Below are 47,163 nucleotides of genomic sequence, written 5' to 3'. Positions count from 1 at the left end.
CGGCTCCATGGGCTACTCGATCCCCTCCGCCGTCGCCGCCTCGCTGGCCCATCCCGGCCGCCGCGTCGTGACCATCGCCGGTGACGGCGAGTTCCTCATGAACGGCCAGGAGCTGGCCACCGCCGCCCAGTACGGCGCCACCCCGCTGGTCATCGTGATGGACAACCAGGAATACGGCACGATCCGCACGCACCAGGAGCGCCACTACCCCGAGCGGATCTCCGGCACCCAGCTGAAGAACCCGGACTTCGCCCTGATGGCGCAGGCCTTCGGCGGCTTCGGCGTCCGCGTCGAGCAGGATGCCGACGTCCCCGCCGCCGTCCAGGCCGCGCTGAAGGCCATCGACGAGGACAAGACCTTCGCCCTGATCCACCTGATCGTGGACCAGCGCGTCAAGGCGTACTAGTAGATAACTCCGGCTGCCACCGGCGACGGCGGCGCCTCCCCTGCCCGGGGAGGCACCGCCGTCGCCGTTTCCGCCGTCCTGTCAGCGGGCGTGGTGCGATTCCTGCAGTTCGTAGACCGGTGTCGGCAGGCCTTCCATCCGCGCCTTGAGCTGGAGCGCCAGGTAGTTGGAGTAGTGCCGGCTCTGGTGCAGGTTGCCGCCGTGGATCCAGAGGTTCTCCACGTTGGTGGGCTTCCACATGTTGCGCAGTTCCCCTTCCCACGGCCCCGGGTCCTTGGGGGTGTCCGAACCGTAGCCCCAGCACTTGCCGACACGGTCCGCCACCTCGGGCGAGACCAGGTCGGCCAGCCAGCCGTTCATCGAACCGTACCCGGTGGCGTAGACGATCAGGTCGGCCTCGAGCTCGGTGCCGTCCTGGAGCACCACGGCATTGCCGGTGATCTTGTCGACCTGCCCGGCGGCCAGCTTGACCCGGCCGTCGATGACCAGCTGCGAGGCGCCTACGTCGATGTAGTAGCCGGAGCCCCGCCTCAGGTACTTCAGGAACAGCCCGGAGCCGTCCACGCCGAAGTCCAGTTGGAAGCCGGCGTCTGCCAGCTGCGCGTAGAACTCGGCGTCTCGCTCCGCCATCTGCCGGTACACGGGAATCTGTGCCTCCGGCAGGATCCGGTACGGCAGCGAGGCGAAGAGCATGTCTGCCTTCTCGGTGGTGATGCCGTTGGCCAGCGCCCGCTCCGAGTACAGGTCTCCGAGCGCGAGGTCCATGAGCGACTCGCTTCGCGAGATGTGGGTCGAGGAACGCTGGACCATCGTCACGTCCGCACCGTGCTCCCACAGATCGGCGCAGATGTCGTGGGCCGAATTATTGGACCCGATGACCACGGCCTTCTTGCCCGTCCAGTCACCGCCGCCGGGGTGCTGCGACGAGTGGTGCTGCTGGCCAAGGAACGAGTCGGCGCCGTCGAACGCCGGGACGCTGGGGTAGCCGGAGACGCCGAGGGCGAAGACGAGCTGCTTGGGGCGCAGGGTGACGGGCTCGCCCTCGCGGACCACGTCCACCACCCATTCGCCGGCCGCCTCGTCGAACCGGGCCTTGGTGCACTCGGTACCGGACCAGTAGTTGAGCTCCATGATCCGGGTGTAGTACTCGAGCCAGTCGCCGATCTTGTCCTTGGCGGCGAAGACCGGCCAGTCGTCCGGGAATTTCAGGTACGGCAGGTGGTCGTACCAGACCGGGTCGTGCAGGTGCAGGGACTTGTACCGGTTGCGCCACGAGTCCCCCGCGCGCTGGTTCTTTTCCACCACGATGGTCGGCACGCCCAGCCGCCGCAGGCGGGCAGCCAAGCCGATGCCGCCCTGTCCCCCGCCGATGATGACGCAATAGGGCTGCTCCTCGTAACCCAGCCGGGCCTCCTGCTCCTCCTTGAGCTCCAGCCATGACTTGCGGCCCTTGGTGATCCGATGGGCCACGCCCTGTTCGCGGTTCGGCCCCTTCTTCTCTTCGAAGCCCTTGAGCTCCTGCATCGTGGTCAGGAGCGTCCAGCACTTGCCGTTTCGCAGCCGCAGGTGGGCCCACCCCCGGGCGGCGTCCGTCTCGAAATGGACCCACGCTTCGGTGGCCGCTTCGTCCCCGCTGGCATCTTCGGCCAGCTTCCAGCCGGAAGGACGCACGTCCGCCAGCCGTGACTCGAGCATCCGCCTGATGTCGTCCTTGCCTTCGAGGGTCTTCAGGTTCCAGGTGAAGGCGACGAAGTCCCGCCAGTAGCACTCCTCGTCGAAGAGTTCGAGTGCGCCATCGATGTTGCCCGCCTGCAGGGCCGCGTCGAGGTCGCTCAGCCATGCCTGGGCGACGGCGTTCGGTGATTCCGCCATATCCACTCCTTGTCATTAGATCGGGCCGGTCGGGCTCGCAGCGGCAGTGCCAGTGCACGTATGCTGTTGCGGGACGTGATCGACGTCACCATTCAAGGCCAGCGGGGGTTGCAGCGGCGTTGCATGCGCGCCGCTTGGCAGCGGGTACGGGGAAAGGAGCGCCAGTGCCTGGCATTCGGCACGGGAACGGCGGATCCACCGCAACGGGGCCGGCGGCGCCGGAATCCGGGCTGCGGTTCACCTCGCCGTCGGAATACGACCGGCTGCTGCGCACCGCCCACGAACAGGTCATCAGCGGTTCGTTCCGGCCCGAAATCCCGTCCGGTCTCGTGGCATCGTGGCGCCGTTCCATGGCGATGGGCATCAGCCCGGACCAGCACAGCCCCAGGCATTTGCACGAGCCGACGGCCGTGGCGGAATTGCGGCGCACGCACCCGCTGCAGGCCGCCGTCCCGGCACTGGCCGACCTGCTTGCGGACGAGGGGCCGGAGGGGCGCCACCTGCTGATCATTACGGACGCCCAGGGCGAGGTCCTGTGGAGGATCGGCGGGCGAAGCGTGCTCCGCAAGGCAGATTCGCTGGAGTTCGTCGAAGGGGCCGACTGGTCCGAAGCCGGCATCGGCACCAACGCCATCAGCGAGGCGCTCACTACGGGTAACCCCGTTCAGCTCTTCTCAGCCGAGCACCTGGTCCGCACCCATCACGATTGGGCCTGCACGGCCGCGCCCATCAGGGATCCGCGGACCGGCAGGCTGCTGGGGGTGCTGGACGTTTCCGGGCCGCTGGAAACCCTGACCACCGACAGCCTGCGGATGGTGCGCTGCGGCGTCCGTGTCGCCGAGGAACTGCTCGCCAGGGAGGCCCTCAAAATACCTGCCAATGACGACGGCGCCGTCCGGGCTTCCGTTCCCGCCGCGCCTTCCGGTCGGGCTGCGGGGCCCGCCGGAGTCGGTTCGCTGGAGCTGCTGGGCGACCACCCGGCGGCCGTCTTCGTGGATGGCCGGCGCGTGCCGCTGACCCTGCGCCGGGCGGAAATCCTCGCGCTGCTGGAATCGCGGCGCCAAGGCTGGAGCGCGGACGAGCTGGCCTTCGCGCTCTACGGTGACTCCGGGACTGCAGCGACCATCAGGATCGAGATGCACCGCATCCGTGCCGCACTCGGCCCGGTCATCGATTCGAACCCCTACCGCCTGGCGCCCGGCCTGGCGGGAGCCTCCGACGCCTGCCGCGTCCGGCACCTGCTGGCCAGCGGCGAGGTCGGCCTTGCCGTCGAAAGCTACCGGGCTCCCTTGGTGAGCCGCTCCGCCGCGCTGGCGGTCGAGGAGCTGCGCCACGAACTCGATGTGGCGGTGGCGGACTCCGTCCGGGCGAGCGGCTCCGTGGAGGCCATCACCGCCTGGCTTTCCTCGGACATGGGCTCGGGGGATGTGGAAGCCCTGGCCGGGCTGCGGCGGCTCATCGGCCCGGAGGACCCGCGCTATCTGGCCTTCCGCGCGCGCAGCGGCCGGCTTCAGCGGGCCTTGCTCTAAGGGCCTCGCCGACCCGGCCTCACCAGCAGGCCTTCACCACGCCGGGCCGGGCTTCACGCCACAGCGGGGAGCCGCCGGCGGCGGCTCCCCGCTGTGGGCGCTTACGGCCTAGGCGAAGTCCGCCGTGGCCGGGTCCGCGCCGATGCGCCCCGCCGAACCCTTGTCGAGCGCGTCGATGGCGGCGATGTCCTCGTCCTCCAGCACCACGTCGAGTGCGCCAAAGTTCTCGGCGATCCTGGCCGCCGTGACGGTCTTCGGGATCACGACGTTTCCCAGCGCCAGGTGCCAGGCGATGACGACCTGTGCCACGCTCGCGCCGCGCCGCTCCGCGATGTCGCGCAGCGTGGCGTCTTCCAGCAGGCCCTGCCCCTGGCCAAGCGGTGACCAGGCCTGGTGCAGGATGCCCTTCTCCGCCTCGAAGGCGCGCAGTTCCGCCTGGTTGAAGTAGGGATGCGTCTCGACCTGGTTGATGACCGGAACGACGCCGGTCTCCGCAATGATTTCCCGAAGGGCGTCCGTCGTGAAGTTGGAGACGCCGATGCTCTTCACCCGGCCCCGCCGCTGAAGCTCGATGAGCGCCTTCCAGGTGTCCACGTACTTGCCCTGCTTCGGCTGCAGCCAGTGGATCAGGTAGAGGTCGAGGGTTTCCAGGCCCAGCCGCTCCATGGATTCATCGAAGGCCCGCAGCGTGCTCTCGTAGCCTTGGTCCGCGTTCCAGAGCTTCGTCGTGATGAACAGCTCGCTGCGGTCCAAGCCGGACGACGCGATGGCCCGTCCCACGCCCTCTTCGTTGCCGTAGATGCGTGCAGTGTCAATGTGGCGGTAGCCGGCGCGGAAGGCCTCGCCGACGACTTTCTCTGCCACGTCGTCCTCGACCTGCCAGACACCGTAGCCAAGCTGCGGGATGGTGCGGCCGTCATGGAAGGTCAGGAGGGGAGACTCGGTCATGGTTCTCTGCGATGTAGTCACGGGGGCGACAACCGAAGTAGCTTGGAGAATATTTCATCGGCACGTCAGGAGCGTCCATTGACTACCCACGGAGAGCACTTCGCCGTCTTCCAGAAACAGCTGCCCGGAGCCATTGCACCGCCCCTGCGCATCTACCGCGGCCAGCCGGGCCTCCTCGCCGAGCAGTTGGCCGAAGCGCTGGATAACCCGGAACTGCTCGCCGGCAACTGGGAACTGGTGCACACGTTCGCGCGGCCGGCAGCCAGCGCGGACGACGCCGCCAGCCAGCTGCGCGGCGACGCCGCCCTGCGCTGCGAGCCGGGGAACGAGATCGACGCCGGCGCCTGGCAGATCCTTCCCTTGCCGGGCTTCCGGTTTGCCTAGCCGGCCCTCGGCCTGAGGTTCACGTTTCGGCGGTCCGGCCCTAGGCTTTCGACATGGCCAGATACTTCGACGTACACCCGCAGGACCCCCAGCCCCGCACGATCGGGCAGGTTGTCGAGCTGCTGCGCTCCGGCGGGCTGATCGCCTACCCGACGGACTCCTGCTACGCGCTGGGGGCGCTGCTGGGCAACCGCGAGGCGCTGGACCGGATCCGCCTGGTCCGGCAGCTCGACAGCAAGCACCACTTCACGCTCGTCTGCAAGGACTTCGCCCAGCTGGGCCAGTTCGTGAACATCGACAACAACGTGTTCCGCAGCATCAAGGCCGCCACCCCGGGTCCCTACACCTTCATCCTGTCGGCGACCAAGGAGGTGCCGCGCCGGATGCTGCATCCGAAAAAGAAGACGGTCGGCGTACGCATCCCCGACCACAGGGTGGTCCATGCCCTGCTGGATGAGCTCGGGGAGCCGCTGCTGTCGAGCACGCTGCTGCTGCCGGACCAGGAGGAGCCGCTCACCCAGGGCTGGGAAATCAAGGAGCGGCTCGAACGCCAGGTGGATGGCGTCGTGGACTCGGGCGACTGCGGGCCCGAGCCGACCACGGTCGTGGACTTCTCGAACGGCTACGCGGACATCGTCCGGCGCGGCATGGGAGACCCTTCCCCCTTCGAGTAACGGGCCGCGAAAAAATAATCACGGAACCGTAACCTTGCACCTCTCCGCCTCGATTAGTCGGGTGTACGGGCACGCCGCGGGCACTAGCCGCGGCGCCGCCGTCGCCAATAATTGAGGAGATCCATGACCAACCGTTTCCGTACCCTGAGCCTGCCCGCCAAGGGCGCCGCACTGGCCGCCATCATCGCCGTCGGCGGAGCAGGCGCAGCGGTGGCCGCACCGGCCCTGACCAGCGCTCCGGAGAACGTAAGCGCCGTGACTCCGGCCGTCCCCGCCACCCCGGCCGTCTCCGCCGAAGACGCGGAGCAGGCAGTTCCGGCCGTTCCGGCGACCCCCGCCGGGACCGATGCGAAGGCCAAGGCCAAGACCGACGCGGCCGCAGAAGTCGAGGCCGGCGAAGAAGGCGTCGAGGTCGAAGCCAACGCAGGGACCGAGGCTGCCGCCGAAGAAACTGCTGGCGAAGAGGCCGCTGGCGAAGAGGCCGCGGCCAAGGTCGCCGCGGGCGCGGACGTGAGCCCGGCCGTTCCTGCGGTCCCGGCCGTTCCGGGCACCGACGGCGAGCCGGCCGTCCCCGCGACCCCGGCCATCCCGGCCGCTCCGGAGCTGCCCGAGTCCGCCAATGCCGGCGCCCAGGCGAAGATCGATGCCCGCACCGACGCCGCCGAGCTGCGCGCCGAGACCGGCGTGCCCGTTTCCGGCAGCACCAACGCCGGAAAGTAACTCGCGTCCGGGCCGGCGCGGGCGGCTACACTTGATGCCGCCCGCGCCCGCCCGAACAGATGTAAGGACCCTGTCTTGAGCTCAGCGCTTCCCGATGACGTGGTGACGGCCGCGCAGTCCGGGGACGCTGCTGCCTTCAGCCGGATCTACGCCGCGCTGGCACCCGGGGTCAACGGCTACCTCAAGGTACGGGGGCTCGAGGACCATGAAGGCGCCGCCCAGGAAGTCTTCCTCACGGTGTTCTCGCGGATCGGCTCGGTGCACGGCGGCTTCCAGGGCCTGCGAACGTTTACCTTTTCCGTGGCACACGCCCGCTACGTCGACGACGTCCGCAGGCGCGCCCGCCACCCGCACGTTTCCGGCTACGACCCTGGCACGGACGTCCGCGCGGTGGACTCGGCGGAGACCGCCGCGCTGGAATCGCTCGACGCGAGCGGCATCGGCCAGCAGCTCAAGCAGCTGAAACCGGAGCAGCAGGAAGTGCTGCTGCTGCGGGTAGTGGCCGACCTGTCGCTGGAGCAGGTCGCCGAAATCATGGGCCGCTCCACCGGCTCCATCAAGCAACTGCAGCGCCGCGCGCTGCTCAAACTCAAATCGATTGTTGAACGGGAGGAGGCCCTGGTATGAATCGTGCAGTGAGCCATAACGACGACGACGTCCGCCAACTGCTGGAGGAAGCCGGCCTGGAGCAGACGTCTGTCCTCGAGTCCTCCCTGATGGCGCTCCGGGCAGCGGGCCACGAACCCATGCAGGCCGCGCCCTCCCCCGAGCTGCTCGCCTTCATGGGCCCTGCGGCCGACCCATCGTCCGAGCCGTCGCTGGTGGCAGAGGTCATTCCGTTCCGCCGCCGCCGGACGGTGCGCGGGGTGGCGCTGGGCCTGGCCGTCGTCGCCGCCACGGGGCTGGGCGTCTCCGGCGTTGCCGCCGCGAGCCCCGGATTCCGTGCCGCAGCCGGAACCGCGGTGGAGCAGGTGGTTGGCTTCTTCGACCCGTCGGAGGCAGGCCGGCAGGCAGTGCCCTCGACCGATGGGAAGCCCGGGGATCCGGATGGGCCGCAGCAGCCCGCCGGCGGAACCAGCGGAAACCGCTCCGATTCCGGCCCGGCGGACCGTGGAACCGCAGGTTCCGGCGCTGGGGCGGGGGAACCTGCCGGCGGCAGCCGTTCCGCCGATGAAACCGGCCTGGACGCCTCGGACTCCGGTGCCGGCCGCTCCGGCAATCAGCCAGCCCCTACCCCGCTTCCGGAGCAGGCCGGCAACGGCGCCCTTACGGATCCCGGCAGCATTCCGGCCGAGGCCGGCGACACCGCGAAGAAGCTGCTGGAAGGTGCCCGCGGAACGCAACCCTCCGACGTCGTACCCTCCATCCCGGCAGACGACGCCCTGCCCGCACCCGCCAGGCCCGACGGCGGTGTGAAGGACCTGCCGGCGCTCCCCAAGGACGCCCCGGCATCGAATCAGTAGCATTTTCCGCTTCCCGCGCTGGTTGAACTGCCTGCCCAGCGGGTACAAATGATGCATGGGGAAAGCCCCGCTGGTCCTCGGACCGATGATGAGGCATGTCGATGCGACCTCGGCGAGCATCTGGGTGGAAACGAGCGAGGCCGCCCGGGTGGTGGTCCGCGCCGGGAACCGGAGCTGGCAGGCCGGCACCTTCACCGTGAGGGGCCACCACTACGCCCTGGTGGAAGCCGACGGGCTCGAACCCGGCTCGTCGACCCCGTATAGCCTGGAGGTCAACGGGGCCCAGGCCTGGCCGGAACCAGGCTCTTCCTTCCCGCCGCCGGTCATCCCCACCCTGGCCGAGGGCAGGCCGCTGCGCCTGGCCTTCGGTTCCTGCCGCACCAGCACGGACCACGGAAAATCCGGCAACCGCACCCACGGCGTGGATTCGCTGCGGGCCTTCGCGCTCCGGCTGGCCCGCGAGCCCGAACACCGGCGGCCGGACCTGCTGCTGTTCCTCGGCGACCAGGTCTACGCGGACTCGACCACCAAGGAGATGCAGAAGTTCATCCGGTCCCGCCGCGACATCAAGGAGCCTCCGGGGAAGGAACTGAAGGACTACGAGGAGTACGCGGAGCTGTACCGGCTGGCCTACTCGGACGAGGCCAACCGCTGGCTGCTCTCCACGGTGCCCAGCGCCATGATCTTCGACGACCATGACGTGCGCGACGACTGGAACGCCTCGCTGAGCTGGAAGCGGAAGATGGAGGCGACGTCCTGGTGGCAGGGGCGGATCGTCGCCGGCCTGGCGTCCTACTGGGTCTATCAGCACCTCGGCAACCTCTCCCCCGCGGAGCGTGCGCAGGACCCGCTCTGGCGGCGGATCGCCGCACACCGGGCAGGAAGCGGCGACGGCGGGGACCGCGAGCTGGACCTCAACGAGGACCTCGAAGCATTCGCCGACAGGGCCGACAAGGAGCCGCGCAGCTACCGCTGGAGCTACTGCCGGGACTTCGGTTCCACCCGGCTGATCGTCGTGGACTCGCGCGCGGCCCGCCAGCTGGCCCCGGATCGCCGGGCGCTGATCGACGAGGACGAGCTGGCCTGGCTCGATGAACGGCTGCAGGGCGGGTTCCGCCACCTGCTGATCGGCACGTCGCTGCCCTTCCTGCTCCCGCCCGGCCTGCACCATGTCGAGTCCTGGAACGAGGCGATGAGCGAAGGGGCCTGGGGCCCCCGGGCAGCCTGGATCGGCGAACGGCTGCGGCAGGCCATCGACCTGGAACACTGGGCGGCCTTCCAGAACAGCTTCCGCGAAGTCGCCGGACTGGTGCAGGAGGTGGCGGACGGCCGGCGCGGCGCCGCTCCCGGGATCATCGCGTTCCTCTCCGGGGACGTGCACTACTCCTACGCCTCCGAGGTCCAGCGCTCCGCCGGCAGCCGGATCGTCCAGGCGGTCTGCTCGCCCATCCGCAATCCGCTGCCCCGGCTGATGCGCTCTTTCACCGCGGTCATGTCCTACGGCGTGGCCACTCCCGTCGGGGCGCTGGTGGCCCGCTCCATCAAGGTGCCCCGGCCTCCGTTCACCTGGCGGGGCCTGAGGGGCCCCTGGTTCGACAACAACCTGGCCACCCTCGAGGACACCGGGAACGGCCTGGCCATCCGGTGGGAGAAGGGCGAGGCGGACCGTAGGGACTATGAGCATCCGCGGGTGCGCGAGGTGGCCAGCGTGCTGCTGGAGCCGCGCCGGGCGGCCGGGCCGCAATCGGCGCAGCCGCCAGCACAACCCCCAGCACAACCGTCGGCACAGCCGTCCGGACGGCCGGCGCACCGGTCCGGGCCGCTGCAGAACTGAGGGGCCGGCGATGGACAGGATCACAATGTCCCTGGGCGATGTCGGCGCGGACATGCTGGCCGAGGCCGGCGGCAAGGCGGTCAACCTCGGCGTCATGCTCGCCGCGGGGCTCCCGGTTCCGGACGGTTTCTGCTTAACGACGGCGGCCTACCGCCAGGTGGCGACGGCTGCGGGGCTCGAGTGGCTGCTCGCCGCGATGGAATCCGCCACCAAGGAGACAGTGCGGCCACCCGGGGAACAGGGCAGGGCGCGCGGGGACGCGGCCACCGCCGCCAGCCTGCAGCATCTGGCCCGGCAGGCGCGCGACCGGCTGTCCGCCGCGCCGCTGCCGGAACGGATCGAACGGGAACTGCGCCGCGCCTACGCCCTGCTCGGCGAGGACGTGCCGGTGGCCGTGCGTTCCTCGGCCACCGCCGAGGACCTGCCCGAGGCGAGCTTCGCGGGCCAGCAGGACACTTTCCTCAACGTCGTCGGAGCGGACGCCCTGCTCGAGGCCGTGCGCGGCTGCTGGGTGTCGCTCTGGACCGAGCGGGCCACCGCCTACCGCGAGGCGAACGGGATCGGCCAGCGGAAGGTGCACCTCGCCGTCGTTGTCCAGCGCATGGTGGACGCCGCCGTTTCCGGAGTCATGTTCACCGCGAACCCGCTCACCGGTGCCAGGGGGCAAACCGTGGTGGATGCGAGCCCCGGGCTGGGCGAGGCTGTGGTCTCCGGCGCCGTCAACCCGGACCAGTTCGTCGTGGACACGGCAACCGGCCGGATCCTGGAGCGCACGGTAGGCGACAAGCGGGTGCAGGTCCGGCCGCTGCCCGGCGGCGGCACGGAACAGCTGCCCCTGGCCGGCGGGAGCGACCCGAGCCTCACGGACGAGCAGGTGCGCGAGCTCGCGGAGCTCGGCCGCGCCGCCCAGGAGCTCTTCGGGGCGCCCCAGGACCTGGAGTGGACGCTCTCCCCCGCGGGCCGCATCGCGCTGGTGCAGACCCGGCCGATCACCACCTTGTACCCGCTGCCCGAGGCGGACGAGAGCACCCGAGCCTACCTCTGCGCCAGCCTGCTGCAGGGCCTGACGCGGCCGCTGACGCCGATGGGGCTGTGCGCGTTCGAGACCCTCGCCGCGGCCTGGAAGCCGGCCGGCGGCGGGTCCGGACCGCCGCCCGCATTCCGCTACCTCAGCGTCGGCCTGCGGCTCTTCGTGGACATCACCCCGGTGCTGCGCAGCCCCGGGGGACGGCGGCTGATCCCGCGGATGATGAAGGGCGCGGATGCCCGGTCCGTCGGCGTGCTCGAGCACCTCATGAAGGACCCGCGTTTCGCCGTGGCCCGGCGCCGGGTGCCGCGCTCCCCCGCCGGGCTGTTCAGGTCCGTCCCCCAGCTGGCGCTGGTGCCATCCGTGCTGCATGCCCTGTTCCGGCCGGCTGCCGCGCTGCGGCGTTCCCGGGCGGCGGAGCGGGAGTTCGACGCCCGGCTCCGGCTGCCCGAGCCGGCCACTGCCGCGCAGCGGCTGGACTTCGTGGAACGGATGTTCAGCCGGGAGGTCACCGAGAGCCTGCTCCGGCTGCTGCCCCCGCCAGCCGCCGGCTACCTCTGGCTGGGTGCGGCCCGCTGGCTGCTGGGCACTCTCGTCGAACGCGGCGAGGTGCAGGAGGTGCTGCGCGGGCTGCCGCACAACGTCACGACCGAGATGGACCTCAAGCTCTGGGACGCCGCGACCGCCATCGGCCGGGACCCCGCCTCCGCCGCCGCCATCCGGTCCGCGGACCCGGAGGAGCTGGCCCGCGCCTACCTCGAGGGCACCCTTCCGGCGGAGGCACAGCGCCGGCTCGCGGCCTTCCTGGCCGTGTACGGGCACCGCGCGGTCGCCGAGATCGACATCGGGGTGCCGCGCTGGGCGGAGGACCCGTCGCACATCATCAACGTCATCGCGAACTACCTGCGGCTGGACGATTCCGGGCAGGCGCCGGACCGCCAGTTCGCGCGTGCCGCAGCGCAGGCGGACGCCAAGGTCGCCGATCTGGTCCTGCGCGCCGAGGCTTTGGGTCCGGTGCGCAGCCGGCTGGTCGCCTACGGCCTGCGCCGGGCGCGCGCCAGCGCCGGAATGCGCGAGTACCCAAAGTTCCGGCTCGTCACCGCACTCGCTGCCCTGCGCGCGCAGCTGCGGAAGGTCGGGGAAGAGCTCGCCGCCGCCGGGGCGGTTGCCGATGCGGCAGACGTCTTCTTCCTCGACCTCGCCGAGGCCCGGGTGGGCCTTCGCGGGGCGGACCTGCACGGCATCGTGGCCGGACGCCGCCGCACCTACGCCCGCGAAATGCGCCGCCGGCACATCCCGCGGCTGATCCTCTCCGACGGCACGGACGTGGAGGCCGCCCTCGCCGCCGCGGCCGCAACGACGACGGCGGGGGGCCGGGTTCCGCCGGGAACCCTCGTGGGGGCGCCGGCCTCCGCTGGCACGGTGACCGGGACCGCCCGCGTCATCCTGGATCCGGCCGGGGCGAGGCTGGAGCCGGGCGAAATCCTGGTCGCTCCGTCCACCGACCCGGGCTGGACCCCGCTCTTCCTGACCGCCGGGGCCCTGGTGATGGAGATGGGCGGACCCGTGTCGCACGGGGCGGTGGTGGCGCGCGAGTACGGGATCCCCGCCGTCGTCGGTGTTCCCGATGCGACCCTCCGCATCGCCACCGGGGACACGATTACCGTGGACGGCGCCGCCGGGACCATCGTTCACAGCGCGCGCACAGCTTCTTCCTAACGGGGGCTTATGCGGGCCCCCAAGGCTGGGGGCATGTCACTCAGCGCACCCCTGCCCTCCGCCGTGTCCGCCAAGCCCCGGCTTGCCGGCGTCGATGCCGCCCGCGGCGTGGCGCTCGCCGGAATGATCGCCGTCCACGTCTTCAGCTTCTACCTGCAGGAAACCGACTCCGTCTCCTGGCTGGTCCCGGTCTTCTCCGGGCGCGCCGCCGCCCTGTTCGCCGTGATGGCCGGCGTCGGCCTGGCCCTGGCCAGCGGCGGGAGGCACCGCCGTTCGGGGGAACAGGCCGCAGCCGACCGGCGCAGTATCGCGGTCCGGGCGGGCGTAATCGCCGCCATTGGCCTCACGCTCGGCCTGGTCGAAGTGGACATCGCCATCATCCTGGTCTTCTATGCGCTGCTGTTCCTCCTGGCCCTGCCGCTGATCCGCGTGGAGGCCTGGAAGCTGGCAGTCCTCACGGCCGCTTGGATAATCCTTGCCCCGCTGGTCGCCTACCTGGCCCGCCAGGCGCTCTACGCCGCGCCGTTCCTGGCCGTGCTGCCGGGCGACCCGAGCTGGGCCAGCCTGCAGGACCCGGTGGCGCTGCTGTCCACCCTGTTCTTCACCGGCACCTACCCCGCTTTCCAGTGGCTCGGTTACCTGCTCCTCGGGATGTTGCTGGGCCGCCTGGACCTGGGCTCCCTGCGGCTCCAGCGTTGGCTGGCCCTCGCCGGCGCGGCCGCCGTGGCGGTGGCGCAGCTGGCGAGCGCCTTCCTGCTGCAAGTGCTGGGCGGTGCCGAGGCCCTGCTCGCCACCGGAGAGATCGACCCGTGGTATTTCCAGGCCTGGGACCACCGGCTGCTGATCGACCTTTCCGAGGTCGACGAAGGCACCTCCGGCTGGTGGCTGGCCCTGGACACGCCGCACTCCGGCACCAGCCTGGACCTGCTCAACACGATGGGCAGCGCCGCCATGGTGCTGGGCGTGTGCCTGCTGCTGGCGCGGACCGCGGAGCGTCTACGCGGTGCCGGGGCCGGGAGCCGGCTGCTGCTGGTGCTCGCCGGCCCGGGGTCGATGACGCTGTCCCTCTACACGGCCCACATCCTCGTCATGGGTGCCGTCTACGCGAGCGGGGCGGAGCTCGGCGAGGCGCCCCTGTTCTGGAGCCAGATGGTGGTCTTTACCGGCGCGGGCATCGCCTTCAAACTGGCCGGCCGGCGCGGCCCGCTGGAGCAGCTGACGGCCGGCGCGGCCCGGACCGCCCGGCACGTCCGGGAGCCTAAACCTGCCTCGTAAGGGTCCCGCGGTTCCACAGCAGCTTCACAGTTTCGCCACAGTGGCAGCTTATGCCCGGGCAGCACCGTGGAAGCATGACAAACCACATTGAAAAGGCACCCGGCACATTCCTCTTCGGCACAACCGGGCACAGCAATTCGGATCCCGCACCGCATGACGACGAACCGTACCGTCCTCTGTTTCGGCGGCCCCGGTTCATCGTTACGCTGCTGCTGCTCGTGGTCCTGTTCCTCGTAGCGTTCGTCTACGTGTTCTTCACATGGGGGCTGCCCATCCTGATGAACATCATCGACAACCTGCAGGCGTCCGGGTTCCGGCTTATCTGACCGGCCCGGCCGGCGACCAGAGGAGGGTCCCATGTCGAGCACGACCGTCCCGGAGATCCGCGACAGCCTGCTAAACGACCGCTACCAAGTAGGTCCGATGATCGGCCGGGGCGGCATGGGAACCGTCTACCGGGCCGTGGACCACGTGCTTCGGCGGGAAGTCGCCGTCAAGGTCTTCCACCCGGATCTCCACCAGGCCGGCCCGCTGGACCCGCAGCGGCTGGAGACCGAAACCATGGCGCGGCTGAACCATCCCGGCCTCGTCGCCCTCTACGACGCGGGCACCGCCAGCCATGACGGCCACCAGCTGTCCTTCATAGTCATGGAGCTCGTCGCGGGAGTGGACCTGCGGCTCCAGCTGGCAGCTGCCCCGCTAGGGCTGGAGACGACGGCGCGGCTCGGAGCCCGGCTGGCCGCCACCCTCCATTACATCCACGATCGGGCGATTATCCACCGCGACATCAAGCCCAGCAATATCCTGCTGGCCAGGTATTCCGACGACGATGACCTGCAGCCCAAGCTCGCCGACTTCGGTATCGCCGCGCTCATCGGGCGGCCGCGGGCCGTACCGGAGCAGACCGTCGGCACGGCCGCCTACCTCAGTCCCGAGCAGGTCCGCGGACTGGAGGCCGGCCCTCCCTCGGATATCTACTCACTGGGGCTGGTGCTGCTGCAGTGCCTCACCGGCGAAACCGAGTACCAGGGACCGCCCATCGACGCGGCGCTGGCCCGGCTGACCCGTCCGCCGCGGATCCCCTCGGACCTTCCGGGGGGCGTGACGGAACTTCTCGAAGCCATGACCGCCTCGGACGAGGGCCAGCGCCCCACCGCTGCCGAAGCCGCTTTCTCGCTCAGGTCGGCAGGCAGCTACCCGGACAGCGCCCGGCCGCCCCGGGAACCTGTGCAACACCTGGCGCCGGGCGCCCCGCTGCCCGATCGAGCTTCGCTGATCCCCGCCCTGCGGCCGGCCGAACTGACCAACGCCACCAGGGCCTTCCTGCCCATGATCGCGGCGCCGGCACCGCCGACAGCCAGCCTGGGCCAGCTGCTCGTCCCGCACACCGCACCGCCGGCGGCCCGCCGGCGCTCCTTCCCGCGAAGGCGCACCGCCATCCTCGCCTCGGCCGCCGCCGCGGCACTCGCCGCCGTCGCGGTCCTGCCCGCATTGCTTCCCGCCGTCCTGCCCTCCGGCACGGCGGGGTCCGCCCCCGATTCGGCCATCCTCCAGCGGCTAGACGACAACCTGACCCTGCTCGAAGAAAGCCTGGCCCCATGAACATTGCTGCGACCTTCGCCAAGCCCCTCATCGGCGGCACGGTTGCCGCCCTGCTGCTGGCCGGCTGCTCAGCCCAACAGGCTAACGTCCCGCCGGCCGCTCCCGGCTCGCTGCAGGAACGCGCCCAGTCCGTCATGCAGTTGGCCAAGGACAAGGACTATGCCGGCGCGCTCGCAGAGATCGATTCCCTGACCGATGACGTCCGGGACGCGGGTGCCAGCGGAGAGCTGCCCCGGCAGCAGTGGCTCCAAGCCGAGGCTGCGCTGGCCCAGCTGCGGACCGACCTCGGGACCCTTACGGGAGGCGTCTCGCCTGCCTCGGCGGACAACACGTCGTCCGCGCCCGTTCCTTCCGCCACGCCATCGCCCTCCTCTGCGCCCGAGGACGAATGCGACGGCGACCCGGACCAGGACCATGGCAGCGGGACGGATAACCCCGCCGGGACCGCTGACGACGACGAAGACCTGCAGGAGTGGCAGGAGGAACACGACGATTGGAACGACCGGACCTCGGCCGACGCCGGCAACAGCTCGGACAGCGACGACGACGAATGGCTCGCGGAGGAAGAGTGGCGCGACGACTAGGCGGCGGCCGGCTTGAGGACGTAGCCGGCGCCGCGGAGGGTGTGGATCATCGGCGGCCGTCCGGCGTCGATCTTCTTGCGCAGATACGAAATGTAAAGCTCGACGATGTTGTTGTGGCCGCCGAAATCGTAGTTCCAGACCTGGTCCAGGATCTGGCCCTTGCTCAGGACGGTCCGCGGATTGTCCATCAGGTAGTGCAGCAGGTCGAACTCCGTGGTGGTCAGCTGGACCTCCACGCCGCCGCGCGTGACTTCCCGGGTGTCCAGGTTCATCACCAGGTCCCCGACCACCAGCTCGGCCGTCCGTGCCGCGGCCGCACCGGAACGCTGCACCAGCCGGCAGAGCCGCAGCAGCAGCTCCTCCATGCTGAACGGCTTGGTCACGTAGTCGTCGCCGCCGGCGGCCAGGCCGCTGATCCGGTCGGACACCGCGTCCTTGGCGGTCAGGAACAGGGCCGGCACCTCCGGCGCGAAGGTCCGGATCCGGTTCAGGGCGTCCAGCCCGTCGAATCCCGGAATCATCACGTCCAGGACCAGCACGTCCGGCCGTGTCTCCCGGGCCAGCCGCACGGCCGAGGGCCCGTCGTCGGCCACCGCGACTTCCCAGCCGGCCAGCTGCAGGCCCATGCGGACCAGGTCGGACAGCTGTGGTTCATCGTCCACCACCAGGGCGCGGATCCGGCTGCCGTCCGGGCGGCTCAGCCGGGGCAGGCTGGCCACGAAGTCGAGGGAATCCTGCACGGCCATACAAGCGCTCCTGAAGATCACGTCAACGGGCAGATGCTGAATCAACAATAACCATTACAGTTACCTACATCACCTTGGGAAGGAATTGGGAGCTCCGCTCGCGAAAGACAAATCCGGAAGACGAACATGGACAATCGGGGGAAGCCGGACACGGTTCAGGGGGGCACTGACGAGGCCGTGCCCCGGAAGCAGGACGGGCGGGGCCGCCGCCTGTTCCGGCCGTGGCAGCTGCGGACCAAGCTGGTGATCATCGTCCTGGCCCTGCTGGCCGGGATCTGCGCCGCGGTCGGCCTCTCGGCCCACGCCGCGATGGAATCCTTCCTCAGCGGCCAGCTGAACGAGCAGCTCGAACAGGCCTCCACCCGAGCCCTGCGGTCGCAGGAGGACTTCCACCCCGATGACGAGGACGAGCACAACGGGGACGGCCGCGACAGCGAGTCTGACCAGAGCGGATCCTCAGAGGCACCGGAACCGGCGGATCCCCTGACCACGCCGGGCCAGGTCGTCGGCGTGCTGAATGCGCGCATCAGCGAGCACGGCGTCCGCAATGCGGGTGTCTTCATGCCCGACGGCGAACGACAGGACCTCACCGCGGCGGACACGCGGGTCATCACCAGCCTGGAGCTCAACGCCGGCCCCGTAGAGCGCCGGCTCTCTGTCGGCGAGTACCGGCTGGTCGCCCGCTGGAGTGAACGCCGCGAGGCCACGATCGTCACCGGCCTGCCGCTGCTGGCGAAAGAGCAGACCCTGGATTCGCTGACGCGGACCATGACCGGCGTCTCCGTGGCGGGGCTGTTGGCGGCCGCGCTCGTCGGAACGCTGATCATCCGCCGGACCCTGCGGCCGCTGGGCCAGCTCTCCGGCGTCGCTACCTCGGTCTCCCGGCTGCCGCTCGGGCGGGGGCACGTCGCCATCGGCGAGCGCGTCCCGGCGAAGATCGCGGTACCCGCCACGGAAGTCGGCCGGGTCGGCCATGCCTTCAACCTGATGCTGGACAACGTCGCGGGTGCCTTCGATGCCCGGCACCGAAGCGAGACCAAGCTGCGCCAGTTCGTCGCGGACGCCAGCCACGAACTCCGGACTCCCCTGACCGCCATCCGCGGCTACTCCGAAATGATCCGGCTGACCGAGCAGCTCAGCCCTGGAGGCCGGTCCTCGATCGGGAAGGTGGAATCCGAGGCCAAGCGGATGACCGCCCTGGTCGAGGACCTGCTCCTGCTCGCGCGGATGGATGAAGGCCAGCGCGCCGAGCAGAGCGAGGTCGACCTGACCGCGCTGGCCGCCGAGTCCGTCAATGACGTCCGCGCGATCGCGCCGAGCCACCGTTGGGTCCTCGACGTCCCCGATGATCCGGTCACCCTCCGCGCCAATCCGGGGCAGCTGCGCCAGGTCCTGGTCAACCTGCTGACCAACGCGCACCGGCACACCGGCCAGGGGACCACGGTCGTCACCTCGCTGGCCGAGGACGACGGCTACGTGCGGGTGAGTGTGGCGGATGACGGGCCCGGGATCCCGGACGGCTTCGTCGGCCAAATCTTCTCCCGCTTCGCGCGCGCCGATGCGTCCCGCTCCGACCGCAGCGGCTCGCACGGCCTCGGCCTGTCGATCGTCAAGGCCATCGTCACCTCGCACGACGGCACGGTCGGCGTCGACAGCCGCCCCGGCCATACCGAATTCATCGTGCGCCTCCCCTCCGCAGGGAGCGTTCCCGCGGAGAACTGACGGACGACGGCGGGTGGCCGGGACGGCGGCCGGCTGTCCCGCCGGGTCAAGGACGAACGTTCCGGTGCCGCCCGCGCCAGGGACGATCGGCCGTTGCCGCATCCGCCGGTCCAGGAGGAACATGGCCTTCGGAGAGGAGCAGCCATGCCGCACCCCGACGAAGGCGCACCCGCCCCGGCCACCCGGGCGCCGGCGTCGTCCCGTGCCGCCGGAATTGCTGGAGTCGCCTCCTACCGGCGGATCAACAGCTTCCTGACCACGTCCGTCTACGCGCGGCGCCGGGACGACCCGGGCGTCTGCGACTTCGCGCTGGGCAACCCGCATGACATGCCCTCGGAGCAGTACGTCTCCGCCTACCGCGAGGCGCTCGCTCCGCGGAACGAGGCCTGGTACGCCTACAAGACCAACGAGCCCGCGGCGCGGGAGGCCGCCGCGGGCTCGCTGGAGCGGCACCTCGGCATCGGGTTCCGGGCCGAGGACCTGTACCTGACCACCGGCGGCTTTACGGCGATCGCCATGGCCCTCAAAGCCATCGCGGATCCCGGCGACGAGGTCATCTACAGCCTGCCGCCGTGGTTCTGCTACGAGCCGCTGATCACCGAGGCCGCATTGGTTCCGGTCAAGGTGAAGATCAACACGGACACGTTCGACGTCGACCTGGCCGCCATCGCCGCGGCCGTCACCCCGCGTACGCGGGCCGTGATCGTGAACTCTCCGAACAATCCCACCGGCCGGATCTACCCGCCGGAACTGCTCACCGCCCTGGCCGGGGTGCTCGAGGAGGCCTCGGCGCGGATCGGACGGCGCATCTACCTGATCTCCGACGAGGCCTACAACCGCATCGTGTTCGACGGCCTCCGCTTCCGCTCTCCCGCCGAGTTCTACCCCTACACCCTGGTGGCGTACACCTACGGGAAGACGCATCTAGCGCCGGGTGAGCGGATCGGCTATCTCGCCCTGCCCGCGGCCATGCCGGTCCGCCGGCAGCTCGCCGAGCCGCTGGCCGCCCTCCAGCTGGCCATGGGCTGGATCTACCCGAACGCGATCCTGCAGCACGCGCTGCCCGCGCTCGAACAGTTCACCATCGACGTCGGCGCGCTGCAGCGGAAGCGGGACGTCATGGTGGAAAGCCTGGCCGGGATGGGCTACCGCATTCGGAAGACGGAGGGCAGTTTCTACCTCTACATCCCCTCCCCCGAGCCGGACGACATGGCCTTCACGGAAGAGGTGGGTGCGGAAGGAGTCCTGGTGATGCCTGGCGCCCTGTTCGAGACCCCCGGCTTCTTCCGGGTCTCCCTGACCGCCAGTGAGGACATGGTCCGGCGCGCCCTTCCGGTCTTCGAGGCGGCCATCCGCCGCCACGGCTAGCGGGCACCGGCGGCCGGAGCGGGTGCCGCGGCCGTCCGGAGGACCCATCCGGCACCGGGGCGGCCGGCGGCGGGCGCGACCCGCCGCCGGTCGGATCCTGTGGGACGCCTCCTGCAGGACGCCTCCCGGCGGCCCTTACCTGGCTGCCGGAACGCGGATGAGCTTCTTGTTGACGAACTCCTGCATCCCATAGCCGGCCAGCTCGCGGCCGACGCCGGAGCGCTTCACACCGCCGAACGGCAGGTCCGCCTGGGTGTCCGCAACCGAGTTGATGAAGACCATGCCGGTGTCCAGCCGGTCCGCCACGTCCTTGGCCTTGTCCACGTCGGCGCTGAACACCGCTCCGCCGAGGCCGTACGGAGAACCGTTGGCCAGCTCGATCGCTTCCTCTGCGTCCGCGACCTTGTAGACCACGGCGGCCGGGCCGAAGAGCTCCTCGGTGTAGGCCCGCATGCCCGGCTCCACGCCGGTCAGCACCGTGGGCTCCACGAAGGCGCCGGGACCGTCGACCAGGTGTCCGCCGGTGTGCAGGGTGGCACCCTTCGAGACGGCGTCGTTGATCTGCTCCACCAGCCCCTCCGCGGCGGCACGGGAGGACAGCGGGCCGAACCGGGTGGCGGGATCCAGGGGATCGCCGGGCGTGATGCGCGCCATCCGCGCCGTGAACTTCTCGACGAACTCCTCGTAGAGGTCCTCGACGACGATGAAACGCTTGGACGCGGTGCAGGCCTGTCCCGCGTTGCCCATCCGTCCGCCCACCGCCGCCTTCACCGTGGCGTCCAGGTCCTCCGAATCCAGCAGGATGAACGGGTCGCTGCCGCCGAGTTCGAGCACGTACTTCTTCAGGTGCTGCCCGGCCAGCGCGGCCACGGCGGCGCCGGCGCGTTCGCTGCCGGTCAGGGAGACGCCCTGGACGCGCGGATCGGCGATGATGTCGGCGACCTGCTCGTTCGTGGCGAAGACGTTCACGTAGGCGCCCTCGGGCAGCTGCGCGTCACGGAAGATCTGTTCCATGGCCAGTGCGGACTGCGGGCAGCTCGGCGCGTGCTTGAGCAGGATGGTGTTGCCGAGCATCAGGTTGGGCGCCGCGAACCGCGCCACCTGGTAGTAGGGGTAGTTCCACGGCATGATGCCCAGCAGCACGCCGACGGGCGCGGAGCGGACTACCGCCTCGCCGCCGCCGCGGACTTTGAGCGGCTCGTCCGCCATGAAGCCGGGGCCCTCTTCGGCGTAGTACTCGTAGATGTCGGCCACCAGGCCCACCTCGCCCAGCGCCTGGCTGACCGGCTTGCCCATTTCGAGGCTGATCAGCTCGGCGAGTTCCTGGCGCCGCCCACGGTACAGCGCGGCCACGCGCCGCAGGACCTCGGAGCGGTCCGCGAGGGCGGAATGCCGCCAGGATTCGAAGGCCGCCTGCGCCTGCTTCAGCGCGCTCTGGATTTCCTCGTCGCTGGCGGTGGGCGCCTCGAAGATCGTTTCGCCGGTGGCTGGATTGATGCTCTGGTAATAACTCATGCTCCTCAAAATATCCCGCTCCCCGGGCGGCCGTTCCAGCATTTCCCCATATTTCTTCGAATTCTCCCGCGCGCGAACAAATCGTTGGGCAATGTTGAAATGTCCCCGCGCCGGCAGAGTAGAATATCGTCATTCCCGGCAGTGGCCAGCCGTCATGCCTGCCTGGATCCGGCCGTAAGGAGAGATCGTGGCGTCACCCCCGGTGCTGCAGTCGCAGATCTACCGCTCCTTGCCCGAGATGGAACGCTCGGAAGCCATCGTGCGCCGGATTTCGACGGCGATCTCGCTCGGCATGCTGCGGGTCGGCGAACGGCTCCCGGCGGAGTCGGAGCTTTCCGAGATGTTCGGCGTCGCGGGCGCGACCCTGCGCGAGGCGCTGGCGGCGCTCCGCGACCAGGGCGTGGTGGAGACCAGGCGCGGCCGCAGCGGCGGAACCTTCGTGGTGAAGTCCCCGGCCACCCAGGCCGAACAGCTGCGCCGGTACCTGCGGGAGACCTCGATCGCGGACCTGCGCGACCTCGGCGACGAGCAGACGGCGGTGGCGTCCGCCGCCGCCCGCCTGGCCTGCGACCGCGCGCACCCCAATGACCTGGACCGGCTGGAACAGCTGGCCCGCGGACTCGAGCGCGCGGACTCCCCGGAGAGCCGGGCCCGGGCGGACAGCCGCTTCCATATCGAGCTGGCCGTGGTCGCGCAGTCGCCCCGGCTGACCGCGCAGGAGATCCGGCTGCAGGCGGAAGTCGGCCAGTTGCTGTGGACGCCGCTCGCCGGTATTTTCGACTCCGCGGCAGCCGCGCGGGAGCACCTGGAGATCGTCAGCGCCGTCCGGGCGGATGATCCGGACCGGGCCCAGCGGCTGGTCCACGAGCACATCCGGCGAAACACCTACCACCTGATCGACACCAAGCTCACGCTGACCCACGCCGGCGACGAAGAGGAGATTCGATGAACGCGCCCGTATCGGCCCGCGCCGTGGCCACGTCCGTGGGCTCGGCCATCGAGTCGTGGCTGAACGCGCTGTACCGGGACCTCTCGTCCACGTGCGCCCAGGTGGAAGGGCAGCTGGAAGCGAGGGTCCGGGCGGGGGATAAAATCTCCCGGAATGACATTTCCGGGCTGCGTGGAATATCCGCCGAATTCCTGAATTCCCACCCGATTGTCGTGGGGGCAGGAGTCATTTTCTCCATTTCCTCATTAAAGGACGCGCAAGGCGTCCTGGAATGGTGGTTCCGGAATGGAGCGGGGGAAATCGAAAAGCTGGATTTCGATTTGACGCCCGACGGCGAACGGTTCTACGACTACGAGCAGGCCCCCTGGTTTTCCGTCGCGGCCAAGACCGGCCGCCAGTCCATCGCCGGCCCGTACGTCGACTACCTCGGCTTCGACGAGTACATCATGACCTGCACCGTGCCCAGCTACATCCACGGGGAGTTCATCGGGGTCACCGGCTGCGACATCCGGATCCGCGACCTCGAAAACACCTTCATCCCGTTCGTCCGGAGGATCCCGGGCGACGCCGCAATCCTCAACGGCCAGAACCGGGTCATCCTGGGAAACTCGGGCCGCTTCATCGTCGGGGAACGGGTCAAGACGGAGCCGGAAGGATTCTGCTTCATCCCGCTGGACGTGCCGAACCTCGACCTGCGCCTGATCTGCGCGGCGGAGTAGCCGCACGGACCAGGCGCCGGGCGAGGCAGCAGGGGCCGCAGCCGGCCGAATTCTCCGCCCGGCCGCCGCCTCAGGCCCGGCCCGCTTCCGCCAGGTCCCGCACCTCCGCCCCGCCGCCGGCCCGGCTCTGCCGCACGAATTCCTCGAACAGCAGCGAGCGGTGCCCCGCGTCGCCGTCGGAATCCTCCGGGTGCCACTGCACCCCGACCACCCAGGTCCGGCCCGGATGTTCGGTGCCTTCGACCACGCCGTCCCGCGCCACCGCCGCCACCGCGAGGTCCGGAGCCACGGTCCCGACGGCCTGGTGATGGCCCGAGCGAACGGTCACCGAATCCCGGCCCAGGATGGCGGCAACCTTGGAACCGGGCAGCAGGTCAACGTCTTCGTCCAGGAACATCGGCTCCCCGGGACCGCCCCGGTGCAGGTGCCACGGTTCCAGGTCGGGAACCAGCGTCCCGCCGCACGCCACGTTGAGCAGCTGCGAGCCGCGGCAGATAGCGAGCAGCGGCTGGTCCCGCTCCAGCACCCCGCGGATCAGTTCCACGCAGTACTCGTCCGCGCGCAGGTCCACGCCGTACGAATTCGGCACCGGATCCGTGTGGCCGTACAGCGAGCCGTCCACGTCCCCGCCGCCGAGGAAGAGCACCCCGTCGTAACGGGCCAGCTCGGCCTCGGGCAGCAGCTCTTCGGCCGCGCTGTCCACCAGTTCGGCCCGGGCGCCGGCCGCGTGCAGCGTCTCGAACGCCACCCGCGTGAACCGCTCCATCAGTTCCAGCGTCTGCTCCGTCATCCCGGGGAAGGTCAGGGAAACAACGACGGCGATGCGCGGCGCCTCGGGGCCAAGCGTCCCGTTGTCCCGGGGCAGCACCGCGGCCGGATCCACGCGCAGCGGTTTGGCATTCATCGGGCACCCGCCAGCTGCGTACCGGCACCGGCACCCTGCGCCGACGCGCCTTGCCCCGCGCCGTCCCGCCGGGCGCGGGCGGCCTCGACCACCCAGGCGAACAGGGCATGGTCGGCGGGATTGCTCTCGGCTGTGTCCTCCGGGTGCCACTGCACCGCCAGCAGCGGCGCGCCCGGAACCTCGAGGGCCTCCACGACGCCGTCGTCGGCCCGCGCCGTGACCTGCAGTCCCGCGCCCAGCTCCCCTGCCGCCTGGTGGTGGTAGGAGGAAACCTCGACCGGCCCGGAACCGACCACGGACGCCAGCAGCGACCCGGCCGTGACCGAAACCGGATGCACGGCGCCCTTGTGCTGCACGCTGCCCGCTTCACCGCCCGGCTCCAGGTGCGGGATCAGCGTGCCGCCGCGCGCCACGTTGAGCAGCTGCAGCCCGCGGCAGATCGCCAGCGTCGGCATCCCGGCGGCGACGCACGCGGCCAGGACCTCGGTTTCGAATGCGTCCTGTCCCGCGTAGTCGGCGGGCCAGTAGTGCTCGTCCGGCTCCGCCCCGTACAGCGCGGGCGAGACGTCTGCGCCCCCGGGCAGCACCACGCCGTCGAACCTCTGCACCTGGTCCGCGGCGGCCGCGCCCTCCGGGAACATGATCACCGGCTCCCCGCCCGCCGCGGCGATGCTTCGCAGCACCTGCGCCGCCACCGCCACGCCCTCGAAGCGCAGCCCGTGCACCGAGTTGGACCACATCCCCGGCACCCCGATCAGCGGCCGGCTCATGCGGGCACCCCCGCGCCGAGCGGGAACGGCAGCTGCGGCATCCACTGCCGCCAGCTCCGCTCCAGCCGCCCGTCCGCCACCACCGCGGCGAGCGCGGCGTTGAGGTCGGCGAGCAGGAACGGGTTGTCCTTGGCCACGCCCACTCCCCACCGGTTTCCGGTCGGATGCGTGAAGGCCACGTCGTACGCCGGGTCGTCGCCCAGCGGGACGGTGACGACGTCGTCATCCACCATGGCGTCCACCTCCCCGCTGCGCAGGGCGGCGAGCATGTCCCCGAAGACATCCTCGCCGGTGAACGGCACCGGGACGGCGCCGGGGAAGGTCACCGCGAGCAACATGTTCGCGCTGCCCTCGATCGCCGCCACCTTGTAGCCGGCCAGGTCCTGGGGCGAGCGCGCCGGATCGCCCTTGCGGACCAGCACTGTCTCGTCGAAGACCGCGTACGGGTCGCTGAAGTTCACGATCGCCTGGCGCTCCGGGATGATGCCCTGGCCGCACCAGACGGCGTCCACCCGGTGCTCGCGCACCGCCGGCAGCATGTCGTCCCAGGCCAGGAACGCCCACTCGACGCGCAGGCCCAGCACGGAGGCCACCAGTTCGGCCGCGGCCGGCTCGTAGCCGCGGCGGTGCCCGGCACCGTCGGCCAGGTTGAACAGCGGCGGCGCCTCCGAGTCGATGCACGCCAGCCGCAGGATGCCCGGGGACAGGGTCGCGGGGCTCACGGGATGGTCTCCCAGTACATCTCGCGGTCCCACTCTGTGATGGCGCCGCAGTACCGCGCCCACTCCTCCTGCTTCAGCTGGGTGTAGATGGAGACCAGGTCCGCCGGCAGCGCCGAGGTGAGGTAGGTGTCCGAGACGAACGCGTCGATGGCGTCCCCCAGGGTGAGCGGCAGCTGGCCGCCGATCGCCGGCACGTCCGCGCCGCCGTCGTCGGGCCGCCCCGGATCCAGCTGCCGGTTCAGGCCGTCCTCCATCGCCGCGATCAGCAGCGTGTGGGACAGGTAGGGGTTCACGGCTGCGTCCGGCACCCGGTACTCCATCCGGCCGTTGGAGGAGATCCGGACCAGGCAGCCGCGGCTGTCCAGGCCCCAGTTGGCCGTGCTCGGGGCGAACTGTCCGGCGTCCCAGAACCGCTTGTAGGAATTGACCGTCGAGGCCATGACCGCCATGGAACCGGGCGCGTGCGCGAGCAGGCCGCCGATGGCGTGCTGCGCCGTCCGCGAGACGTGCAGCTCCACCCGGCCGGCGTCCTCGGTGACGTTGGTGTCCCCGTCCCACAGGCTGAGGTTGTGGTGGCAGCCGTTGCCCATCTGGCCGTTGTAGGGCTTGGGCATGAAGCTGGCCGTGACGCCGAACTCGCGGGCCACCTGCTTGCAGATCTGCCGGTAGGTGACCAGCCGGTCCGCGGTGTTCTCCACGCGGTCGTACATCCAGTTCAGCTCGAGCTGGCCGTCGTCCTCGTAGTCGCCCTCGATCATGTCCAGCCCCATCGCCTTCGCGTAGGTGACCAGCTGCTTGTAGATCGGTCGCATCCGCTCGAGGTTCTCCACCTGGTAGGCGGGGCTGGTGCCCGGCTTCTTCACGACCTCGAGGCCCGGGCCCTCCCAGGTCATCTCGGGTTCGGTGCCGGAGCGGACCTCGAACCCGGTGCGGGCGGTGAAGGCCTCGTGGCTGCGGATCAGCAGCGAGCGGGTGTCGATCGGCAGCAGGCGGCCGCCGACCTCCGGCAGGTGCGGGGGCTCGTAGGCGGTGCAGAAGATCCGTGCCACCGAGGTGTCCCAGGGCAGCACCACGAAGGTGTCGGGCTCCGGCAGCGCCCAGAACTCGCGGGCCTCGATGCCGCCGCCGATCAGGTTTCCGTAGCGGTCGTTCTGCAGGTCGGACAGGGCGGTGCGGTGGAAGCAGATGCCCTTTTCCAGGTTGCGCTTGAAGTGGTTGGCCGGAACCATCTTGGCCACCATGCGCGAGCCGATGGTCGGCAGCGCGTAGTAGACGTACTCCACGCCGGCTTCCTGGATCTTGCGTCCCAGGTCGCGGACGACGTCGGGGCGCAGGTTCCGCTCGCGGTGGCGGGCAAACGCTTCGCGGTCGTTGAGTCCGGCCAGCAGGTCGGTTCCGGCCGGGTCGGGCCGTACGGGGGTGAGAGTCATGGCAGTCTTCTTTCAGTCGTTCGTAGCCGGCGGTTAGGCGGCGGCCAGGCGTGCGGCCACGCCGGCATCGGTCACGAGCTTGCGGTAGTGCAGTTGCTTGTCGGCGGGCAGGGCGCAGGTCACGGCTCCGATGAGCCGGCCGTCGCGGTAGTAGCCCAGGGCGGCACCGGCGGCGGGGCGGTCCGGGTCGCCTTCGAGGACCTCGATCCGCTCGGCGAGCGCCGGGCTGCCGACGCCCTGGATCCGGATCTTGAAGACGTCCGTCCAGAAGGAGGGCAGCGGCGCCGCGGGTTCCGGCACCTCTTCACCGTTGAGCCCGGCGACCAGGGCGGGGGCGGCGATCTTGGCCGTGTCCGCAGGGGTGGCCCAGTGCTCGACGCGGCGGGCTCCGGTGCCCGTGCGCCGGTCGGGATAGCGGGCCACGTCGCCGACCGCAACCACGGACGGCAGCGCCCCGCCGGCGCCGATGACGCGCATCGACTCGTCGCAGAGCACGCCGTCCGCCAGGTCCAGCCCGTTGCCGGACAGCCACTCCGTGTTCGGCTTCGAGCCGACGGCCTCAATCACGACGTCCGCGGGCACCTCGGTGCCGTCCGAGAGCCGGACGCCGGCGCACCTGAGGTGCGATCCGCCGTCGTACCCGTCGCCGGACCAATCGCCTGCCGCGTCCCCTGTCTCTGACAGGAACTCCACCACGCGTCGGCCCGGGAGGCAGCGGACGCCGTTGCCCTCCAGGAAGCCGCGGACGCCGGCGCTCAGCCGCACGCCAAGGGGTCGCTCCATCGGGCCGCTGCCGCCCTCGACGAGCGTGACCTGGCAGCCCAGGGTCGTCGCGGTGGCGGCGGCCTCGCAGCCGATGAATCCGGCACCAACCACCACCACCCGCGTGCCCGGCCGCAGTTCCCGGTGCAGCCCCAGGGCGTCATCGATCGTGCGGATAACGTGGCGGCCGTGGCGCGGGCCCGGCACCTCGACCCTCGCGGGGCGCAGGCCGGTGGCGATGACCAGGCCGTCGTAGGCCAGTTCCTCGCCGGTGCCCAGCGTCAGCGTGCGGGCGGACAGGTCCGCCCGGGTGACCGGCGCGCCGAGCCGCCAGTCGATGCCGGTGGCGGTCCTGCGCTGGCGCAGCGTCACCGCGGCCAGCGCATCGGCGGCGGAGCCCGGCGCGGCCAGCAGGTCCTTGGACAGCGGCGGCCGATTGTAGGGCGGATGGGCCTCCTGGCCGAGGACGACGATGTCTTCCTCCCAGCCGGCCGAACGCAGCTGTTCGGCGGCCCGCAGCCCTCCCATCGAGGCCCCGGCGACGGCAATTCTGCGCGTCATGGCTAGTCCTTCAGGAAGATCGCCTGGACGGGGCAGACGTCGATGGCTTCTTCCACCTCGTCCAGCAGGGCGTCGTCGAAGGTCGGTTCGTATTCGAGCACGCCGTCGGTGTTCATCCGGAACACCTCGGGGGCGGCGATGGCGCATTGGCCGTGGTTGTCGCAGAGGCTGCGGTCGACGTCGATGGTCCGCATGGGAAAGTCCTTCCGTAGGTGGTGCTGTGGTGCTGTAGAGCAGTTGGCTTGCTAGGAGCGCTTGGTGAAGCCGATGGGCAGGCGGATCGGGCCGGTGTTGCCGGAATCCGGCAGCCACTCGTCGCCGCCGATCAGGTGCGGGTTGGCCAGGCGGCTGGCCAGCAGCGGCAGCGCCTCGCTCATGTCCGCCCGGGCGACGAAGTGGCCGAGGCAGTGGTGCACGCCGCCGCCGAATCCGTAGTGCGGGGCATGCTCGCCGAGCAGGTCCATCTCCGGGTTCGGGAAGGCGCGCGGATCCGTGCCGGAGGACTGGGTGAACAGGTGCACCGTGGTGCCCTTTTCGATGGCCAGGCCCTGGTACTCGAAGTCCTCGACGGCCTCGCGGGTCACCCAGGTGACGGTCGGGTTGGTGCGCATGACTTCCTCCACGGCCTTGCCCCCGAGGTCGGGCCGCTCCGCCAGCAGTTCCCACTGCTGCGGGTTGCGGATGAAGGACTGCATGGCCAGGCCCAACTGGTTGCGCGTGGTGTCCATGCCGCCGAAGATCAGCAGCACCAGCGCGTTGCGCAGTTCCTCGTCGCTGAGCCGGTCCCCGTCCCGGCTGGCCAGCACCAGGCGGGAAACGAAGTCATCGCCCGGGTTGGCCTGCCGGTCCCGGATCAGTTCCTCGGCGTAGTCGTAGAGTTCGGCGACGGCCGCCTCGACCTTGTCCAGGTCCTGCTTGAAGGTCACGCCCAGGGCCAGGCCCACGGTGGAGGCGAGCCGCGCGATCTTGGGCCACTCGATCTCCGGGATGCCGAGCAGGATGGTCAGCACCCGGGTGGCGTAGGGCTCGGCGAAGTCGCGGATGAACTCGCACTCGCCCTTGTCGATGAACGCGTCCACCAGCTCGTTGGCCAGTGCCTGGAACCGGGGCACCAGCTCCTTGATCAGGCGCGGGGAAAAGGCCGGGTTGAGCAGCCGGCGGATCCGGTGGTGGTCCTCGCCCTCCAGCACCAGCAGGTTCTTGGTCCACCAGTCGAAGAACAGGCCGCCGTGGACGCCGTTGTGCGCCGGCCACTTGGCGCTGCCCTGGGAGAGCTTGGGGCTCTTGAGCAGCTTGCTCACCTCGTCGTAGCGCAGCACGGCCAGCCCGAAGTTGGTCCGGGCGTACCAGCTGCGCTCGCGGGCGGTGCGCAGCTCTTCGGACTGCATCGCGAACGACGGGTCCGAGATGTTCAGGTAGGGAACCTCAACGGTGGACGTACTCATGGTGGAACCTGTTCTTTCGTCTGGGTGGTACTGGTGTGGTGCTGGAGGTCTGAGCGATGCTCAGCTGCTGAAGGAGTGCCGCGGTCCGGACGGGATGGCGTCGCCGGCCGGGGCATCGCCCTTGAGGTAGGGCTTCTTCCAGGCCATGTAGACCAGGCCCAGGAGAACCACGCCGACGGCGGAGATCAGCACGATGTAGTTCGAGAACCAGCCGGCCTCCGGGGTCCGCGGCCAGGCCATGTTGACCATGCCGAGCACGCCCCAGGCGAGCGCGGCGACGTTGACCGGGATGCCCCAGGCGCCGAGCTGGAAGGCACCGCGCGGCCGCCAGCCCTTGAGCCGGGCCCGCAGGGCGGCCAGGACCACCATCTGGAAGCCCATGTACATGCCCATCGCGGCGAAGGAGATGATGGTGACCAGCGCATCCTCGGAGACCTTGGATCCAATCACGATCAGCGCCGGGACCAGGCCGGCCAGCAGCAGGGCATACGGCGGCACGTGGCGGGACTCGCTGAACTTGCTGAGCAGCTTGCTCGCCGGGAGGATTCCGTCGCGGGCCATCGAGTAGGCCAGCCGCGAAGACGCGGCCTGCAGGCTCAGTACGCAGGAAACGAAGGAGATCAGGACGACGGCGAGGACCACCTTCATGCCGACCGGGCCGAAGGCCGCCAGGAGCACGTTGCCGACCGGATCGGCGTCGGCCCCGCTGATCACCGCGCCGAAGTCCGGCACCGCCAGGATCAGGGACAGGCAGACAAACATCGCGGCGAAACCGCCGATGTAGATGGTCATGCGCATGGCCTTCGGGATGGTGCGCCCCGGGCTCGGAACCTCCTCGGCCACATCGCCGCACGCCTCGAACCCGTAGTACTGGTAGATTCCGATCAGGCCGGCCGCCGCGAAGGCGATGAAGTAATTGCTGCCCTCGCCCGCACCAAAGCTCTGGAAGAGGACGCCCAGGTCATGGTGCCGGGCGGTCACGATCAGCCAGAAGCCGACCACCAGCGCGCCGCCGAGCTCGGCGAGCAGCCCGAGCATCGCGACCTTGTTCAGCACCTTGGTGCCGCCGAGGTTCAGGATGGTTGCAAGCAGGATGACTCCCAGCGCCGCCAGGATGACCGAGTTGACGCTGCTTTCCATGCCCAGGAGCGTGCTGAGGAACGGGCCGGCGCCGTAAGCGACGCTGGCGATGGTGGCCAGCAGCGCGCAGAGGTAGACCCAGCCGTTCATCCAGCCCCACTTGCGGCCCCACAGGCGCCGGGACCAGGGGTACACGCCGCCGGCAACCGGGTAGTTGGAGACCACTTCGCCGAACACGGTTGCCACGAGCAGCTGGCCGCCGCCGACGATGATGAGCGACCAGAACATGGGCGGCCCGGCGATCCCCAGGGACGCGGCGAACAGCGAGTAGATGCCCACCACCGGAGAAAGGTAGGTGAAGCCGAGGGAGACGTTCCCCCAGAAAGTCATTTCGCGCTTGAATTGCTGATCGTACGAGTAGCCTAGGCTGGCCAGATGCTCGGCATCCTCATCGATGCCGGCCTCCCCAGCGGGCCGCGTCATTTCGGCGGACATTGCGCTCCTTCAGGACTGATAGGTATATGCGGCCAAGCGTGGTCTTCGAGGAGCCCCATTCCCCGTTGTGACGAAGGCCACGTGATCGCCATCACGAAAAACCCTACAAATGAATGATTTAGAACGCAAGGGTCCTTCGGGAGGTTTCTTCGCGGCATCCCTGTCTCCGTGGCTGATACCGCACCGCGGCTACGCTCCTGCACTCGGAAACGTGCGGAACATGACGCAGCGCACAAGAATCGCAAACAAGGGCAAAAGCTTTATTACCGACTGATTTTTCCGCGGTTTCCGCCAACCCACGGTCCTGCTACAGGAGCGGCCAGACCCGGCGCCGCAGATCGTAGAGCTCCCAGGCCCGGGGAATCAGGTCGCAGGCGGCGTCCGAAGCCCGCCGCAGCTGCTCCATGCCCGCGGCGGCTTCGCGCTCATTGCCGGAACCGGCGAGTATTCTGTCCGGCCTTCCGTCCTTTGCACCGGTACGGGCGGGCCCTCCGCCCTGACCGCTGAAGGGCCCCGGGTAACTACCGGGCTTTCCGGTGGCCCACTCCAGGCCGTGGGAGTAGCCGCTGCAGAACTGCCAGATGTAGATCAGCTCGGCCGGGACGCCGCCGTCGGCCCTCAGGTCCTTGAGGATCGCCGTCTGCGTCCGGTTCTTGGTCGCGTAGCCCCAGCGTCCCTCGGCCTTCCGGGTGAAGATCGGCGGCAGGCCGGCCGCCCGGGCCGCCTCGTTGACCTCATGCCGGAGTCCCTCGAAGCTGGCCTGCGCCTCCGGATGCAGTTCGGGGCGCAGCTCCTCGAGATAGGCATCCCAGAACGAGGCCGCATTGAAGACGTCCCTCGCGACCAGCACCAGGCTGCGCCGGATGCGCTCGCGGCCCTCCTCCGGCTGCAGCGCCCAGAGCACCGTCGTGCCGCATTCGATCACGGTCCGGACCAGCGAATAGGGCGCATGCGAGTTCAGCCGGTAGAACACCCCGCCGGACCCGTCCTCCACAAACAGCAGCCGCCGCAGCGCCTGCAGGTTGTCCATCGCCGCCGCCAAGGACTGCCTGAGCAGGCTGCTCACGCTCCGCGACGCGGCGAAATGCCGGTCCATCGAAGCCAGCGGGGATCCCGGCTCGATCTCCTCCCCCGCGGCGTCACGCGCACTGTATGGATCCAGCGCCTCGAGCCGGGCCAGGATCGCCGCCGCCGCCTGGCCGTCCGGTTCCGGCCCGCCAACCAGGCCCGCGCAGCCCTCGGGCACCCGCCCGTCTCCCATGCGGACATCGTAGTCCCGCCTGCCCCCTCCCGCGCCCGCCCGGAGCGCGGCGTTCGCTTCATAGGGGCCTGCTCCTTGTGCATTCCATCCCTCCCCGGGCCGAGTCGTCCAATGCCAGGTGCCGAAGGCCATCCCTAGACTGGTCGCCAGTTCCGGGCCGACGACGGTCCGGCCTCCCCCCAGCGAAAGGGCACCGATGCCTGCACAGCCCGGCCTCCCGCCGTCGTCCGCTGCACGCCCGTTGGAAGGCGTGCTGGTTGCGGACTTTTCCCGCGTACTGGCCGGACCGCTGGCCACCATGACGCTGGCCGACCTGGGCGCGCGGGTGGTCAAGGTGGAACGGCCGGAGGCCGGCGACGACACGCGCAGCTGGGGCCCGCCGTTCTCCGCGACCGGAGCGACCTATTTCGAGAGCGTCAACCGGAATAAGGAATCCGTCTGCCTGGACCTGTCCGACCCCGGGGACCTGGCGGCGGCCCGCGAGCTGGCCTTGCGGGCGGACGTCCTGGTGGAGAACTTCAAGCCCGGCGGCATGGCGAAGCTGGGGCTGGGCTACGACAAGCTCTCGGCGGACAATCCCGGGCTCGTCTACGCCTCGATCTCCGGCTTCGGGTCGGCCCAGGGCGCGTCGCTGCCGGGCTACGACTTCATCGTGCAGGCGGTCGGCGGGCTAATGAGCATCACCGGGGAGGCGGACGGCTCCCCCTACAAGGCCGGCGTGGCGCTGGTCGACGTGCTGACCGCGAAGGACGCGACGATCGGCATCCTCGCGGCGCTCAACGCGCGCAGCAGCTCCGGGCGCGGGAGCCTGCTGGAGGTCAACCTGCTCTCCAGCCTGCAAGGCGCGCTGGCCAACCAGGCACAGGCCTACCTCGGCGCGGGCAAGGTGCCCGGCCGGATGGGCAATGAACACCCATCGATCGTGCCCTACCAGCTCCTTGAGTGCGCCGACGGCCCGCTCGCGGTCGCGTGCGGCAATGACGGGCAGTTCCGGCGGCTGGCCGAGGCCCTGGGGCGGCCCGGGCTGGGGGATGACCCGCGGTTCGCCACCAACAGCGCCCGGGTGGAGCACCGTACGGACCTGATCCCGCTGCTGGAGCAGGCCCTCCGCACCGCGAACGCCGCCGTCTGGCAGGACAAGCTCGTCGGCGTGGGCGTGCCCGCCGGACCGGTGGCCACAATCGACGCCGGCATCGAGTACGCCGACTCCCTCGGGCTGCAGCCAACCATCGACGTCCAGGATGCCACCGGCAAAACCGTCGGCCGGCAGGTCCGCCATCCAATCAGCTGGACTCCCGCCTTCGAGCCGCGCCGCAGCGCCCCGCCGGCCCTCGGCGAGCACACCGACTCCGTGCTGGAGTGGCTGCGCCGCTGAAACGGCCAGGCTCAATCCGACGCGGTTGGACAAGCGGCCCATCGAGTGTGCAGCAGCTGCCCCATTTCATATGAAAAGGGCATCTACTGCACACTCATTCGTGGGGGTGCGGGGGTCTGCACCGGAGCCCGGCTATCAGCGCGGGTGCGGCTGAAGGGATGGAAAGCCGGGTCAATCAGAGCCCGCGGCGGCGCAGGGCGAGCCAGAGGTGGGCGGCGGTGTCCGGATCGTCGAGGCTGACGCCGAGCAGCCTCTGCGCGACGGCGATCCGGTGGCGGAGCGAGTTCCGGTGGATCGCGAGGTCGCGCGCCGTGTCCTCCCAATGCCCGCGCCGTCGCAGGTAGGCGGCGACGGCGCCGAGGAGGTCCGCGCGCTGGTAGCCGGCAAGCGAGTCCGCCCAGCGGTCCGCGCGGGAGTCCTCATCCCCCGCGGTACCGACCAGCCGGCCCGCCGGTGCCTGCAGGGCGGCGCGGCGCAGGACGGCGGTCTGGGAGGCGGCGTCGGCCAGCGCAACGGGCTCGGTCCAGGCCGCGCCGGTGCGCGGCGAGCCGGCGGCCGGCTGGCCGGCACCTCCCGCCGCCGTTCCCGCGGGCAGGGGTTCCGCCTGGCCGGCACCGCCCGCCTCCGTTCCCGCGGGCAGGGGTTCCGCCTGGGCGGCGTTACCTGTCATCCCCGACGGCGATCCGCCCGCCGCGGCGGGCCCGCCCTCCCAGGGCAACAGTCCGCCGTCGTACTCTTCCGGCTCAGGTGCGGCGACCGGCACCAGGTCCGCCGTGTCCAGCAGGAAGAATCCGAGCCCGTCCTCGGCAAAACGCAGCCGGCACACCGCCAGGGCGGCGCCCGGCCCCGGGGCTCCGTCCTCCGCCGGCAGCCCGGCGACGTTCACGGCTAGCGCCCGCAGGTCGCCGTCCTCCGTCCGCGCCGCCAGCATGCGCACCCGCTCCGGCAGCGGGCCCAGCCCGACGTCGGCCGCCAGCAGCCGGGCCGCCTCGACGTGCCCGCGGACGATCAGCTTGGCCACCGCTGACCCCAGCACCGCCGACGTGCCGGTCAGCTCCTCGTGCTGCTGCGCCTTGAGGGCGAGCAGCACGCAGACCGTCATGATGATCTGCCGGTCCGCCTTGGTTACGGTGCGGCCCGAGCCAATGGCCAGGAAGCCCTCGATCCGCCGGCCGACCAGGATCGGGTACTCCACCACCGGGCTGCCGTGCAGCCAGAACGTCGCCGCCGAGTGCGCGCCCGCCCGGTTCAGCCTGCCCGTTTCCTCGCGCAGGTGCGGCAGCAGCGCCGCGGATCCAATGGGCCAGATCGTCTCGGCTCCGCCGTCGGCCGGCAGGTAGGCGGCCCAGCCGCCGAGCGCCTGCGCCAGCCCCTGCACCACGGACGGCAGCGCATCGGGCCGCATCGCCGCCCGGGCCAGCGCGGTCTGGGTGCCAAGGCCGGCAATCAGGTCCGCCTGCCCGCTGCGCCCGGCCAGGTCCCAGAACGCGCGCGAGACATCGAGGAACGGTACGCCGTCCGGCACCACCATCAGCTCCAGCTGCTCCCCGGCGCAGGCCTCGATAAGCGCCGGCGGCACGCTGTCCAGCCCCTCGCCGAGCCCCAGCCCGAGCGCGGCGACGCCCCTGGCCGCCAGCCGTTGGACGTACGCGGATGCCGTCGCCGCCGTTCCGCCGAGGGGAATGCCCGTGGTCAACAGGAGCTCGCCGCCCTCCAGATAGGCGGTGGGGTCCTCCAGTTCGGACACGTGCACACCGCTGAGCTGGACGCCGGGCACCGTCCCGGGAACGGCGCGGTGCAGGGAGGCGCCGAGTTCGGCACTGAGCTGGGCGAGCGAAACCATGGTCCGATTATCCAACGCGGCGGGCATCCGGGGACAGAGCGTCCAATGACCGGACGGTTGCGCCGCCGTTAGCGTGGTCCCATGACCGCACAGACCGCGGGCCCCGCCCCGCTCCCCCAGTCCCGCCATCTGGCCACCGCCATCCCCGGCCCCCGCTCCGAGGCGCTGCACGCCGAGCGGCAGGCTCAGGTGACCGACGGCTTCGGCATCGCCCTGCCGGTCTTCGTCGAGCGCGCGGACGGCGGCATCCTGGCGGACGTGGACGGTAACCGGCTGATCGATTTCGCCTCCGGCATCGCGGTCACGAGCATCGGCGCCAGCCACCCGCGGGTCCGCGAACGCGTGGCCGCCCAGCTGGAGCGCTTCACGCACACCTGCTTCATGGTCACGGAGTACGAGTCCTTCACCCAGGTCGCCCGGTGGCTCAACGAGCACACGCCCGGCGACTTCGAGAAGCGCACGGCCCTGTTTTCCACCGGCGCCGAGGCCGTCGAGAACGCGGTCAAGATCGCCCGCTCCGCCACTGGCCGGCCCAAGGTCCTGGTCTTCGACGAGGCCTACCACGGCCGTTCGCTGCTGACCATGGCCATGACGGCCAAGGAGAATCCCTACCGGCTGAACTTCGGCCCCTTCCCCGCCGAGATCGTGCGCGCGGCGTCGGCCAACCCGCTGCGTCCGGTCGCTGGCGCCTCCGCGGCAGGAACCAACGACGACGGCGGCGCCGCCTCGGGTGCCGACGTCACCACCGCGGCGCTCGCCTCGGTCGAGGCAACGCTCGCCGAGCACGGGGCCGACGCGTTTGCCGCGATGGTCATCGAGCCGATCCAGGGCGAAGGCGGCTTCGTGGTCCCGGCCCCCGGCTTCCTCAAGGGACTGCGCGACATCGCCGACCGGCACGGCATCGTCCTGGTGATCGACGAGATCCAGGCCGGCATGGGCCGCACCGGAACCCTCTTCGCCAGCGAGCACGAGGGCATCGTCGGCGACATCACGCTCAGCGCCAAGGCGCTGGCCGGCGGCCTGCCGCTCAGCGCCGTGACCGGGCGGGCCGACCTGATGAACGCCGTCCACGCCGGCGGCCTCGGCGGCACCTACGCCGGCAACCCGCTCGCCTGCGAGGCGGCGCTGGCCGTGTTCGAAGCGTTCGAGGACGGCAGCCTGCTGGCCAACGCCCGCTCCATCGAAGCCGCCGCCCGCGAAGTGCTGGAACCGCTCGTGGCCGAAACGGACATCGTCGCCGACTTCCGCGGCCGCGGCGCCATGCTCGCACTCGAGTTCGCGGACCAGGACACGCTCGCCCCGCGCGCGGACCTGGCCAAGGAAATCTCCGCGCGCTGCCACGCCCGGGGCGTCCTCACCCTGACCTGCGGCACCCATGGAAACGTCATCCGGCTCCTGCCGCCGCTGGTCATCGGGGACGAACTGCTCCGCGACGGGCTGGCCGTGCTGCGCCAGGCAATCCTGGACGTAACCGCGGAGGCCGGCGCACGCACGGCCGAAGCCGCCGCTCCCGCCCTCGCCTGACCGCCGCCGTCGTTAGCCCTTCCACCCAGCCGCCGCTCCTCCCGACAGAAAGCAGCACAATGTCCCTCGACTATGACCTGATCAGCTTCGAATCCCTCCTGACCGAGGAGGAGCGGTTGCTGCAGAAGAGCGTCCGCTCCTTCGTGGACGCCACGATCAAGCCGAACATCGCCGGCTGGTACGAGGACGCCGTCTTCCCGCTGGAGATCGTGCCGGAGATGGCCAAACTGGGCCTGCTCGGCATGCACCTGAAGGGCTACGGCTGCGCCGGCCGCTCCGCCGTCGAGTACGGCCTGGCCGGCGCCGAACTGGAAGCCGGGGACTCCGGCCTGCGCACCTTCGTCTCGGTACAGGGCTCACTGGCCATGAGCGCGATCCACAAACACGGCTCCGAAGAGCAGAAGAACGAGTGGCTGCCGCAGATGGCCGCCGGCGAAGCGATCGGCTGCTTCGGCCTGACCGAACCCACCGCCGGCTCCGACCCGTCCAGCATGAAGACCTTCGCCCGCCGCGACGGGGACGATTGGGTGATCAACGGCGCCAAACGCTGGATCGGCCTCGCCTCGGTAGCCAAGGTCGCCGTCATCTGGGCGCAGACCGACGACGGCGTCCGCGGCTTCCTAGTCCCCACCGACACCCCCGGCTTCACTGCCACGCCGATCGAGCCCAAGCTCTCCATGCGCGCCTCCATCCAGTGCGACATCGAACTGACCGACGTGCGGCTGCCCGCCAACGCCCTGCTGCCCAACACCAAAGGGCTGCGCGGCCCGTTCGAGTGCCTCAACGAGGCCCGCTACGGCATCATCTGGGGCGCCATGGGCGCCGCCCGCGACGCCTGGCAGGTCGCCGTCGACTACTCCAAGGAACGCCTGCAGTTCGACAAACCGCTCGCCGGCTACCAGCTCACCCAGGAAAAACTGGTCAACATGGCACTGGAAATCAACAAGGGCTTCCTGCTCGCCCTGCACCTCGGCCGGCTCAAAGACGCCGGCCAGCTGCAACCCCACCAAATCTCCGTCGGCAAACTGAACAACTGCCGCGAGGCCATCGAAATCGCCCGCGAATGCCGCAGCATCCTCGGCGGCAACGGCATCACCCTCGACTACTCACCGCTGCGCCACGCCAACAACCTCGAATCCGTCCGCACCTACGAAGGCACCGACGAAGTCCACACCCTGGTCCTCGGCAACAAAATCACCGGCATCCCCGCCTTCCGGTAGCCAGACCGCCATTCTTTCCTTCCTTCCTCCGTCCCGCCCAAGGAGCGCGTATGACCTCCCCCACGCCCGTACAGCTGCAGCACTACATCGACGGCGTCTGGCTCGAAGGAGACGGTTCCCCGATCGCCAGCACCAACCCGGCCCGCCCCCAGGAGACCGTCGCGCAGGGGCGGCAGGCCGGCGCCGCCGAGGTGGACCGGGCCATGGCCGCCGCCGTTTCCGCCAAGCGGGAGTGGGCACGGACCCCGGCGCACGAGCGCGGCGCGGTGCTGCTGCGCGCGGCCGCCGAGCTGGAGCGGAACGCCGGCGACTGGGGACTGGAGCTGGCCCGCGAGGAAGGCAAGACCGCCGCGGAGGGCCGCGGCGAAGTGCTGCGCGCGGCCCAGATCTTCCGGTACTACGGCAACGACGGCGACCGCACGGCCGGCGAGATCTTCGCGTCCCCGCGGCGCGGCGAGAAGATCCTCGTCACCCGCAAGCCGCTCGGCGTGATCGGCGTGATTACCCCGTTCAACTTCCCGATCGCCATCCCGGCGTGGAAAATCGCCCCGGCGCTGGCCTATGGCAACACCGTGGTCTGGAAGCCCGCGAGCACCGTGCCGCTGCTGGCCGTGCGCCTGGCCCAGGCCCTGGACTCCGCCGGCCTGCCCGCGGGCGTGCTGAACCTGCTGATCGGCCCCGGTTCCATGGGCAACGCCATCGTCGAACACCCCGCGCTGGACGGGCTGACCTTCACCGGCTCCACCGGCGTGGGCCACCGGCTCGCTGCCACGGCCGCCGGCCGGGGCATCCCGGTCCAAGCAGAAATGGGCGGCAAGAACGCAGCCGTCGTGCTCGCCGACGCAGACCTGGAGCTGGCCGCCGAACAAGTCATGCTCGGTGCCTTCCGCTCCACCGGGCAGAAGTGCACCGCCACCTCGCGGCTGATCGTGGCCGAAGAGATCGCGGACGAATTCCTTGCGACGCTGTCCGAACGCGCCTCCTCCCTGCCGGTCGGGGACCCGACCGATCCATCCGTGGCCATGGGGCCGGTGGTCAACGACGCCGCACGGAAGTCCATCCTGGACGGCATCGGCACCGCGCTTGCACAGGGCGCCGAGCTGATCGCCGGAGGCAAATCGTACGACGACGGCGTGCTCGCCTCAGGCTATTTCGTGCCTCCGACCATTTTGGAACTGCCCGCCGACCGCGAGCTGGACATCTGGCGCGAAGAGCTCTTCGGCCCGGTCCTCGCCGTCCGGCGCGCAGCCAGCACCGAGCAGGCCTTCGAACTAGCCAACGACAGCGAGTTCGGCCTCTCCGCCGCACTGTTCACCCAGGACGTCACGCGCGCCCTGGACGCCATCGACGATCTGGATGTCGGCATCCTCCACGTGAACTCCGAATCCGCCGGAGCGGACCCGCACGTCCCGTTCGGCGGCGCGAAGAAGTCCGGCTACGGCCCCAAGGAACAGGGCGCCGCGGCCAAGGACTTCTTCACCCACACCACCACCGTCTACCTCCGCGGCGGAGCCCCAGGCGTATAGCCCGTCGGGGCATAGCCCGCGGTGGGGTCCGGCGCATGACCCGGCCACCCGCCGTCGTCCGCCTCCCGCTCCCCCGGCCACCCGCCGTCGTCCGCTTCCCGCCCCTACCCGAAGGAACCATGAGCATCCCCAGCATCGAGAACATCAAGCACATCCTCGTCATCGGCTCCGGCGCGATGGGCTCGCAGATCGGCATGGTCGCCGCCCTCGCCGGCTACCGCGTGAGCGTCCAGGACATCGCGGAGGACATGCTCGCGCGGGCAAAGGAGCAACTGTCCGCGCGGATGCAGGCCAACGTCGCCAAGGGCAGGACGGGCGCCGAGGACGCGGAGGCGGCGCTGGGCCGGCTCACGTTCACCACGGACTTGGCGGCTGCCGCGGCGGACGCCGACTTCGTGATCGAGGCGGCCACCGAGCGGCTGGACATCAAGCGGCAGATCTTCGAGCAGCTGGGAGAACTCGCGCCGGCCCACGCCATTCTCGCCACCAACTCCTCCACCCTCGGCTCCTCCAAGGTCGCCTACGCCAGCGGACGGCCGCAGCAGGTCTGCAACATGCATTTCTTCAATCCGGCCCTGGTCATGAAGTGTGTAGAAGTAGTCCGGCACAGGCAGACGTCCGATGCCACCGTCGAGGCCGTGATGGAGCTGGCCCGCCGGTTCGGGAAAGAGCCGGTCCTGATCAACCGCGAGATCCCGGGCTTCGTCGCCAACCGGCTGATGGGCGCCGTGCAGAAGGAGGCACTCGCCCTCCACAGCGCGGGCATCGCGAGCGTCGCGGACATCGACACCACGGCGAAGGCGGCGCTCGGCCACCCGATGGGGCCGTTCGAGCTGATGGACATGGTGGGCCTGGACGTCATTGCGTTCATCGCCGAGGCGACGCACGCCGAGACCGGGAACGACGACGACCGACCGCACCCGGCCATTGCCCGCCTGGTCGCGGAGGGCCATCTGGGCCGCAAGTCAGGACAGGGCTGGTACACCTACGGCAAGTAGCCCCGCCGGCCCGCCGGGGCCGGAAGCCCGGCTCAGTCGATGGCGTCGGGGCCGCGTTCGCCCGTCCGGACCCGGACCACGTCGGTCAGCGGAACCGCCCAGATCTTCCCGTCGCCGATATCCCCGGTACGCGCCGCGGCCACGATGGCGCCGATGATCCCGTCGAGGTCCTCGTCATGGGCCAGGACCTCGATCCGTACCTTGTCCACCGTGTCCGTCTGGATCCGCGCGCCGCGGTAGGTTTCAGTGTGGCCGCGCTGCCGTCCCATCCCCGACACGGACGAGACTGTCATGCCGCGCACGCCGACGTCCTGCAGGGCCTGCGTCACCACCTCGACCTTCGCGGGCTGGACCACGGCTGTCACGAGCTGCATGGGGATCCCCTTCCTCGGCTGCGTCCGTCCGCGGCCCGTCATTGGCGAAGGCCGTGGCGCATCTCACTCCTATGCTAGTCAGGGCGCCGGCTATTTCCCGCGTCCGGCCCCGGCCAGGTCCTCCATCACGGACCGCCCGGGGACCGGAGGCAGCCCGGCCCCGACCAGTGATGCGATTTCCTTGCCGACGCCCGCGGTATCCAGGCCCATGCCTGGCCCGGAAAGCTGCGGCAGGCCGGCCAGCACGTGCACGGCCGCGGCCTCGATCGCCAGCGCCGCCTCCCGTTCGCCCAGCGAGGCCAGGCACATCGCGGTGGAGAGGACGGCGCCCACCGGGTTCGCCCAGCCCCGTCCCGCAATGTCCGGCGCGGACCCGTGGATCGCCTCGAACATGCTCGGGGCCGAGCCGTCCAGGTTCAGGTTGGCGCTGGCCGCCACGCCCAGCCCGCCCTGGATCACGGCGCCGAGGTCGGTGATGATGTCGCCGAACAGGTTGTCGGTCACGACCACGTCGAACCGCTCCGGCGCGACCGGCAGGTGGAAGCACATCGCGTCGACGTGCACGTAGTCCACCTCGACGTCCGGATAGCGCAGGCCGACCTCGTCCACGGTGTCCTGCCACAGATTCCCCGCCTCGACCAGGATGTTCTTCTTGTGGCACAGCGTCAGCTTCTTCCGCCGTTGCTGGGCCAGCCGGAAGGAATAGTCGACCACGCGCTCGATACCGGGCCGGGTGTTGACGGACTCCTGCACGGCCACCGCGTACGGGGTTCCGGCGTGCACCGTGGAACCGCTGCCAACGTAGGCGCCCTCGGTGTTCTCGCGCACGATCACCAAGTCGCAGCGTTCCGGCGTCAGCCCGGCGATCGGCGTCGCCACTCCCCCGTACAGCTTGACCGGACGCAGGTTCACCGCCTGCTGGAACGCCTTGCGCATCGCGAGGATGAAGCCTCGTTCCAGGACGCCCGGCTTCACCGCCGGGTCACCCATCGCGCCGAACAGCACGGCGTCGTGCCCGCGCAGCCGCTCCTCCAGTTCCGGAGTCCACAGCTCGCCCGTGCGCAGGTAGTGCCGGGCACCCGCCTCGATCCGCGTCAGCTCCATGCCGAATCCGAAGGCGGTTTCCGCCGCGGCGAGCACCTGCAGGGAGGCGTCGATGACTTCCGGGCCAATGCCGTCGCCCGGAACGACGGCGATCCGATGGTTGCGCACAGAGGTTGCCTTCCTGGTCACGTAACGGGGTCCCGCCAGCCACGGTACGACGGCGGCGGCTTCCACCGCGCTTCGTGACGGAATTGTGGCATGGACCACGAAAAGTATTGACCGGCCCCTTCGCCATTGGCTAGCCTGACGAAGCCACTGGTCTGACCAGTCAACGAGCTGACCGTGGATGAGCTGAGGGAGGAAGCGGTGTCCAGCTATTCGAAGGCCCACCCGGACGGCCTGCCCGTCGGAGGCGGCTGGGTTCCGTGCGCCGACAGCGCACCGGTTGTTTTCCCCTTCGACGGCACCGTCGTCGGCCACGCTCCCGTGGGAACCGTGGACCATGCCCGGCAGGCGCTGGACGCGGCCGAAAAGGTCTTCAAGGAAGTGGCCGGCCTCGGCGCGGGGCGCAAGCGGGCCCTGCTCATCGCGGTCCACGACGCCTTGGCCGAACGCGCTGCCGAACTCGAGGAACTGCTGGTGCTCGAGACCGGCAAGCCCCTCATCGACTGCCGCACCGAGGTCGCCCGGACGCTCACCACCTGGGCCGCCGCCGCGGAAGAAGTCGCCCATACCCACGGCGAAACGGTGCCGCTGGACCTGCAGCCCCTGGGCGAAGGAATGGTGGGCTACTGGACCAGGCGCCCCGCCGGCGTCGTTATTGGCATTGCCGGCTTCAACTATCCGCTGCTGCTCGCCAGCCACAAGCTCGCGCCCGCCCTCGCCGCCGGCTGCCCCATCATCCTCAAGCCCGCACCGAACACGCCCCTCGCCACGTTGTGGGCCGTGCACCTGATCCGCGAAGCCCTCGCCGCCCAGGGCATCGACCCCTCGGCCGTGCAGCTGGTCACCGGCGGGGTCGACGTCGGCGAAACGCTCGTCGCGGACCCGCGCTCCGCCGTCGTTAGTTTCACCGGCTCCGCGGCGGTTGGCCACCGGATCGCCCGCAGCGCCGCCCCGCGCAAGGCGGTGCTGGAGCTCGGGTCGAACACCGGCTTCATCGTCGCCGCCGATGCCGTGATTGCCGACGCCGTGGACGCCGTGATCCGCGGCGGCTTCTACGCCAACGGCCAGGCCTGCATCTCGATCCAGCGGATCGTGCTGGAGGAGCCGATCGCCGCGGAATTCGAGCGGGCGCTGCTGGCCAGGCTCGGCGAGGTCACCGTCGGAGACCCCCGGTCGCCGGGGACCCGGGTCGCCCCCGTCATCAATGAGGCATCCACACAGCGGATCCTCGGCTGGATCGGCGCCGCGCGGCAACGCGGCGCGCGGGTGCTCGCCGGCGGTGCGCTGGAGGGCCGCAGCGTCCAGCCCACCGTCATGGCGGACGTACCCGCGGATTCGGAGCTGTGGTGCGAGGAGATTTTCGGGCCTGTGGTCTGCCTGCAGACCGTTCCCGACATCGACGCCGCGATCGCGCTGGTCAACCAGTCCCGCTACGGGCTGCAGGCCGGCATCTTCACGAAGTCCCTGCCGACGGCCTTCCGCGCGGTGGAGGAGCTGGAGGCCGGCGGCGTCGTGGTCAACGAAATCCCCGGCTTCCGCTCGGACATCATGCCGTACGGCGGCGTGAAGGACTCCGGCATCGGCCGCGAAGGCCCGCGCTTCGCCATCGAAGAATTCACCGTCACGCGCATGGCGATGATCCGCCCATGACACCGCACGAAGGACGCACCATGGACTACACCCGGCTCTTCCAGTTCGACGGCGACCGCGTCCTGGTGGTCGGCGCCGGCAGCGGGATCGGCCGCGAAGCCGCCCTCGCCCTCGGCGCCCACGGCGCCAGCGTCATCTGCGCGGACCGGGACAATACGACGGCGGCAGAGACCGCGGCGATGATCGGCGGCTCCGCCACCTCCGCCGTTTTGGACGTGCTGGACCAGGACGCCGTGCGCGCCGCCGCGGACGAGTACTCCGACATCGCGGCGCTCGTCTTCACCGCCGCGACCAACGTCCGCAAGCGGATCGCCGACTACACCATGGACGAGTTCGACCGCGTCGTCAGCCTCAATCTGAAGGCCTCCTTCGCGCTGATCCAGGCGTTCGCCCCGAAGATGGCGGCCAACGGCGGCGGATCCATCATAGGCTTCGCCTCCATCCGCGCGTTCACGGTGGAACCCGGCCAAGGCGCCTACGCGGCGACCAAGGCCGGCCTCGTCCAGCTCGCCCGCACCGCCGCCGCCGAGTTCGGCCCGTCCAACGTCCGGGTCAACGTCATCGCCCCGGGCGTGGTCGAAACCCCGCTCACGGCCCAAATCAAGGCCAGCCCGGAGTGGTACAACGCCTACGCTGAGAAGGGCGCACTCGGCCGCTGGTCCACGCCCGACGAGCTCGCCGGGGCCGTGGTCTACCTCGCCTCCCGCGCCTCCACCTACGTCACAGGTTCCGTGCTCATGGTCGACGGCGGGTGGACGGCGATCGACGGGCGCTTCGACCCGCCGAACTCCTGACCCGGGCCGCCCGCTGCTGCAGCAGCCACGCCCTCGCCCGACGCCCTCTTCCTTCGGCAGTCCGCCCTAGCGGACCTCGATGACCGCCATCATCCCGTTGTCCTCATGATCGAGGATGTGGCAGTGGAAGACGGACCGGCCCACATGGTCGTCGAACGCGATCCTGACGCGGGCCTGCCCGTTCGCGGGAACGTTGACCACGTCGCGCCAGAGGACTTCCCGCTCCGGCCGCCCGCCGGTTTCGACGAGCTGCATCGGCCAGATGTGCAGGTGGATGGGATGGTCCATCGGGCTGGTGTTGGTCAGCGTCCACTCCTCCACGCTGCCCGCCTTCGCCCGGACGTCGGTACGCGCCGGATCGAACTCTCGGCCATCGATGGTGAAGCGGCCGAAAGCCGGTCCCCCGCCCGGACCGCCGACGGGACCGCCGCCCACCATGCCGCCCAAGCCGGCCGAGAACACCAGCTCACGGGTGGCCGCGGGTGTCACGCCCCGCAGGTCGCGGGATGCGGGCCGGGCAGCTACGGGTGCCGGAGCGCGGGCTTGCTGCCCCGCCACCACTAGCGCGGCGAGGGTATGTTCCCCGCCGGAATCCTGCCCCAACATGTCGCCCATCCCGCCCACGTTGGTCCGGTTGTAGGGCAAGGTGCGCAACAGCGACGTCCCCGCGGCCGTTGTGACGAGCAGGTCCGCCCGGTTGCCGGGCGCGAGGAACACCTCGTCGACCGCGCGCGGCAGCGGGTAGCGCCCGGAATCCATGCCGAGCAGCTGCATCTGCTGCCCGTCCAGCCTCAGCCGCAGGAACCTCGAAACACAAGCATTGACAACACGCCACCGTTCGCGCTGGCCGGGGCGGGCCTCCAGCCGGGGCCGGACCTGGCCGTTGAGCAGCAAGACGCCGCCCATGCGCCCCATCATCCGCTCCACGGACGACGGTCGCCGGACCCTTCCCGCAGGGCCCAGCGACACATCAGAAATCATCAGCACGCGCTCCCTGCTGACGGCGATCGGCTCCGGATCCTCGACGATGATGGCGCCGTACAGACCTCCGGACACCTGCTCCGCCACGCTTCCGTGCAGGTGCGGGTGGTACCAAAACACCCCGGGCGGGTGGTCTGCCGGCAGCTCGTATTCGTAGTTGAAGGTGCTTCCCGCCCCGATATGGACGAACGGATTGTCCCCGTTGTCCTGTGGCGAGACGTGGAGGCCGTGCACATGCAGGTTCGTGGCCTCGGGCAGGTCGTTGCGCAGAGCCACCTGCAGCCGGTCCCCGGGCAGCAGCCGCAAAGTCGGTCCCGGCAGCATTCCGTTGTAGCGCAGCATCGTGGCTTCCCCGTCGCCAAGCCGGACGGGCCCCCGCGCCGCCGTCAGCTGCACCCCGAGATTCCCTCCGCGGCTCTTCAGCTCCCGCGGCGCGGCCAAGGCACCTCCCGCAGTGTCATCGAGTAACGCCGCTCCGCGAGCCAGCCCGGCCGTGCCGAGGACCGTCGCCGCGAGTCCGCTCACGCCCCACAGCAGCAGCTGACGACGACTAACCGGTTCCACCAGACCCGCCGGTTCCACCGGGTGCCGTTCCACCAGCTGCATCTCCGCCCGGTGCAGTTCCACCCGGTGCAGTTCCACCCGGTGCAGCTCCGCCCGGTGCCGTTCCACCAGGCACACCCCGTCCGCCCGTTCCACCCGGAGCCCCGGGCCCAACCGGTCCGCCCCGGAGCACCCCGAGCAGTTCGCGGTACTGGTCGACGCTCAATTCCCCACGAGCCAGCCGATCCTCAAGGATCTGTTCGGCGTTGCTCCGGGGCATGGGCGGAGTCATGGGCGCCGGCCCGGACCGGCCGCTTGCACCAACGCCGCCACCCAGGACCCGCACCAACAGGACAATTAGGACAACCAGGCCGGCCAGTGCCAGCAAACCGCTGATCCCCATCCAGACGGCCATCCCCCAACCGCCCCAACCACCCCAGCCGTTGCCGTCCCACCACATCATTGCCGGGCCTCCCTATCCGCTCGTCCCAGTCCGGCTGTTCAATCGGGCCATTCCAATCCGGCTATCGCAATCGGGCCATTCCAGTCCGGCTATTCCAATCCGGCGCGGCTGGCCTCGTCGAGGGAAATCCACCACGTCTTGGGCTGCACCACTGCGAACCGACGGCCCGTGACCGTC

At 70.3% G+C, this 47,163-nt stretch carries 42 protein-coding genes (1 of these 42 running past the window's edge); 24 read left to right on the top strand and 18 right to left on the bottom strand.

Features of this window, described 5'->3' with window-relative positions; all coding sequences use genetic code 11:
• Positions 1-406: thiamine pyrophosphate-dependent enzyme (locus tag WFH44_RS14125; RefSeq protein WP_336714551.1), on the top strand; the 406-nt coding region annotated here is incomplete at its 5' end.
• A gap of 81 nt (positions 407-487) precedes the next feature.
• On the opposite strand, the gene WFH44_RS14120 is transcribed toward WFH44_RS14125, so the two are convergent.
• A complete protein-coding gene (locus WFH44_RS14120; RefSeq protein ID WP_336714550.1) occupies positions 488-2,278 on the bottom strand; it encodes an NAD(P)/FAD-dependent oxidoreductase in 1,791 nt (596 codons plus the stop codon).
• Between the two features lie 164 nt (positions 2,279-2,442).
• Here WFH44_RS14120 and WFH44_RS14115 point away from each other — a divergent pair, with 164 nt between their 5' ends.
• Positions 2,443-3,807, top strand: coding sequence for a GAF domain-containing protein (locus WFH44_RS14115; RefSeq protein ID WP_336714549.1), 1,365 nt, complete (start codon positions 2,443-2,445; stop codon positions 3,805-3,807).
• 108 nt (positions 3,808-3,915) lie between these two features.
• On the opposite strand, the gene WFH44_RS14110 is transcribed toward WFH44_RS14115, so the two are convergent.
• On the bottom strand, positions 3,916-4,755 hold the full coding sequence (locus WFH44_RS14110) for an aldo/keto reductase (RefSeq protein WP_336714548.1): 840 nt from the start codon (positions 4,753-4,755) through the stop codon (positions 3,916-3,918).
• A gap of 78 nt (positions 4,756-4,833) precedes the next feature.
• Between WFH44_RS14110 and WFH44_RS14105 the strand changes: the two genes are divergently transcribed.
• The 11 genes from WFH44_RS14105 (at position 4,834) to WFH44_RS14055 (ending at position 16,037) form a co-directional block, all read left to right on the top strand.
• Positions 4,834-5,139 carry a hypothetical protein gene (locus WFH44_RS14105; protein ID WP_336714547.1) on the top strand — a complete coding sequence of 102 codons (306 nt, stop codon included), beginning with the start codon at positions 4,834-4,836 and terminating at the stop codon, positions 5,137-5,139.
• A 53-nt stretch (positions 5,140-5,192) separates the two neighbouring features.
• A complete protein-coding gene (locus WFH44_RS14100) occupies positions 5,193-5,813 on the top strand; it encodes an L-threonylcarbamoyladenylate synthase (RefSeq protein WP_336714546.1) in 621 nt (206 codons plus the stop codon).
• A gap of 123 nt (positions 5,814-5,936) precedes the next feature.
• A complete protein-coding gene (locus WFH44_RS14095) occupies positions 5,937-6,533 on the top strand; it encodes a hypothetical protein (protein ID WP_336714545.1) in 597 nt (198 codons plus the stop codon).
• Between the two features lie 75 nt (positions 6,534-6,608).
• Positions 6,609-7,160, top strand: coding sequence for an RNA polymerase sigma factor (locus WFH44_RS14090; RefSeq protein ID WP_336714544.1), 552 nt, complete (start codon positions 6,609-6,611; stop codon positions 7,158-7,160).
• Entirely contained in the window at positions 7,157-7,996 is an 840-nt protein-coding gene (locus tag WFH44_RS14085) for a hypothetical protein (protein ID WP_336714543.1), read from the top strand. Before WFH44_RS14090 ends, WFH44_RS14085 begins: the two co-directional genes overlap by 4 nt.
• A gap of 55 nt (positions 7,997-8,051) precedes the next feature.
• Positions 8,052-9,830 (top strand): alkaline phosphatase D family protein, encoded by a 1,779-nt coding sequence (locus tag WFH44_RS14080; protein ID WP_336714542.1) that lies wholly within the window; start codon positions 8,052-8,054, stop codon positions 9,828-9,830.
• Between the two features lie 10 nt (positions 9,831-9,840).
• Positions 9,841-12,576, top strand: a complete 2,736-nt coding sequence (locus WFH44_RS14075) for a PEP/pyruvate-binding domain-containing protein (RefSeq protein WP_336714541.1) — start codon at positions 9,841-9,843, stop codon at positions 12,574-12,576.
• 33 nt (positions 12,577-12,609) lie between these two features.
• Positions 12,610-13,851 (top strand): heparan-alpha-glucosaminide N-acetyltransferase domain-containing protein, encoded by a 1,242-nt coding sequence (locus tag WFH44_RS14070; protein WP_336714540.1) that lies wholly within the window; start codon positions 12,610-12,612, stop codon positions 13,849-13,851.
• Positions 13,852-13,925: 74 nt separating this feature from the next.
• Positions 13,926-14,177 (top strand): hypothetical protein, encoded by a 252-nt coding sequence (locus WFH44_RS14065; protein ID WP_336714539.1) that lies wholly within the window; start codon positions 13,926-13,928, stop codon positions 14,175-14,177.
• A gap of 31 nt (positions 14,178-14,208) precedes the next feature.
• Entirely contained in the window at positions 14,209-15,453 is a 1,245-nt protein-coding gene (locus tag WFH44_RS14060; RefSeq protein ID WP_336714538.1) for a serine/threonine-protein kinase, read from the top strand.
• On the top strand, positions 15,450-16,037 hold the full coding sequence (locus tag WFH44_RS14055) for a hypothetical protein (RefSeq protein WP_336714537.1): 588 nt from the start codon (positions 15,450-15,452) through the stop codon (positions 16,035-16,037). Before WFH44_RS14060 ends, WFH44_RS14055 begins: the two co-directional genes overlap by 4 nt.
• Here WFH44_RS14055 and WFH44_RS14050 read toward each other — a convergent pair.
• On the bottom strand, positions 16,034-16,783 hold the full coding sequence (locus WFH44_RS14050; protein ID WP_336714536.1) for a response regulator transcription factor: 750 nt from the start codon (positions 16,781-16,783) through the stop codon (positions 16,034-16,036). The two genes, WFH44_RS14055 and WFH44_RS14050, sit on opposite strands and share 4 nt — an antisense overlap.
• Positions 16,784-16,909: 126 nt before the next feature.
• On the opposite strand from WFH44_RS14050, the gene WFH44_RS14045 reads away from it, so the two are divergent.
• Both WFH44_RS14045 and WFH44_RS14040 read left to right on the top strand, forming a co-directional pair.
• Positions 16,910-18,505: a sensor histidine kinase gene (locus WFH44_RS14045; RefSeq protein ID WP_442892911.1), complete on the top strand. Its 1,596-nt coding sequence runs from the start codon at positions 16,910-16,912 to the stop codon at positions 18,503-18,505.
• 144 nt (positions 18,506-18,649) lie between these two features.
• Entirely contained in the window at positions 18,650-19,873 is a 1,224-nt protein-coding gene (locus WFH44_RS14040; RefSeq protein WP_336714534.1) for an aminotransferase class I/II-fold pyridoxal phosphate-dependent enzyme, read from the top strand.
• Positions 19,874-20,008: 135 nt separating this feature from the next.
• Here WFH44_RS14040 and WFH44_RS14035 read toward each other — a convergent pair whose 3' ends face one another.
• Complete coding sequence (locus tag WFH44_RS14035) at positions 20,009-21,388, bottom strand: NAD-dependent succinate-semialdehyde dehydrogenase (protein ID WP_336714533.1); 1,380 nt, start codon at positions 21,386-21,388, stop codon at positions 20,009-20,011.
• 187 nt (positions 21,389-21,575) lie between these two features.
• Here WFH44_RS14035 and WFH44_RS14030 point away from each other — a divergent pair, with 187 nt between their 5' ends.
• Both WFH44_RS14030 and WFH44_RS14025 read left to right on the top strand, forming a co-directional pair.
• Positions 21,576-22,337 (top strand): FadR/GntR family transcriptional regulator, encoded by a 762-nt coding sequence (locus tag WFH44_RS14030; RefSeq protein ID WP_336714532.1) that lies wholly within the window; start codon positions 21,576-21,578, stop codon positions 22,335-22,337.
• A complete protein-coding gene (locus WFH44_RS14025) occupies positions 22,334-23,056 on the top strand; it encodes a cache domain-containing protein (RefSeq protein ID WP_336714531.1) in 723 nt (240 codons plus the stop codon). Before WFH44_RS14030 ends, WFH44_RS14025 begins: the two co-directional genes overlap by 4 nt.
• A gap of 70 nt (positions 23,057-23,126) precedes the next feature.
• On the opposite strand, the gene WFH44_RS14020 is transcribed toward WFH44_RS14025, so the two are convergent.
• From WFH44_RS14020 to WFH44_RS13980, 9 genes are all read right to left on the bottom strand, one after another.
• Complete coding sequence (locus WFH44_RS14020; protein WP_336714530.1) at positions 23,127-23,960, bottom strand: gamma-glutamyl-gamma-aminobutyrate hydrolase family protein; 834 nt, start codon at positions 23,958-23,960, stop codon at positions 23,127-23,129.
• Positions 23,957-24,730 carry a gamma-glutamyl-gamma-aminobutyrate hydrolase family protein gene (locus WFH44_RS14015; protein WP_336714529.1) on the bottom strand — a complete coding sequence of 258 codons (774 nt, stop codon included), beginning with the start codon at positions 24,728-24,730 and terminating at the stop codon, positions 23,957-23,959. Before WFH44_RS14015 ends, WFH44_RS14020 begins: the two co-directional genes overlap by 4 nt.
• A complete protein-coding gene (locus WFH44_RS14010) occupies positions 24,727-25,452 on the bottom strand; it encodes a transporter substrate-binding domain-containing protein (protein ID WP_336714528.1) in 726 nt (241 codons plus the stop codon). The genes WFH44_RS14015 and WFH44_RS14010 overlap by 4 nt, the downstream gene beginning before the upstream one ends.
• Positions 25,449-26,882, bottom strand: a complete 1,434-nt coding sequence (locus WFH44_RS14005; protein ID WP_336714527.1) for a glutamine synthetase family protein — start codon at positions 26,880-26,882, stop codon at positions 25,449-25,451. The genes WFH44_RS14010 and WFH44_RS14005 overlap by 4 nt, the downstream gene beginning before the upstream one ends.
• A gap of 33 nt (positions 26,883-26,915) precedes the next feature.
• Entirely contained in the window at positions 26,916-28,205 is a 1,290-nt protein-coding gene (locus WFH44_RS14000; RefSeq protein WP_336714526.1) for an NAD(P)/FAD-dependent oxidoreductase, read from the bottom strand.
• A gap of 2 nt (positions 28,206-28,207) precedes the next feature.
• Positions 28,208-28,399, bottom strand: coding sequence for a ferredoxin (locus tag WFH44_RS13995; protein ID WP_005273960.1), 192 nt, complete (start codon positions 28,397-28,399; stop codon positions 28,208-28,210).
• A gap of 51 nt (positions 28,400-28,450) precedes the next feature.
• The gene (locus WFH44_RS13990) at positions 28,451-29,650 is read right to left on the bottom strand and encodes a cytochrome P450 (protein WP_336714525.1); all 1,200 of its coding nucleotides are present in this window, start codon (positions 29,648-29,650) and stop codon (positions 28,451-28,453) included.
• 60 nt (positions 29,651-29,710) lie between these two features.
• Positions 29,711-31,225 carry an APC family permease gene (locus WFH44_RS13985; RefSeq protein WP_336714524.1) on the bottom strand — a complete coding sequence of 505 codons (1,515 nt, stop codon included), beginning with the start codon at positions 31,223-31,225 and terminating at the stop codon, positions 29,711-29,713.
• 307 nt (positions 31,226-31,532) lie between these two features.
• Positions 31,533-32,486 (bottom strand): hypothetical protein, encoded by a 954-nt coding sequence (locus WFH44_RS13980; protein ID WP_336714523.1) that lies wholly within the window; start codon positions 32,484-32,486, stop codon positions 31,533-31,535.
• A gap of 196 nt (positions 32,487-32,682) precedes the next feature.
• Here WFH44_RS13980 and WFH44_RS13975 point away from each other — a divergent pair, with 196 nt between their 5' ends.
• Positions 32,683-33,861, top strand: coding sequence for a CaiB/BaiF CoA transferase family protein (locus WFH44_RS13975; RefSeq protein ID WP_336714522.1), 1,179 nt, complete (start codon positions 32,683-32,685; stop codon positions 33,859-33,861).
• 175 nt (positions 33,862-34,036) lie between these two features.
• On the opposite strand, the gene WFH44_RS13970 is transcribed toward WFH44_RS13975, so the two are convergent.
• Positions 34,037-35,704, bottom strand: coding sequence for a PucR family transcriptional regulator (locus WFH44_RS13970; RefSeq protein ID WP_336714521.1), 1,668 nt, complete (start codon positions 35,702-35,704; stop codon positions 34,037-34,039).
• Between the two features lie 81 nt (positions 35,705-35,785).
• Here WFH44_RS13970 and WFH44_RS13965 point away from each other — a divergent pair, with 81 nt between their 5' ends.
• The 4 genes from WFH44_RS13965 (at position 35,786) to WFH44_RS13950 (ending at position 40,972) form a co-directional block, all read left to right on the top strand.
• Complete coding sequence (locus tag WFH44_RS13965; RefSeq protein ID WP_336714520.1) at positions 35,786-37,228, top strand: aminotransferase class III-fold pyridoxal phosphate-dependent enzyme; 1,443 nt, start codon at positions 35,786-35,788, stop codon at positions 37,226-37,228.
• 59 nt (positions 37,229-37,287) lie between these two features.
• Positions 37,288-38,448: an acyl-CoA dehydrogenase family protein gene (locus WFH44_RS13960; RefSeq protein ID WP_336714519.1), complete on the top strand. Its 1,161-nt coding sequence runs from the start codon at positions 37,288-37,290 to the stop codon at positions 38,446-38,448.
• A 50-nt stretch (positions 38,449-38,498) separates the two neighbouring features.
• On the top strand, positions 38,499-39,974 hold the full coding sequence (locus WFH44_RS13955; protein ID WP_336714518.1) for an aldehyde dehydrogenase family protein: 1,476 nt from the start codon (positions 38,499-38,501) through the stop codon (positions 39,972-39,974).
• A gap of 119 nt (positions 39,975-40,093) precedes the next feature.
• Entirely contained in the window at positions 40,094-40,972 is an 879-nt protein-coding gene (locus tag WFH44_RS13950; protein WP_336714517.1) for a 3-hydroxyacyl-CoA dehydrogenase family protein, read from the top strand.
• 32 nt (positions 40,973-41,004) lie between these two features.
• On the opposite strand, the gene WFH44_RS13945 is transcribed toward WFH44_RS13950, so the two are convergent.
• Together WFH44_RS13945 and WFH44_RS13940 are read right to left on the bottom strand one after the other, a co-directional pair.
• Complete coding sequence (locus tag WFH44_RS13945; RefSeq protein WP_336714516.1) at positions 41,005-41,346, bottom strand: P-II family nitrogen regulator; 342 nt, start codon at positions 41,344-41,346, stop codon at positions 41,005-41,007.
• A 90-nt stretch (positions 41,347-41,436) separates the two neighbouring features.
• Positions 41,437-42,558 carry a 3-isopropylmalate dehydrogenase gene (locus tag WFH44_RS13940; protein ID WP_336714515.1) on the bottom strand — a complete coding sequence of 374 codons (1,122 nt, stop codon included), beginning with the start codon at positions 42,556-42,558 and terminating at the stop codon, positions 41,437-41,439.
• 174 nt (positions 42,559-42,732) lie between these two features.
• Between WFH44_RS13940 and WFH44_RS13935 the strand changes: the two genes are divergently transcribed.
• Both WFH44_RS13935 and WFH44_RS13930 read left to right on the top strand, forming a co-directional pair.
• Positions 42,733-44,205 (top strand): aldehyde dehydrogenase family protein, encoded by a 1,473-nt coding sequence (locus WFH44_RS13935; RefSeq protein ID WP_336714514.1) that lies wholly within the window; start codon positions 42,733-42,735, stop codon positions 44,203-44,205.
• Complete coding sequence (locus tag WFH44_RS13930) at positions 44,202-44,999, top strand: SDR family NAD(P)-dependent oxidoreductase (RefSeq protein WP_336714513.1); 798 nt, start codon at positions 44,202-44,204, stop codon at positions 44,997-44,999. The genes WFH44_RS13935 and WFH44_RS13930 overlap by 4 nt, the downstream gene beginning before the upstream one ends.
• A 66-nt stretch (positions 45,000-45,065) precedes the next feature.
• Here the strand turns inward: WFH44_RS13930 and WFH44_RS13925 are convergent, their stop codons facing one another.
• Both WFH44_RS13925 and WFH44_RS13920 read right to left on the bottom strand, forming a co-directional pair.
• On the bottom strand, positions 45,066-46,652 hold the full coding sequence (locus WFH44_RS13925) for a multicopper oxidase family protein (RefSeq protein WP_336714512.1): 1,587 nt from the start codon (positions 46,650-46,652) through the stop codon (positions 45,066-45,068).
• Between the two features lie 423 nt (positions 46,653-47,075).
• Positions 47,076-47,163: the 3' end of a pyridoxamine 5'-phosphate oxidase family protein gene (locus WFH44_RS13920; RefSeq protein WP_336714511.1), read on the bottom strand. It continues 383 nt past the right edge of the window; 88 of the gene's 471 nt are visible here — the last part of the coding sequence; its start codon lies beyond the right edge, outside the window; it ends in the stop codon at positions 47,076-47,078.

The organism is Arthrobacter sp. USHLN218, from assembly GCF_037144715.1.
In the GTDB taxonomy this organism is placed as follows: domain Bacteria; phylum Actinomycetota; class Actinomycetes; order Actinomycetales; family Micrococcaceae; genus Crystallibacter.
The sequence above is the reverse complement of the archived record's forward strand: the minus strand, read 5'-3'. Positions and strand labels throughout refer to the sequence as shown.

Coding starts and splice junctions, on each gene's coding strand:
- WFH44_RS14120 (WP_336714550.1), bottom strand. CDS start 2,278: ATGGCGGAATCACCGAACGCCGTCGCCCAGGCATGGCTGAGCGACCTC.
- WFH44_RS14110 (WP_336714548.1), bottom strand. CDS start 4,755: ATGACCGAGTCTCCCCTCCTGACCTTCCATGACGGCCGCACCATCCCG.
- WFH44_RS14100 (WP_336714546.1), top strand. CDS start 5,193: ATGGCCAGATACTTCGACGTACACCCGCAGGACCCCCAGCCCCGCACG.
- WFH44_RS14095 (WP_336714545.1), top strand. CDS start 5,937: ATGACCAACCGTTTCCGTACCCTGAGCCTGCCCGCCAAGGGCGCCGCA.
- WFH44_RS14085 (WP_336714543.1), top strand. CDS start 7,157: ATGAATCGTGCAGTGAGCCATAACGACGACGACGTCCGCCAACTGCTG.
- WFH44_RS14080 (WP_336714542.1), top strand. CDS start 8,052: ATGGGGAAAGCCCCGCTGGTCCTCGGACCGATGATGAGGCATGTCGAT.
- WFH44_RS14075 (WP_336714541.1), top strand. CDS start 9,841: ATGGACAGGATCACAATGTCCCTGGGCGATGTCGGCGCGGACATGCTG.
- WFH44_RS14070 (WP_336714540.1), top strand. CDS start 12,610: ATGTCACTCAGCGCACCCCTGCCCTCCGCCGTGTCCGCCAAGCCCCGG.
- WFH44_RS14065 (WP_336714539.1), top strand. CDS start 13,926: ATGACAAACCACATTGAAAAGGCACCCGGCACATTCCTCTTCGGCACA.
- WFH44_RS14060 (WP_336714538.1), top strand. CDS start 14,209: ATGTCGAGCACGACCGTCCCGGAGATCCGCGACAGCCTGCTAAACGAC.
- WFH44_RS14055 (WP_336714537.1), top strand. CDS start 15,450: ATGAACATTGCTGCGACCTTCGCCAAGCCCCTCATCGGCGGCACGGTT.
- WFH44_RS14050 (WP_336714536.1), bottom strand. CDS start 16,783: ATGGCCGTGCAGGATTCCCTCGACTTCGTGGCCAGCCTGCCCCGGCTG.
- WFH44_RS14045 (WP_442892911.1), top strand. CDS start 16,910: ATGGACAATCGGGGGAAGCCGGACACGGTTCAGGGGGGCACTGACGAG.
- WFH44_RS14040 (WP_336714534.1), top strand. CDS start 18,650: ATGCCGCACCCCGACGAAGGCGCACCCGCCCCGGCCACCCGGGCGCCG.
- WFH44_RS14035 (WP_336714533.1), bottom strand. CDS start 21,388: ATGAGTTATTACCAGAGCATCAATCCAGCCACCGGCGAAACGATCTTC.
- WFH44_RS14025 (WP_336714531.1), top strand. CDS start 22,334: ATGAACGCGCCCGTATCGGCCCGCGCCGTGGCCACGTCCGTGGGCTCG.
- WFH44_RS14020 (WP_336714530.1), bottom strand. CDS start 23,960: ATGAATGCCAAACCGCTGCGCGTGGATCCGGCCGCGGTGCTGCCCCGG.
- WFH44_RS14015 (WP_336714529.1), bottom strand. CDS start 24,730: ATGAGCCGGCCGCTGATCGGGGTGCCGGGGATGTGGTCCAACTCGGTG.
- WFH44_RS14005 (WP_336714527.1), bottom strand. CDS start 26,882: ATGACTCTCACCCCCGTACGGCCCGACCCGGCCGGAACCGACCTGCTG.
- WFH44_RS14000 (WP_336714526.1), bottom strand. CDS start 28,205: ATGACGCGCAGAATTGCCGTCGCCGGGGCCTCGATGGGAGGGCTGCGG.
- WFH44_RS13995 (WP_005273960.1), bottom strand. CDS start 28,399: ATGCGGACCATCGACGTCGACCGCAGCCTCTGCGACAACCACGGCCAA.
- WFH44_RS13990 (WP_336714525.1), bottom strand. CDS start 29,650: ATGAGTACGTCCACCGTTGAGGTTCCCTACCTGAACATCTCGGACCCG.
- WFH44_RS13985 (WP_336714524.1), bottom strand. CDS start 31,225: ATGTCCGCCGAAATGACGCGGCCCGCTGGGGAGGCCGGCATCGATGAG.
- WFH44_RS13980 (WP_336714523.1), bottom strand. CDS start 32,486: ATGGGAGACGGGCGGGTGCCCGAGGGCTGCGCGGGCCTGGTTGGCGGG.
- WFH44_RS13975 (WP_336714522.1), top strand. CDS start 32,683: ATGCCTGCACAGCCCGGCCTCCCGCCGTCGTCCGCTGCACGCCCGTTG.
- WFH44_RS13970 (WP_336714521.1), bottom strand. CDS start 35,704: ATGGTTTCGCTCGCCCAGCTCAGTGCCGAACTCGGCGCCTCCCTGCAC.
- WFH44_RS13965 (WP_336714520.1), top strand. CDS start 35,786: ATGACCGCACAGACCGCGGGCCCCGCCCCGCTCCCCCAGTCCCGCCAT.
- WFH44_RS13960 (WP_336714519.1), top strand. CDS start 37,288: ATGTCCCTCGACTATGACCTGATCAGCTTCGAATCCCTCCTGACCGAG.
- WFH44_RS13955 (WP_336714518.1), top strand. CDS start 38,499: ATGACCTCCCCCACGCCCGTACAGCTGCAGCACTACATCGACGGCGTC.
- WFH44_RS13950 (WP_336714517.1), top strand. CDS start 40,094: ATGAGCATCCCCAGCATCGAGAACATCAAGCACATCCTCGTCATCGGC.
- WFH44_RS13945 (WP_336714516.1), bottom strand. CDS start 41,346: ATGCAGCTCGTGACAGCCGTGGTCCAGCCCGCGAAGGTCGAGGTGGTG.
- WFH44_RS13930 (WP_336714513.1), top strand. CDS start 44,202: ATGACACCGCACGAAGGACGCACCATGGACTACACCCGGCTCTTCCAG.